Source organism: [Phormidium] sp. LEGE 05292, from assembly GCF_015207735.1.
GTDB lineage: Bacteria > Cyanobacteriota > Cyanobacteriia > Cyanobacteriales > Aerosakkonemataceae > Floridanema.
This window is the reverse complement of the sequence record NZ_JADEWG010000027.1, coordinates 1-56216: the sequence shown is the minus strand read 5'-3', so window position 1 is coordinate 56216 and position 56216 is coordinate 1. Positions and strand designations below refer to the sequence as shown.

At 42.2% G+C, this 56216-nt stretch carries 68 protein-coding genes and 1 tRNA gene; 52 read left to right on the top strand and 17 right to left on the bottom strand.

The genetic code is table 11. The features are described 5' to 3' along the window. Nucleotides 1–40: 40 nt before the first annotated feature. Nucleotides 41–772 carry an FHA domain-containing protein gene (locus tag IQ264_RS10670; RefSeq protein ID WP_193980752.1) on the top strand — a complete coding sequence of 244 codons (732 nt, stop codon included), beginning with the start codon at nt 41–43 and terminating at the stop codon, nt 770–772. A 75-nt stretch (nt 773–847) separates the two neighbouring features. On the opposite strand, the gene recA is transcribed toward IQ264_RS10670, so the two are convergent. Further along, nucleotides 848–1951 (bottom strand): recombinase RecA, encoded by a 1104-nt coding sequence (gene recA / locus IQ264_RS10665; protein ID WP_193980751.1) that lies wholly within the window; start codon nt 1949–1951, stop codon nt 848–850. Nucleotides 1952–2155: 204 nt separating this feature from the next. On the opposite strand from recA, the gene xseA reads away from it, so the two are divergent. Both xseA and xseB read left to right on the top strand, forming a co-directional pair. Then, nucleotides 2156–3439 carry an exodeoxyribonuclease VII large subunit gene (gene xseA, locus IQ264_RS10660; RefSeq protein WP_193980750.1) on the top strand — a complete coding sequence of 428 codons (1284 nt, stop codon included), beginning with the start codon at nt 2156–2158 and terminating at the stop codon, nt 3437–3439. Between the two features lie 90 nt (nt 3440–3529). After that, nucleotides 3530–3781, top strand: a complete 252-nt coding sequence (gene xseB / locus IQ264_RS10655; protein WP_193980749.1) for an exodeoxyribonuclease VII small subunit — start codon at nt 3530–3532, stop codon at nt 3779–3781. 184 nt (nt 3782–3965) lie between these two features. Here the strand turns inward: xseB and IQ264_RS10650 are convergent, their stop codons facing one another. The 12 genes from IQ264_RS10650 to IQ264_RS10595 form a co-directional block, all read right to left on the bottom strand. Beyond that, complete coding sequence (locus IQ264_RS10650; protein WP_193980748.1) at nt 3966–5201, bottom strand: DNA double-strand break repair nuclease NurA; 1236 nt, start codon at nt 5199–5201, stop codon at nt 3966–3968. Nucleotides 5202–5233: 32 nt separating this feature from the next. After that, nucleotides 5234–5620 (bottom strand): nuclear transport factor 2 family protein, encoded by a 387-nt coding sequence (locus tag IQ264_RS10645; protein WP_193980747.1) that lies wholly within the window; start codon nt 5618–5620, stop codon nt 5234–5236. A gap of 19 nt (nt 5621–5639) precedes the next feature. Continuing rightward, nucleotides 5640–6422, bottom strand: a complete 783-nt coding sequence (locus tag IQ264_RS10640) for an HAD family hydrolase (protein WP_193980746.1) — start codon at nt 6420–6422, stop codon at nt 5640–5642. 49 nt (nt 6423–6471) lie between these two features. Further along, nucleotides 6472–6543: transfer RNA gene (locus tag IQ264_RS10635), tRNA-Gln, on the bottom strand. A gap of 134 nt (nt 6544–6677) precedes the next feature. Continuing rightward, nucleotides 6678–8438, bottom strand: coding sequence for a R3H domain-containing nucleic acid-binding protein (locus tag IQ264_RS10630; RefSeq protein ID WP_193980762.1), 1761 nt, complete (start codon nt 8436–8438; stop codon nt 6678–6680). 247 nt (nt 8439–8685) lie between these two features. Beyond that, complete coding sequence (gene ldpA, locus IQ264_RS10625) at nt 8686–9876, bottom strand: circadian clock protein LdpA (protein WP_193980745.1); 1191 nt, start codon at nt 9874–9876, stop codon at nt 8686–8688. Between the two features lie 110 nt (nt 9877–9986). Beyond that, nucleotides 9987–10589: a vWA domain-containing protein gene (locus IQ264_RS10620; RefSeq protein WP_193980744.1), complete on the bottom strand. Its 603-nt coding sequence runs from the start codon at nt 10587–10589 to the stop codon at nt 9987–9989. Between the two features lie 176 nt (nt 10590–10765). Next, nucleotides 10766–11371, bottom strand: coding sequence for a vWA domain-containing protein (locus IQ264_RS10615; RefSeq protein ID WP_193980743.1), 606 nt, complete (start codon nt 11369–11371; stop codon nt 10766–10768). A 193-nt stretch (nt 11372–11564) separates the two neighbouring features. Further along, nucleotides 11565–12020 carry a salt stress protein, Slr1339 family gene (locus IQ264_RS10610; RefSeq protein WP_193980742.1) on the bottom strand — a complete coding sequence of 152 codons (456 nt, stop codon included), beginning with the start codon at nt 12018–12020 and terminating at the stop codon, nt 11565–11567. A gap of 58 nt (nt 12021–12078) precedes the next feature. Next, on the bottom strand, nt 12079–12684 hold the full coding sequence (locus tag IQ264_RS10605; RefSeq protein ID WP_193980741.1) for a vWA domain-containing protein: 606 nt from the start codon (nt 12682–12684) through the stop codon (nt 12079–12081). Nucleotides 12685–12842: 158 nt separating this feature from the next. Further along, entirely contained in the window at nt 12843–13319 is a 477-nt protein-coding gene (locus tag IQ264_RS10600) for an NAD(P)H-quinone oxidoreductase subunit N (protein ID WP_193980740.1), read from the bottom strand. Further along, the gene (locus IQ264_RS10595) at nt 13297–13671 is read right to left on the bottom strand and encodes a hypothetical protein (RefSeq protein WP_193980739.1); all 375 of its coding nucleotides are present in this window, start codon (nt 13669–13671) and stop codon (nt 13297–13299) included. Before IQ264_RS10595 ends, IQ264_RS10600 begins: the two co-directional genes overlap by 23 nt. A 335-nt stretch (nt 13672–14006) precedes the next feature. On the opposite strand from IQ264_RS10595, the gene rplC reads away from it, so the two are divergent. The 31 genes from rplC (at nt 14007) to prfA (ending at nt 31887) form a co-directional block, all read left to right on the top strand. Continuing rightward, a complete protein-coding gene (rplC, locus tag IQ264_RS10590) occupies nt 14007–14642 on the top strand; it encodes a 50S ribosomal protein L3 (RefSeq protein WP_193980738.1) in 636 nt (211 codons plus the stop codon). A gap of 92 nt (nt 14643–14734) precedes the next feature. Beyond that, the gene (rplD, locus tag IQ264_RS10585; RefSeq protein ID WP_193980737.1) at nt 14735–15367 is read left to right on the top strand and encodes a 50S ribosomal protein L4; all 633 of its coding nucleotides are present in this window, start codon (nt 14735–14737) and stop codon (nt 15365–15367) included. Beyond that, nucleotides 15360–15674: a 50S ribosomal protein L23 gene (locus IQ264_RS10580; RefSeq protein ID WP_193980736.1), complete on the top strand. Its 315-nt coding sequence runs from the start codon at nt 15360–15362 to the stop codon at nt 15672–15674. Before rplD ends, IQ264_RS10580 begins: the two co-directional genes overlap by 8 nt. Nucleotides 15675–15726: 52 nt before the next feature. Continuing rightward, nucleotides 15727–16590 carry a 50S ribosomal protein L2 gene (gene rplB / locus IQ264_RS10575; protein WP_193980735.1) on the top strand — a complete coding sequence of 288 codons (864 nt, stop codon included), beginning with the start codon at nt 15727–15729 and terminating at the stop codon, nt 16588–16590. 110 nt (nt 16591–16700) lie between these two features. Further along, complete coding sequence (gene rpsS, locus IQ264_RS10570) at nt 16701–16979, top strand: 30S ribosomal protein S19 (RefSeq protein WP_193980734.1); 279 nt, start codon at nt 16701–16703, stop codon at nt 16977–16979. 94 nt (nt 16980–17073) lie between these two features. Then, a complete protein-coding gene (gene rplV, locus IQ264_RS10565) occupies nt 17074–17424 on the top strand; it encodes a 50S ribosomal protein L22 (RefSeq protein WP_193980733.1) in 351 nt (116 codons plus the stop codon). Nucleotides 17425–17514: 90 nt separating this feature from the next. Beyond that, entirely contained in the window at nt 17515–18261 is a 747-nt protein-coding gene (gene rpsC / locus IQ264_RS10560) for a 30S ribosomal protein S3 (RefSeq protein WP_193980732.1), read from the top strand. 5 nt (nt 18262–18266) lie between these two features. Then, nucleotides 18267–18686, top strand: coding sequence for a 50S ribosomal protein L16 (gene rplP, locus IQ264_RS10555; protein ID WP_073593369.1), 420 nt, complete (start codon nt 18267–18269; stop codon nt 18684–18686). 2 nt (nt 18687–18688) lie between these two features. Then, nucleotides 18689–18922 carry a 50S ribosomal protein L29 gene (rpmC, locus tag IQ264_RS10550; RefSeq protein ID WP_193980731.1) on the top strand — a complete coding sequence of 78 codons (234 nt, stop codon included), beginning with the start codon at nt 18689–18691 and terminating at the stop codon, nt 18920–18922. Between the two features lie 6 nt (nt 18923–18928). Further along, nucleotides 18929–19174 carry a 30S ribosomal protein S17 gene (gene rpsQ / locus IQ264_RS10545; RefSeq protein WP_193980730.1) on the top strand — a complete coding sequence of 82 codons (246 nt, stop codon included), beginning with the start codon at nt 18929–18931 and terminating at the stop codon, nt 19172–19174. A gap of 58 nt (nt 19175–19232) precedes the next feature. Continuing rightward, the gene (gene rplN / locus IQ264_RS10540) at nt 19233–19601 is read left to right on the top strand and encodes a 50S ribosomal protein L14 (RefSeq protein ID WP_193980729.1); all 369 of its coding nucleotides are present in this window, start codon (nt 19233–19235) and stop codon (nt 19599–19601) included. Then, the gene (rplX, locus tag IQ264_RS10535) at nt 19601–19954 is read left to right on the top strand and encodes a 50S ribosomal protein L24 (protein ID WP_228061433.1); all 354 of its coding nucleotides are present in this window, start codon (nt 19601–19603) and stop codon (nt 19952–19954) included. Before rplN ends, rplX begins: the two co-directional genes overlap by 1 nt. Nucleotides 19955–20106: 152 nt before the next feature. Beyond that, nucleotides 20107–20652, top strand: coding sequence for a 50S ribosomal protein L5 (gene rplE / locus IQ264_RS10530; RefSeq protein WP_073593364.1), 546 nt, complete (start codon nt 20107–20109; stop codon nt 20650–20652). A gap of 10 nt (nt 20653–20662) precedes the next feature. Beyond that, a complete protein-coding gene (gene rpsH / locus IQ264_RS10525; protein ID WP_193980728.1) occupies nt 20663–21064 on the top strand; it encodes a 30S ribosomal protein S8 in 402 nt (133 codons plus the stop codon). A gap of 139 nt (nt 21065–21203) precedes the next feature. After that, a complete protein-coding gene (rplF, locus tag IQ264_RS10520) occupies nt 21204–21752 on the top strand; it encodes a 50S ribosomal protein L6 (RefSeq protein WP_193980727.1) in 549 nt (182 codons plus the stop codon). Next, nucleotides 21749–22111, top strand: coding sequence for a 50S ribosomal protein L18 (gene rplR, locus IQ264_RS10515; protein ID WP_193980726.1), 363 nt, complete (start codon nt 21749–21751; stop codon nt 22109–22111). Before rplF ends, rplR begins: the two co-directional genes overlap by 4 nt. A 133-nt stretch (nt 22112–22244) precedes the next feature. Then, on the top strand, nt 22245–22775 hold the full coding sequence (gene rpsE, locus IQ264_RS10510; protein WP_193980725.1) for a 30S ribosomal protein S5: 531 nt from the start codon (nt 22245–22247) through the stop codon (nt 22773–22775). Nucleotides 22776–22917: 142 nt separating this feature from the next. After that, the gene (rplO, locus tag IQ264_RS10505; RefSeq protein WP_193980724.1) at nt 22918–23376 is read left to right on the top strand and encodes a 50S ribosomal protein L15; all 459 of its coding nucleotides are present in this window, start codon (nt 22918–22920) and stop codon (nt 23374–23376) included. A 68-nt stretch (nt 23377–23444) separates the two neighbouring features. Continuing rightward, on the top strand, nt 23445–24749 hold the full coding sequence (gene secY / locus IQ264_RS10500) for a preprotein translocase subunit SecY (protein ID WP_193980760.1): 1305 nt from the start codon (nt 23445–23447) through the stop codon (nt 24747–24749). Further along, nucleotides 24749–25315: an adenylate kinase gene (locus IQ264_RS10495; RefSeq protein ID WP_322744653.1), complete on the top strand. Its 567-nt coding sequence runs from the start codon at nt 24749–24751 to the stop codon at nt 25313–25315. Before secY ends, IQ264_RS10495 begins: the two co-directional genes overlap by 1 nt. 204 nt (nt 25316–25519) lie before the next feature. Next, nucleotides 25520–25744 (top strand): translation initiation factor IF-1, encoded by a 225-nt coding sequence (gene infA / locus IQ264_RS10490; RefSeq protein ID WP_006276978.1) that lies wholly within the window; start codon nt 25520–25522, stop codon nt 25742–25744. A gap of 118 nt (nt 25745–25862) precedes the next feature. After that, nucleotides 25863–25976: a 50S ribosomal protein L36 gene (gene rpmJ, locus IQ264_RS10485; protein ID WP_071782548.1), complete on the top strand. Its 114-nt coding sequence runs from the start codon at nt 25863–25865 to the stop codon at nt 25974–25976. 81 nt (nt 25977–26057) lie between these two features. After that, nucleotides 26058–26441, top strand: a complete 384-nt coding sequence (rpsM, locus tag IQ264_RS10480) for a 30S ribosomal protein S13 (RefSeq protein WP_193980723.1) — start codon at nt 26058–26060, stop codon at nt 26439–26441. A gap of 81 nt (nt 26442–26522) precedes the next feature. Next, nucleotides 26523–26918 (top strand): 30S ribosomal protein S11, encoded by a 396-nt coding sequence (gene rpsK / locus IQ264_RS10475; RefSeq protein WP_073593356.1) that lies wholly within the window; start codon nt 26523–26525, stop codon nt 26916–26918. Nucleotides 26919–27093: 175 nt separating this feature from the next. Then, nucleotides 27094–28044 (top strand): DNA-directed RNA polymerase subunit alpha, encoded by a 951-nt coding sequence (locus tag IQ264_RS10470; protein WP_193980722.1) that lies wholly within the window; start codon nt 27094–27096, stop codon nt 28042–28044. A gap of 109 nt (nt 28045–28153) precedes the next feature. Next, nucleotides 28154–28504, top strand: coding sequence for a 50S ribosomal protein L17 (gene rplQ / locus IQ264_RS10465; RefSeq protein WP_193980721.1), 351 nt, complete (start codon nt 28154–28156; stop codon nt 28502–28504). 25 nt (nt 28505–28529) lie between these two features. Continuing rightward, the gene (gene truA, locus IQ264_RS10460) at nt 28530–29411 is read left to right on the top strand and encodes a tRNA pseudouridine(38-40) synthase TruA (RefSeq protein ID WP_193980720.1); all 882 of its coding nucleotides are present in this window, start codon (nt 28530–28532) and stop codon (nt 29409–29411) included. 19 nt (nt 29412–29430) lie between these two features. Further along, nucleotides 29431–29883 carry a 50S ribosomal protein L13 gene (gene rplM, locus IQ264_RS10455; protein ID WP_193980719.1) on the top strand — a complete coding sequence of 151 codons (453 nt, stop codon included), beginning with the start codon at nt 29431–29433 and terminating at the stop codon, nt 29881–29883. Continuing rightward, a complete protein-coding gene (rpsI, locus tag IQ264_RS10450) occupies nt 29883–30314 on the top strand; it encodes a 30S ribosomal protein S9 (RefSeq protein ID WP_193980718.1) in 432 nt (143 codons plus the stop codon). Before rplM ends, rpsI begins: the two co-directional genes overlap by 1 nt. Nucleotides 30315–30434: 120 nt before the next feature. Further along, on the top strand, nt 30435–30686 hold the full coding sequence (gene rpmE, locus IQ264_RS10445) for a 50S ribosomal protein L31 (RefSeq protein ID WP_193980717.1): 252 nt from the start codon (nt 30435–30437) through the stop codon (nt 30684–30686). A 106-nt stretch (nt 30687–30792) separates the two neighbouring features. Further along, a complete protein-coding gene (prfA, locus tag IQ264_RS10440) occupies nt 30793–31887 on the top strand; it encodes a peptide chain release factor 1 (RefSeq protein WP_193980716.1) in 1095 nt (364 codons plus the stop codon). A 114-nt stretch (nt 31888–32001) separates the two neighbouring features. On the opposite strand, the gene IQ264_RS10435 is transcribed toward prfA, so the two are convergent. Beyond that, complete coding sequence (locus IQ264_RS10435; protein ID WP_193980715.1) at nt 32002–32568, bottom strand: SRPBCC family protein; 567 nt, start codon at nt 32566–32568, stop codon at nt 32002–32004. Between the two features lie 378 nt (nt 32569–32946). Here IQ264_RS10435 and IQ264_RS10430 point away from each other — a divergent pair, with 378 nt between their 5' ends. The 5 genes from IQ264_RS10430 to IQ264_RS10410 all read left to right on the top strand — a co-directional run bounded on the left by IQ264_RS10430 (nt 32947) and on the right by IQ264_RS10410 (nt 36355). Next, a complete protein-coding gene (locus IQ264_RS10430; protein ID WP_193980714.1) occupies nt 32947–33141 on the top strand; it encodes a hypothetical protein in 195 nt (64 codons plus the stop codon). Between the two features lie 23 nt (nt 33142–33164). After that, complete coding sequence (rd, locus tag IQ264_RS10425; protein WP_193980713.1) at nt 33165–33329, top strand: rubredoxin; 165 nt, start codon at nt 33165–33167, stop codon at nt 33327–33329. A 9-nt stretch (nt 33330–33338) separates the two neighbouring features. Further along, complete coding sequence (locus IQ264_RS10420; RefSeq protein ID WP_193980712.1) at nt 33339–34580, top strand: NAD(P)/FAD-dependent oxidoreductase; 1242 nt, start codon at nt 33339–33341, stop codon at nt 34578–34580. 75 nt (nt 34581–34655) lie between these two features. Further along, the gene (gene lpxD, locus IQ264_RS10415) at nt 34656–35696 is read left to right on the top strand and encodes a UDP-3-O-(3-hydroxymyristoyl)glucosamine N-acyltransferase (RefSeq protein WP_193980711.1); all 1041 of its coding nucleotides are present in this window, start codon (nt 34656–34658) and stop codon (nt 35694–35696) included. 194 nt (nt 35697–35890) lie between these two features. Beyond that, nucleotides 35891–36355: an Hsp20/alpha crystallin family protein gene (locus IQ264_RS10410; RefSeq protein WP_193980710.1), complete on the top strand. Its 465-nt coding sequence runs from the start codon at nt 35891–35893 to the stop codon at nt 36353–36355. 213 nt (nt 36356–36568) lie between these two features. Here IQ264_RS10410 and IQ264_RS10405 read toward each other — a convergent pair whose 3' ends face one another. Then, a complete protein-coding gene (locus IQ264_RS10405; protein WP_193980709.1) occupies nt 36569–37465 on the bottom strand; it encodes a CoB--CoM heterodisulfide reductase iron-sulfur subunit B family protein in 897 nt (298 codons plus the stop codon). Between the two features lie 340 nt (nt 37466–37805). Between IQ264_RS10405 and acpP the strand changes: the two genes are divergently transcribed. From acpP to IQ264_RS10385, 4 genes are all read left to right on the top strand, one after another. After that, complete coding sequence (gene acpP / locus IQ264_RS10400; protein ID WP_193980708.1) at nt 37806–38057, top strand: acyl carrier protein; 252 nt, start codon at nt 37806–37808, stop codon at nt 38055–38057. A gap of 152 nt (nt 38058–38209) precedes the next feature. Next, nucleotides 38210–39466, top strand: coding sequence for a beta-ketoacyl-ACP synthase II (gene fabF / locus IQ264_RS10395; protein WP_193980707.1), 1257 nt, complete (start codon nt 38210–38212; stop codon nt 39464–39466). Between the two features lie 320 nt (nt 39467–39786). Then, nucleotides 39787–41799, top strand: a complete 2013-nt coding sequence (gene tkt / locus IQ264_RS10390) for a transketolase (protein WP_193980706.1) — start codon at nt 39787–39789, stop codon at nt 41797–41799. 418 nt (nt 41800–42217) lie between these two features. Continuing rightward, the gene (locus tag IQ264_RS10385; protein ID WP_193980705.1) at nt 42218–42580 is read left to right on the top strand and encodes a hypothetical protein; all 363 of its coding nucleotides are present in this window, start codon (nt 42218–42220) and stop codon (nt 42578–42580) included. Nucleotides 42581–42654: 74 nt separating this feature from the next. Here the strand turns inward: IQ264_RS10385 and IQ264_RS10380 are convergent, their stop codons facing one another. Then, the gene (locus IQ264_RS10380; protein ID WP_193980704.1) at nt 42655–43443 is read right to left on the bottom strand and encodes an ion transporter; all 789 of its coding nucleotides are present in this window, start codon (nt 43441–43443) and stop codon (nt 42655–42657) included. 415 nt (nt 43444–43858) lie between these two features. Between IQ264_RS10380 and IQ264_RS10375 the strand changes: the two genes are divergently transcribed. The 8 genes from IQ264_RS10375 (at nt 43859) to IQ264_RS10340 (ending at nt 55487) form a co-directional block, all read left to right on the top strand. Next, nucleotides 43859–45118, top strand: coding sequence for a glycosyltransferase family 4 protein (locus IQ264_RS10375; protein WP_193980703.1), 1260 nt, complete (start codon nt 43859–43861; stop codon nt 45116–45118). A gap of 459 nt (nt 45119–45577) precedes the next feature. After that, entirely contained in the window at nt 45578–46009 is a 432-nt protein-coding gene (gene rsfS, locus IQ264_RS10370) for a ribosome silencing factor (RefSeq protein WP_193980702.1), read from the top strand. Between the two features lie 87 nt (nt 46010–46096). Beyond that, the gene (locus tag IQ264_RS10365; RefSeq protein WP_193980758.1) at nt 46097–46597 is read left to right on the top strand and encodes a CGLD27 family protein; all 501 of its coding nucleotides are present in this window, start codon (nt 46097–46099) and stop codon (nt 46595–46597) included. 108 nt (nt 46598–46705) lie between these two features. After that, complete coding sequence (locus IQ264_RS10360) at nt 46706–47659, top strand: asparaginase (protein ID WP_193980701.1); 954 nt, start codon at nt 46706–46708, stop codon at nt 47657–47659. 456 nt (nt 47660–48115) lie between these two features. Then, entirely contained in the window at nt 48116–48634 is a 519-nt protein-coding gene (locus tag IQ264_RS10355; protein ID WP_193980700.1) for a group I intron-associated PD-(D/E)XK endonuclease, read from the top strand. A 75-nt stretch (nt 48635–48709) separates the two neighbouring features. Next, nucleotides 48710–50179 carry a YcjF family protein gene (locus IQ264_RS10350; protein ID WP_193980699.1) on the top strand — a complete coding sequence of 490 codons (1470 nt, stop codon included), beginning with the start codon at nt 48710–48712 and terminating at the stop codon, nt 50177–50179. Between the two features lie 123 nt (nt 50180–50302). Beyond that, nucleotides 50303–51916, top strand: coding sequence for an AAA-like domain-containing protein (locus tag IQ264_RS10345; RefSeq protein ID WP_193980698.1), 1614 nt, complete (start codon nt 50303–50305; stop codon nt 51914–51916). Between the two features lie 46 nt (nt 51917–51962). Beyond that, nucleotides 51963–55487: an AAA-like domain-containing protein gene (locus IQ264_RS10340; protein ID WP_193980697.1), complete on the top strand. Its 3525-nt coding sequence runs from the start codon at nt 51963–51965 to the stop codon at nt 55485–55487. 52 nt (nt 55488–55539) lie between these two features. Here the strand turns inward: IQ264_RS10340 and IQ264_RS10335 are convergent, their stop codons facing one another. After that, nucleotides 55540–55761 (bottom strand): DUF433 domain-containing protein, encoded by a 222-nt coding sequence (locus IQ264_RS10335; RefSeq protein WP_193980696.1) that lies wholly within the window; start codon nt 55759–55761, stop codon nt 55540–55542. A gap of 102 nt (nt 55762–55863) precedes the next feature. Between IQ264_RS10335 and IQ264_RS32885 the strand changes: the two genes are divergently transcribed. Continuing rightward, the coding region (locus IQ264_RS32885) for a dynamin family protein (RefSeq protein ID WP_228061431.1) at nt 55864–56216 on the top strand (353 nt) is incomplete at its 3' end.

Genomic DNA, 56216 nt, shown 5'->3' with positions numbered 1-56216 from the left:
CAACAGGAATGTGCTTACTATAATCAGAGTATTATTAATTATGGAACTAGAAAAACGCCTTGGACTGTACCAAGTGTTTCTCAAAATTTACGAACATAATCGTGGTCTACTAGATGAGATTCTCCAACTAGAGAATTTGTCCTTTCCATATATAAGCAGTAGAGTTCCAACTTATCTCCAGGGAGTTGTACAGGAACGAGAAGTTTACCTAATCACTAATTTGGTGAATGGAAACACGCAAACACTGTTCCAGCCACAAAAAATTTGGATAATAGGACGCGATCGCCGTTTAGCCTTAACATTACGCGATCAATGGATTTCGCGCCAGCACGCTGCGCTCCAATATGTAGAAAACGAAGGATTCTACTTAATAGATCTCAATAGTACTAATGGAACATTTATCAATGGAGAGCCAGTTTTTCATCGTCAACTACTCAGAGACGGCGATCAAATTCGTTTGGGAAGCTTAACTATTTCCTTTTTTTTAGCGCAAACAGTGCAAAAGTTGGAGCCTGTATCCTCAGAAATAGTGGCGCAAATGAATGAGTCGCCACTAAGTTATCCCGCAGTACCTACGCCAAAGTATCGATTTGCGAAGATTGAGCCAGAAAATAAACTAGAAAACAATGGAGATAAAGATACTTCCATTCAACAAAGGCAAAAACCCTTTCCTGGGGAGGAAACTTCACCATCTGCTCTGTTCAATTTAACTCCTACTCAGCGTTCAGAAATTCTCGATCGCTTTCTCACCAGTCGTCAAACTTCCGCGTAGAATGTTGAAGAAAAAAAACAGGAGAGGGAAATTAAAATTTCTTTCTCTCCTGCTGCGGCTTTCAATTATTTAAGGTTAGTCATCTATATCAACAACCTCATCTTCTTCCTCAATATCGCTTGGGTGCGCCACTGAATTAGCAGAGACGACAGCACCTTTATCGAGTTTTTCCCGAATTTCTTGTTGAATTTTTTGTGCCAATTCAGGATTTTCATCCAAATATTTAATAGTATTGTCTCGTCCTTGACCGATATTGTCGCCGTTGTAGCTGTACCAAGCACCTTTGCGGATAACTACGCCAGTTTCCTCAGCAATATCCACAATACAACCCATTGTCGAAATGCCTTTGCCAAAGATAATGTCAAATTCGGCAATGCGGAAAGGAGGCGCAACTTTGTTTTTGGCAACTTTGACTTTAACGCGAATCCCAAACTCGTCGGTGCCTTTTTTCAAAGTTTGAATCCGACGAATGTCAAGTCTGACAGAAGCATAAAACTTCAGCGCATTACCACCAGTAGTAGTTTCTGGATTACCATAAGTAACACCGATCTTTTGCCGCAATTGGTTGAGGAAAATCACGGTACAGCCAGATTTACCAATATTACCTGTAATTTTCCGCAAAGCTTGGCTCATTAAGCGTGCTTGTAAACCTACGTGAGCATCGCCCATGTCGCCTTCTATTTCGGCGCGAGGTACTAAAGCCGCTACTGAGTCTACAACTACAATATCAACTGCTGCCGATCGCACTAACTGATCGACAATCTCTAAACCTGCTTCACCAGTGTCGGGTTGCGAAACGAGTAAATTTTCAATATCCACGCCTAGCGCCGCCGCGTAGGTGGGATCTAGGGCGTGTTCAGCATCGACAAAAGCAGCAACGCCACCCAATCTTTGAATTTCCGCGATCGCGTGTAGCGCCACCGTCGTTTTCCCCGAACTTTCTGGCCCATATATTTCAATTACTCGCCCTTTGGGTAAGCCACCACCCAAGGCTAAATCTAATGTTAACGAGCCACTGGGAATCGTTTCCACTCTCATCCGAGTGGCATCTCCCAAACGGACGATCGCCCCTTTACCGAATTGACTCTCTATTTGTTTAAGTACTAGGTTTAGGGCTTTTTCCTTGCCAGCGTTTTGGGATTTTTCCTTGCCAGCGATATCATTTGATGCAATAGTCATTACCGCGCCTCTAGGGTTAGGAGGTTTAAAAACTGTTGGTCTGGAAGTTAGGACTAGAACAGATATACTATTCTAGTTTAGATTTTTCCGCTCAGAACGTCCAAGCTTGATTAATCTATATTGTTAAGACGTTTGTTTAATGGGAGTCTAGCATTCCCAACGAATCTGGTGCTTTAAGCTTTTTTAAGTTGCCGTTGAGTTTATATGAATTCTCACCTTTCCCATCATCTCATACTAGAAACAGCCTTATCAGTAGGCGGAATCACCGACTACATCAAAGAATTGCTAGAGGAAGACGCAAATCTCACACAGGTTTGGGTGTATGGAGAGGTTTCTAGTGCTAGCCCACATTCTAAAGGGTTATTTTTCACCCTGCAAGACTCTAACGGTACAGCATCGATTCGCTGCGTCGTGTGGGGTAATTTGGTGAAACAGTTGGTACAAATGCCCAAAAAAGGCGAACAGTTGCTAGTTTTGGGCAGTTTGAGTGTATTTCAGCAGCGGGGAGAGTATCAACTGCGTGTTGTGCAAGCTTTACCAGCAGGGGAAGGTTTACAGGCGTTACGTTTTCAGCAGTTGCGAAACCGTTTGCAGGCGGAGGGGTTGTTTGATGAGGAAAGAAAACGATCGCTTCCATCTCATCCCCAAACTATCGCGGTTGTCACCTCGCCGCAAGCCGCTGCTTGGGGCGATATTCAAAAGACTCTAAAACAACGTTACCCTGGTTTGCAGGTGTTGTTGTCTCCCGCGATCGTGCAAGGGGAACAAGCACCAGATTCGATTGTAGCTGCGATCGCACGAGTCGAAAAAGACAGTCGAGCCCAGGTAATAATTTTGGGGCGGGGTGGAGGTTCTGTTGAAGATTTGGCTTGTTTTAATGATGAAAGAGTGGTGAGAGCGATCGCCTTTTCTTCGATTCCCATTATTACAGGAATTGGGCATGAGAGAGATGAATCTTTGGCTGATTTAGCAGCTGATTTTGCCGCCCACACTCCCACAGCAGCAGCCGAAAAGGTTGTTCCTAGATTCGATGATTTAGTTATTGAGCATCAAGAAAGAGTTTTGCATTTGCGAAAGGTGATTACTCGGCAAATTGAAAGGGAGGAGACTAGAGTTTTATTATTAAAAAATCGGTTGCGGCGTTTGCGGATCGATCGATTTGTTGAGGAGAAAGGGCGATCGCTTTCTTGGTTACAGCAAAGGTTAATTCAAGCAACTAATCAACAGTTTGATGCAGCAAATCAGCGTTGTCAGTTATTACAGCAAAAGTTGGCAACTTTAGATCCAAAGTCGGTTTTACAAAGGGGTTATGCTGTGGTGAGAAATCAGGCGGGAGGTATTGTAAAATCAGGTGAAGGTTTGCAGGTTGGGGAGGAGTTATTAATTCAGTTGGATAAGGGAAAGGTTAAGGTTGAGGTGAGAGAGGTTTTGGAAGATTTGAAACCGCAGAGACGCAGAGGACGCAGAGGTTCACAAAGGTTAAAGTAAAGAAAAATTTGGGATTTTTGCAAGGTCTTTTTTATTGAACCGCAAAGGACGCAAAGGACGCAAAGAGAAGAGAAGAAAGAGGTTTTTTTGATGAGTAAGTCTATTCGGAAAGAGTCGGAAGAGGTTTTGTTGCAAGAGGGTTTTAATTATGAAGAGACTGTGGCGAGGGTTGAGGAAATAGTGGCGGAAATTGAGTCGGGGGAGTTGGAGTTTGGGGAAGTGTTTGATGAGTTTGCCGTAGCAGTTGAAGCATTGCTTAAGTGTCAGAACTTTTTGGCACAAAAGAAGCAAAAGGTCAATTTATTAATTGAAACTTTGGAAGATGAAACAGAAAGCTTCTGAAATCAAAACAACTTTCCCATATTTTACCTAAATCTCATTACCCAACAGTAAAGTTAACGCTAACATCTGCGTTCATCTGCTGTTCATCTGCGTAAAAAAAAATTAACTCGCATCTCAACCAAAAATCTCAATAAACCATCTGTGTTCCTCTGTGTTTATCTGTGGACATCTGTGGTAAAAAAACCTAAGCAATACTCCCCCGTTTCCTAGTCTCCTTATAAGAAATTCCCACATTTTTCAATCCAGCTTTAATCATTTGTTGTTCCAAAAAAGCAAAGAAACGGGCGCGATCTTCTCCTTTAACTACCGCATGATTATGCGCTTCCGACAACGATATTGGATAACCGTAACCTTTTTGAATTTGTCCCAACATTAAGCTTAAAGCTCGATCTAATAAAGTAGAATTTTCTGCTACCCAAGCGGGAAATTCTACTCTAGCAATTTCGCTTCCCACATGAACATAACAAAAATAAATTGTCTGAGTTTCCCCATATAAATTTAAAATTCGCATCGTACTTTTCCATAGAGGAGTACGTTGTCCAGGTTTTAAAATAGACAACCAAAATGGCGGATCTCGCAAAGCATCAAAAACTTGACAAGGCGGTTTTTTCTCATCTGCATCACCGCAATTAACCACACAATTTGGAGTAGAATGAGGACAAGCTTGTAAGCGAAGTAAATTCAAACTTTCCGTACTTCGAGACGCACTAATATAACCTATAAGAGGAACTTCCGCTAACCGAATTTGTTCCCAAGCTTCTAAAATTGGCGGTAAAATGCGATCGCAAGCATCCCCCGGTAAACCTTCCAAAAACCAATAAATTAACGAACCATCCACCAACGCCAAAGTCGGAACTTTCTCTTGTCCCCCCTCTCCGTTAACGGAGAGGGGGTTAGGGGGTGAGGTTTGACTTTGTACCCAACTTGTAACCAATTCTGCTAAAGCGATCGCTTCCGAAACAGTCCGCCGATACCCCATCCATTCTTCAACTCGAATCCCCCATTGACGGGAAACATATAAATCTTCCGGTCGGTAAAAAACTTCCGGTAAACTATCTAATAAAGGATATCTTCCTTGTCCATAATGAAACACCACACGCCCAATATTTATCAAATAACAATAAGCAATTTCGTGGTGACTCGGTGAAATTTGCGAACCATCTGTAGCAATAACAGTATGAACTTTTGGCGGAACAGGAATATCAATACAACTATTTAAAGGTTCCACTGGAGTAGGTACAGAAAAAATCAAGCGATCGCGCCATTTCTCCTGAATTTCTACTAACTCTTTCTGTCTAACAGTCGCCTCCACCATTAAATTTTGCGCTATCTCTAACCTTTGGCGACTAGCAACCGTTTCCGCCGCTAAATGTTCGCTCAAACCTTGCATTTGTCGCGCAATCTTTGTTAGGTCTAGCATACCTTTACCCTCGTATAAAAATACTTTTATAACTACCGCATAATCGGACTACCATGATGATTAATTAAATACCACTTTTGCCCCATTCGTTCAAAAATATTTGTTGCTAAAGACTTCGCCTGAGTTCTCCTCCCACCTAAAACCTGAAACACATTTTCCACCAACACTAAATAAGCTAAATCACCCTGTATTTCAGAAGTAACAATTTCTACATCAATCTCAACGTAACTAGTATTTTTAAATATTTGTTCCCAAGAATAGCCGATTTCCTTCCAACCCCGCAAAACATTCCAACCAGGGTGAATACAAACAGTCGCCACACCCTTAGACCAAACATTACCCATCGCCTCGATATCTTTCTTTTCAAAAGCGCGATAGAAAGCTTGGTTAGCCTCCAAAACATCATTATTATCAGTCATGATTTTTACAACCTAATAGTTAAACCCAAGCCGCAAAATCTTCCGTAAATTGAGCGAGCGACAACAACTTAATCCGGTTATCATCACGAATAGAATCGCGGATTTGCTGAGTATTGTAACCCCAATCAGCTAAAAATAACCTTACCGAAGCCAAATCTGGTTGCTGTTCTACCAACTGCAACGCCTTCAATCTATCTTCTACAAACCAAATATTAACCGCACTTCCACCCGCAGCAATTAACTCTCGCAAAATTTCATATTTCGGGCGTTTGTACTCCTTCCCAATAATCCGTTCTTCGGAAATTTCCACATTTCGTTTTGCCAACAACTGACGAACAAAACGCCCCTCTTTCGTAGTGATAATGTAGATTTTAACTGAGTTGGCGATCGCACTTTGCAACCGCTCGATCGCACCCGAATAAAACCGATGCAACCCCAACCAACCCCCTAAATCCTCACCAATCCACTCATCCCTAACTCCATCCAAAATTGCCCCAACCTCAGCAGCTTTCAACCCTTCCTCGCTAGTAATCTGCTGTGCCACATCCACCCAATTCGCCCAAATCCTCTCCTGGGAAACACCCAAAATCAAAGCCCTTAACAAAATAGGCATTTCCCAACCCACCTCAATCACAGGGCGCAACCGATAAAACTGCGCCGCTAAATCCTCTGGAGGCGTTTCATCCGCAGGATGCCAAATTTTACAATAACTTCGCCAAGAAGTCTGGAAATACTCAATCAGCCCATCACAAACCACTCCATCAAAATCCAGAGCCAAAATAGTGGGACTAACTTCAGACATAAAATTACCCTCCTTCAAAATTGTGTGATTTAGAAGTGAGGGCGATAAACTGGGGTGCAAGGATTCGAACCTCGGAATGTCTGGACCAAAACCAGATGCCTTACCACTTGGCGACACCCCATTGACTTAACCTTGATTATCTTAACACTCACTTACCCAGTTTTGTCAAGAAATTTAGTAAGAATTTTTTAAGCTTATTTCCAAGTCCGTTGTGAACACTTCAGTGTTCTAATGCTGAAGCGTTCACAACCAACCTTAAGCCGGATAAATCCTCAGCCGTCGATTAGGTTCATCACCAAAGCTAGAAGAACGCAAGCGGTAATGCTCAACTAATTCATGCTGCATCTTCCGCACCGTTGCAGAACGAGGTAGCAACTCCACAGGTTGTCCCTTGGGAATCACAATTTGTTCCACCGCTAATCTAGCCTCTTCCAGCGCCTCAATCTCATCATCACTACCTTTCTTGGTAAACAGGCGCAAATCAGGTATATCAAGCACTTCACCGTCATCGATATGCAACATTCGTTGCAAACCATGAGTAATTTCCCCCACAGTGCTAGCCTTAATTGTGTGGACTGGAATATGACGCGCTTTTGAAATTTGCCGCAGTTTTGAGTGATTTTTTACATGAGATCTCAGTGCCAAAACCGCATCCGCCCCATCTAAATCTTTAGTCAAAACAATTGGCAACTTCAACACCTGAATTACCTGATCGAGTTGATGACGACTAATACCATAAGGATAGATATGCAGCGGCAAATCTTCTCCATTCGGACCTGCCATAAACTCATCATCAGCAAAAGCAAAATTCCGCTTAAAAGCATCTGTTTGCTGGAAAGAAGCATCCAACAGTTGCTCAAAACTTTGCTTTTCCGACAAAACTTCTGCTTTAGCTGAAGAAACCGGAGTCATTTGTCCCGAAGCACGCCAACCAGTAGGTTTCCAAGTTGGGGTAGATTGGGGTTGATGAGAAGAGATCGGATTAGCAGGTAACTCTCTTGTAATTTTCACTTCCCCAGCTTCGTTCACAGTGCGAACTTGCAAACTCGGTTGTCTTCCCCGCAGCAAGGTATCTACTGTATCAGCGGTACTTTCGTGCACTACCCAGCGTTCCCGTTCCAACATTTCGATCGCAATTTCAAAAGTTGGCGGTGCTTTCCGTTCCAAAACCGTCTTTTGCGAACCCCGTCGCCGCGCCTCTTCGTCACCCAAGGTAACAGCTTGAATTCCCCCCACCAAATCTGACAAAGTAGGGTTCTTAATCAAGTTTTCAATGCGATTACCGTGAGCCGTACCCACTAACTGTACACCCCTTTCAGCAATGGTTCGCGCCGCTAACGCTTCTAATTCTGTCCCAATTTCATCAATGACAATCACCTCTGGCGTATGGTTTTCCACTGCCTCAATCATCACTTGATGTTGCAATTCTGGACGCGCTACCTGCATCCGTCGCGCCCTGCCAATCGCTGGGTGAGGAATATCGCCATCGCCAGCAATTTCATTAGAGGTGTCGATAATTACCACTCGCTTGTTTAATTCGTCCGCCAAAACACGGGCAATTTCTCGCAAAGCGGTGGTTTTACCCACACCCGGACGACCTAGCATCAAAATTGATTGACCAGTTTCTACCAAGTCACGTATCATGCCGATCGTCCCGAAAATTGCGCGACCCACACGACAAGTTAAGCCAATAATTTCATCCGTGCGGTTGCGAATCGCACTAATCCGGTGTAGGGTTTGCTCAATGCCTGCTCGGTTATCGCCGCTAAAATGCCCTACCCGACTAATGCAATAACTCAAATCTTCCCGTGAAACAGGCTGTTCGGAAAGATACTCTGCTTTGCCAGGAAAACGCGCTTCTGGTCGCCGCCCCAAATCTAATACTACTTCTACCAAGGTATCTTTTAATGGGTGCTGCTCCACAGCCAGTCTAATATTTGCTGGCAAAATTTCTAGTAACTTATGAAGATCGTCTGTAATCAGTTTTTTTCCCACGGTAACATCTTTAACACTCATTGTTAATTCTGAATTTGCCTGTTGATTCAGTTGACTTGTACCGTTGGAATTGATCGTCTTGATTGGCATGAGCAAATGGCGATAAAGGGAATTGTTTGTTGATGCAAATCTCTTTGGTCAAGCTTGTAATACAAAAATCTTGCCGACGATGCCAGATTATGCCCTTAGCTCGACCTTATAACCTCGATATTGTTAAATTCAGAGTATTCACTTTCATACTACAATCATACTTCAATTTCATCGGTTGTCAGCCTACTTTTTCTCTGTTGGGTGATTTGATTTGGGAAACCAAAGTATCAGCTAAAGAAACAGCTTGCCAGAGAAGTTCAGGATGATCTTCTAAATTCACTCTTTGTTGTGGTAATATAAGCGATGCACTTAAAGAGTCGGTTTTAGTGGCTGCGGTTTCTAACCGATCGAGAATTGGCGATAACATTACACGAGCAAAGCTACCATAAGCAATCCCCGCAATATAGTTTTGGGTTTGGGATTTGGTTAAATATTGCGGAAGAGGATTTTCCGGTAAGGTGGCTGCTCCATCGCTTAACTTACGATTAAGTAGATCGACTGCTTTTAGTTTAGTAACTGTGTGGCTATTAGTACCTCCTGCTAATTGAACATATCCGGGTAAACCTGCGGCTAAAACTTTTTGTCCTAGTTTAATCGCAGCATGAGTCGTTCCCGCGCCAATATCACCACTCATGGGACGACCATCGGTTTGCCAAATTAACTCACAAGGTAAAGGTTTCATTAAATTGTACAGTGACCACAGGTAATGAATTAAACCTTCTCCATCTGGACAACTAATGGCGATCGCTTTTAGTTGATTTACCCAAGGTGCGATCGCTCCCCACAACCTTTGGAAATCTGCTAACCTACCAACTTGGGTATGAATTTCCACTGCGTCTACTGCGGTTTGTAACACCAAAGGTGCTACAGCTTCTGGAGTGGAAACATAAGCACGAGTGAAAATCAAATTGCTAGGGCAAATTGGTATACATCTACCACATCCGTAACATAATTGATCCAAAACTCCAGAAAAATTATTATTAAGGCGATCGAACACAATTGCTTGCGCCGGACAAATACTTTCACAAGGACGCGGACATTGGGTTGGACACTCAGTAGCATTAAACTCCGCCTTCCGAAAATGGGGATCTTCCCCATCATTCAAACTAACCATTAACAAAGGCAAATTTCTAAAGCCAAACCCTCGCCGTTGAGCTTCTTCGCCAAAATTTACCGCAGTTTTCAGCGCCTCTTTCGCCGCAGCAATCACAGCTGGATCGGCAGCCACATCAATACAATCCGCACCTGCTAAGGTGTAAACCAATGTTAGGTTTCTTACAGCCGGGAGGTGTTGGAAACTGGCTCCGCAAATCAACTTAAACCAGTGACCTTCCCTGAGAGAATGTAAAGGAGAGCATATATTTGTCACCCTTATATATTACCACCTAGTCCGTTGTAACGACTGAAGTCGTTTCCGTTGTAGCGACTTCAGTCGTTACCCTTGACAGATAGAAGCACTGAAGTGCTTACAACGAACAACTAATCATTAATTGCATTAAGCAACACTTCTGCTAAAGTCATATCTGCCATATCATCCATCGTCACTGTATCGCAAATATCAAACTTAGCTCCCGCACCTTGTAAATCATCATCCAACGCTTTTAAAAACCGACTTGCGGTAGCATCGGAACCTACTTGAATCATCGAAATTGCTAACTCTTCATCTCTATCCATTTGGCGAGATGCTTCGATAATTACTCGCATTACAGCTTTGCGATCGTCCGGTTCCCCATCAGTAACTACTAAAATTGTTTCACCACCCGCTTTAGTTTGTCCAGAAGCTTTGCGCTGAAAATACTGATTAACAGAATCCTGCAAAACTCCAGCTAAATTAGTTGTACCAGCCGGATCATTTTCTTGAAAAATTTGCTCAACCTTACTAGAAGTCACATTTTCATAACGCTTAAATCTGCTAGAAAATAAGTAAACCGTAATTCCATCCGGGTCAAATTGTTCGCATTTTCTCGCCAATGCTAAAGTTGATTCTTGAGCAGCTTCCCAACGACTTCTACCACCGACTTGATCGGGAGTAGACATACTGCCACTTTTGTCAATTATTAATGTATAATCTCGGTCTTGCATATCAATAACCTCTTTTTGGACTAGGAACTAGGGACAGGGAAAGAATTCTTAACTAAAAAAAGTGACTTAATTACTTACTAAAATGTAACTAATCACTTTCAGTTTCCAGTCCCGAACCGAAAATAATGGATAATCAACAAGAAAAAATCTTATCAATTACCCATTACCAATTTTACCTAATCGTTAATCGCATTTAACAACACTTCACTCAGAGTGAAACCTTCCATATCATCTAAGGTGATTGTATCAACAATGTCAAATTTGGCTCCTGCATTTTGCAATTCGTCATCTAAAACTTTGAGGAACTTAGTTGCTGTTTGATCTTTGCCTACTTGAATCAGTGAAATCGCTAATTCCTCATCTCGCTCTATCTGGCGCGAAGCTTCTATAATTACCCTCATGACTGCTTTGCGATCGTCCGGTTCACCATCGGTAATTACCAAAATTATCTCACCATTTGGCTTAATATCACCCGATGCTTTCCGGCGCAGATAACTATCAGTAGCATCTTTTAAAACCCCTGCCAAATCAGTAGTTCCAGATGGGTCATTTTCTTGGAAAATCTGAGCAACTTTATCAGATGTCACATTATCGTAACGCCTAAAACGACCAGAAAATAAGTAAACAGTAATCCCATCTGGATCGAACTGTTCACATTTTCTGGCTAATGCTAAAGTTGACTCTTGTGCAGCTTGCCAACGAGTTCTATTCCCTGGTTGGTCTGGGGTAGACATACTACCGCTTTTGTCAATAATTAATGTATAGTCACGTTCTTCAAGCATAGAACCTCCAGCCCATACAAGACAATTTGAAAAAGTTTTTCTCGTTCTTCATCTAGCCTATACTAATTTCCCAAAATAAATTTGACAGAACTAGAAAAAAATTGTGAAAATTTCTCAGTCACCAAAGTGATACCAAAGTTTTAACCCAATCATCAAGTGTATAAAATTACCAGAAATCAGTTAAAATTATTTATTAAGATTGAGTTTCTTTTAAAGCTTGTAAGTAATCAATTGCGGCTTCTAACTTGGATGAATAACTATAGGCAAATTCTTCAAACCAAAGACCTTCAGCCGATCGCGGATTTAACTTCTTTAACCAAGCTTCAGCTTCTTTAGTTAACGCTTGTCTTTGCTGTTGTTTGATTCTCTCTAATCTGATTTTCTCTGCTTTGATTTGTTCTTGTTTTTTCAGTTCTTCAGCTTTGTCCTGTTCTGCAAACTCAGCTTTGATTTGCGAAAGTAAACCATCTTCAGGAGAAGAAGCAGAGAAAGATTTCTGCTTTGATGTTATTGGCGGTGGCAAATTTGGTAATTTTGGTGCGATCGCCTCCTCTCTTTTCACCAGAGGTTCCTTTTTTTGTTGCCCTGGATTATCCTTTTCTTGATACTCAGATTTTAACTGAGCCAATATATCATCTATTGATTCCATAATTCTTTAGCCCTCATACTGCTAATCACTAAATTGCAGAATCTTTCCAGCCAAACTATCAATCAACAATTGCATTCAACAACACTTCCGTCAAAGTCATATCTTCCATATCATCAATTGTAACTGTGTCTACAATGTCAAATTTTGCCCCTGCGCCTTGTAACTCATCATCTAAAACTTTCAAGAAAGTTCTTGCTTGTTGATCGTTGCCAACTTGAATAAAAGTAATCGCTAACTCTTCATCTTTATCCATCCGACGGGAAGCTTCAATAATTACTCGCATTACTGCTTTGCGATCGTCCGGTTCCCCATCCGTAACTACAACGATCGTTTCTCCATTAGCCTTAGTTTGTTTAGCAGCTTTCCGCCGAAAATAATCATTAGTTGCATCAAGTAAAACACCCGCTAAATCTGTCCGTCCCGAAGGTTCATTTTCCCGGAAAATATCACTAACTTTGCTGGAAGTTACATTATCGTAACGCTTAAATTTTCCCGAAAATACGTAAACTGTCAGCCCATCAGGGTCTAATTCTTCACACTTACTGGCGATCGCTATAGTAGACTCTTCCATCGCCGCCCAGCGACTCTTCCCACCAGGCTGATCTTTAGTAGCCATACTACCGCTTTTGTCAATAATCAATGTATAATCGCGATTCTCTAACATAAATCCGATCTCCGTTAAATACTGCTAATTCCAAGGTATCAAAACCTTAACCTCATCAACATTCACCCAAAAGCCAAAAAGCAGAGGAAAGTTTAACCCTCCCCTGCTTTCTTCTGTTACGTAGTTGCACTTGGGCGCTAAAGCGCAACTAGATACTCTTACGCAACAGCTAAAGTTTTTGCTAAAGGTTCCCAACGGAAAAAGCGATCGCCACCCATCTCCACCACCAACTTCACTCGCGGTTCCATCTTCGGTAACATCGTTAAATACTCAATCTCCTGACGGGAAAAAATCTGTCCCTCAATAATCCACAGCAACAGTCCCTTAGACTTGGGCGGTAACTGTTCTAATTGAGTACTCAGAAGTGGCGGTAAATAGTAAACATAACCCACAGCCGCACCAGAACCTAAGCTTTTCTTCCCCAAATGTGGCGGACGTACCCCATGCACCCCAGTCAGATAGGCACTCAGATCGCCTAAACCCTTAGCAGAAATGTTCAAGCTTGTATAGCCCGCAGCCCTGATCCGCCTTTGGTAGCGACCTTCAAACCCCCCCTCCAGTGGCACATAGACTGCTAGCGCCCCAGAACTTTCCAAATCTTTAATCAGTTGATTACCAGTTGTAATTAATGCCATAAATTCGTCTTCTACTGCCTGTGGCTAACCGCCAAATCGTTTCAGGAAACTTTAAATATAGTAATTTTAGTCCCTGATTACCCAATCCAGAAATAGTACTTACTTTTCCTTGCCATAGAAAAAGCAAAATATCTTTGCCATCATCTAGACAATTCTTAAAATATGGTCTATAGTAAACAATTGTGGTCAAAATTTCAGTAACTCTGCTCTCGCTTAAGAGTGGCAAGAATACTTGAATGGAGCCAACCGGATAGATGCGCTCGGTCAACTTTGGCAGCCGTAACACCAACAGCTTGAGCCAAAGAGTAACCAAAAGGTGGGCGGTACTGTCAAGTAAACCAACAAGCCACATTATTTTATCTGGCTAAACAAAAGGAAACTGAGTAGTTTGCTACTTAAGTCCGAATGCCAGCGAAAAATGACCAGGCTAGTGCTTGGCATACCAAACAGCTTTAAATAGCAAGTTTACGCTAATAGTCGGACTTCCGAGAAGTAAAGCTTTGGGAAGTCCAGTAATGTTCTGATTGCGAACTTGCTCCGGTTACACCATCTCATCTCAAAGACCGAACATCTGGAAACAGTTCAATTACATTCGACTGAAACCAGAAGAATGTAGTCAAAAAAACGGGTTCTCCACAAGGGAATCTGGCGAATTGTAGTGCGTAAATTAAGGAGAAACCACGTACTGTGGCGATCGGAATCCTCGGCACCAAATTAGGCATGACCCAAATCTTTGACTCAACAGGAAAAGCCATTCCTGTTACCGTAGTCCAAGCAGGCCCATGCCCCGTAACGCAAATTAAGACCAAAGAAACAGACGGTTATACTGCAATCCAAATCGGATTCGGCGAAGCCAGTCCCAAGGCAATCAACAAGCCAGAAAAAGGACACTTAGCTAAATCTAACAGTGCGCCCTTGCGTCACCTGCGCGAGTATCGCTTGGATAATCCCAGTGAATATCAACTGGGTCAAGAAATTAAAGTAGATTTATTTGCCCCAGATCAAATCGTGGATGTTGCAGGCACAAGTATTGGTAAAGGCTTTGCCGGATATCAAAAACGCCACAACTTTAAACGGGGGCCAATGGCTCACGGTTCCAAAAACCATAGATTACCAGGTTCTACGGGTGCTGGTACAACACCAGGAAGAGTCTATCCCGGTAAGCGGATGGCAGGACGTTTAGGCGGAGAGCGAGTCACCATTCGCAAACTAACAGTAGTTAGCGTCGATGCCGAACGCAACTTGATTTTAATCAAGGGAGCATTGCCCGGTAAACCAGGTGCTTTGCTCAGTATTACACCAGAGAAAAAGGTCGGCAAATAGTTAATGAGTTATTAGTCATTAGTCATTAGTTATCCCAAATAACAAATAACCAATGACAAATGATAAATGACCAATAACAAAGGACAAAGAATATGGTTAACTGTGTAGTAAAAAACTGGGAAGGGCAAGAAGTTGGGCAAGCAACTTTAGAGTTGAAAGTTGCTAAAGAAGAGAATGCCTCTCATATTGTCCACCGCGCACTGGTACGGCAAATGACCAATGCACGGCAAGGAACAGCCAGCACCAAAACTCGATCGGAAGTAAGTGGTGGCGGTCGCAAACCTTGGCGACAAAAAGGAACCGGACGTGCTAGAGCAGGTTCGATTCGTTCTCCATTGTGGCGTGGTGGTGGTGTAATCTTCGGGCCAAAACCCAGAGAATTTAACATCAGCATGAACCGCAAAGAACGGCGGTTGGCTCTGAGAACAGCTTTAATGAGCCGGGATGCGGATCTGATAGTAATCGAAAGTTTTGCCGAAAAATTACCTCGACCCAAGACCAAAGAGTTAGTAACGGCACTTACCCGTTGGGGTGTAGAACCAGAAGCAAAAGTTTTGTTGATTGTCTCTGAAAAAGACGAAAACCTTTACTTATCAGCACGTAATATTGCCAAGTTGAAATTAATTTCAGCTGATTGCTTGAACGTCTACGATTTACTGTGGGCCGATAAATTAGTGACGACACCCCAAGCTTTGGCAAAAATACAGGAGGTCTACAGTGAGTGAGTACGATCCTCGCTACCTTGCCGACATAGTTCATCGCCCGATCGTAACTGAAAGAGCTACTATTCTCATGGAGCAGAACAAGTACACTTTTGAAGTTACTCCCAAAGCGACTAAACCGGAAATTAAGGCAGCGATCGAGAATTTGTTTGATGTCAAAGTGACGAGTGTAAACACCATTTTGCCACCAAGAAAACAACGTCGAGTCGGCAAATTTGTTGGGTTTAAGGCTCGATATAAAAAAGCGATCGTCACCGTAGCAGCCGACGACGTAGAAAAAGTTAGACAAACCCTGTTCCCAGAAGTTTAATCCCCCTTGCACGAGAGCAAAACTTCTTACCCAGAACTGAGGACGCAAAAACATGGGCACCCGTTCCTATCGGCCATATACACCAGGTACTCGACAATGTACCATCTCTGATTTCTCTGAAATTACCAAGAGTGAACCAGAGAAATCCTTAACAGTATCGAATCATCGGCCAAAAGGCCGCAACAATAGGGGCGTAATCACCAGCCGTCGTCGTGGTGGTGGACACAAACGCCTCTACCGCATCGTTGACTTCCGCCGTGACAAACACAATATTCCCGCTAAAGTAGCAGCAATAGAATACGACCCCAACCGTAATGCACGGCTGGCTTTACTGTTCTACAGAGACGGCGAAAAGCGTTACATCATTCATCCCAACGGTTTAGCAGTGGGAACGGAAGTGATTGCTGGGCCAGATGCTCCCTTTGAAATCGGTAACGCACTGCCTTTAGGTAACATCCCTTTGGGTACGAACGTTCACAACGTAGAACTAGTAGCAGGTAAAGGCGCTCAAATCGTCCGCGCTGCTGGCGCTACCGCCCAAGTCGTAGCAAAAGAAGGGAACTACGTCACCCTGAAACTACCATCAGGTGAAGTTCGCATGATTCGCCGCGAATGCTACGCCACTATCGGTCAAGTAGGTAATCTCGACGCGAGAAACCTCAGCACCGGAAAAGCAGGTCGTAACCGTTGGAAAGGTCGCCGTCCCAAAGTTAGAGGTAGTGTGATGAACCCGGTAGACCACCCACATGGCGGTGGTGAGGGCAGAGCACCGATCGGTAGAAGTGGGCCAGTTACACCTTGGGGTAAACCAACCTTGGGTGCAAAAACTCGCAAACCGAAGAAACCCAGCAGCAAATTAATCGTCCGTCGTCGCCGGAAATCGTCTAAACGCGGTCGTGGCGGTCGGGATTCTTAAGAAAGTTATGAGTTAAGAGTTATAAATTGCGGCCTAATTTAAAACTCAAAACTCAAAACGTGCTACGCACCGCTACGCTAACAAAACTTAAAAATCAAAACTCAAAAACTATGGGTCGATCCTTAAAAAAAGGGCCTTTCGTGGCCGATCATTTGATGAGCAAAATTGAAGCCTTAAACGAAAGAAAAGAAAAACAAGTAATCAAAACTTGGTCTAGGGCTTCTACAATCCTGCCGCAAATGGTAGGTCATACCATCGCCGTGCACAACGGTCGTCAGCACGTCCCAGTTTACATTTCTGACCAGATGGTGGGACATAAGTTAGGCGAATTTGCGCCAACTCGCACCTTTAAAGGGCATTCCAAAAAAGATGTTAAAGCTCGTCGATAATTTGTTTTGTCATTAGTCATTGGTCATTAGTCATTGGTCAAAAGATTAATAAATGATGAGTGACAAATAACGAATGACAAAAATGGAGAAAAATATGGCTGACAACACTGAAATAAAAGCGATCGCACGTTACATACGAATGTCACCGTATAAAGTACGTCGCGTTCTCGATCAAATTCGTGGGCGCTCCTATCGGGAGGCTTTAATCATTCTGGAGTTTATGCCCTACAAAGCTTGTGAACCAGTCCTCAAAGTATTGCGTTCCGCTGTTGCTAACGCCGAGCATAACGCAGGCTTAGACCCCCAAAAATTAGTTGTCAGTAACGCCTTTGCTGATGGTGGCCCCAGCCTGAAACGGTTTCGCCCTAGAGCGCAAGGACGTGCTTACCAAATTCGCAAGCCAACTTGTCACATCACAGTTGCCGTTGCTGAATCAGAAAAATAACTAGCAGGAAAGATTTTTAGATTTAGATACAGATGCGTAAAACCCAAAAATCTAAAATCTAAAATCTAAAATTACTTTGAGGACGTATCAGTGGGACAAAAAATTCATCCAGTTGGTTTTCGTCTAGGCATCACCCAAGAACATCAATCTCGGTGGTTCGCTAGCCCATCTCGATACCCGGAGATCTTAGAAGAAGATCATAAAATCCGCCAGTATGTCGAGAAAAAACTCAATCTAGAACAAAAAGCTGGCATTTCCGATGTCAAAATTGAACGGAAAGCCGACCAAATCGATTTAGAAATTCGTACTGCTAGACCTGGTGTAGTAGTTGGACGCGGCGGTACAGGGATTGAAAACCTGAGAACAGGACTTCAAGAAGTCCTGGGCAACAATCGTCAAATTCGCGTCAACGTTGTTGAAGTCACAAGAGTTGATGCTGAAGCCAACTTAATTGCTGAATACATCGCCCAACAACTAGAAAAACGGGTTTCCTTCCGCAGAGTAGTTCGCCAAGCCATTCAACGGGCCCAAAGAGCCGGAATTGAAGGCATTAAAGTTCAAGTAAGCGGTCGTCTCAACGGCGCAGAAATTGCTCGGACTGAATGGACAAGAGAAGGTAGAGTGCCCTTACATACCCTACGGGCGGATATTGATTTCTCTTACCGGACTGCGAAAACTATTTATGGGATCTTAGGCGTAAAAGTCTGGGTTTTCAAAGGTGAAATTATCCCTGGACAAGAACGAGTGGAAGCCCCTCCGCCACCAGGAGGAAACAACCGCCGTCGCCAACCTAATAAACGTCGCCAGCAGTTTGAAGACCGTTCTAATGAAGGATAAAGAGTATGTTAAGTCCTAAAAGAACAAAATTCCGCAAACAACAACGCGGGCGGATGACAGGCTTGGCTTATCGGGGCAGTGACCTTAACTTCGGTGATTTTGGCCTGCAAGCCCTAGAACCAGCTTGGATCACCTCCCGGCAAATCGAGGCTAGCCGTCGTGCTATGACCCGCTACATCCGTCGGGGTGGCAAAATCTGGATTCGGATTTTCCCAGACAAACCCGTAACTATGCGCCCCGCAGAAACCCGGATGGGTTCTGGTAAAGGTGCTCCTGAGTTTTGGGTAGCTGTAGTAAAGCCCGGAAGAATCATGTTTGAAATCACAGGCGTACCTGAAGAAACCGCCCGTGAAGCTATGCGTTTGGCTGCTAATAAATTGCCAATTAAAACCAAATTTGTCGTGCGTTCTGAGGAGCAGGTGTAAAGATGCCTCTACCGAAGATTTCTGAAGCCAGAGACTTGACCGACGCTGAATTAGCCAAGGAAATTCTCGAAATTAAACAACAATTGTTCAAGTTGCGCTTACAAAAAGCAACTGGACGGTTGGAAAAGTCACACCAGTTTAAACACGCTAAACATCGTTTAGCTCAATTATTAATGCTGGAAGGCGAACGTCAAAAAGCAGCTGCTCAAGGGCAACCAGAAGCAGAACAGGAGTAGAGAGCAATGGCTGTTAAAGAAAGAGTCGGATTAGTCGTTAGTAACAAAATGGATAAAACGGTGGTGGTGGCGATCGAAAACCGCTCGCCTCACACCAAATACGGCAAAATCGTGGTGCGAACCAAAAAATATAAAGCCCATGATGAGGAAAATAAGTGTAACCAAGGCGATCGCGTTCGCATCCGGGAAACTCGTCCTTTAAGCCGTACCAAACGCTGGGAAGTTGCCGAAATTCTCACCACTAAACAGTAAGTAATCGGTGACAAAATTACCCTTTTAATCACCAATTACAATTAAAGCGAGTAATACCGTGATTCAACCCCAAACTTACCTCAACGTTGCTGATAATAGCGGTGCCAAAAGATTAATGTGTATCCGGGTTTTAGGTGCCGGAAACAGCCGCTATGGTCATGTGGGTGATGTGATTATCGCCGTCGTTAAAGACGCAATCCCCAACATGGCAGTAAAAAAATCAGATGTAGTTCGCGCAGTTATCGTCCGTACCAGAAAAGCTATGCGGCGTGAAAGCGGCATGAGCATTCGTTTCGACGATAACGCCGCCGTAATCATCAACGCCGATGGCAACCCCAAAGGCACTCGCGTTTTCGGTCCTGTCGCCCGGGAACTGCGTGACAAAAACTACACCAAAATAGTTTCCCTCGCCCCGGAGGTGCTGTAATGGCTCAAAGTAAAAAAGCTCAAAAAGTGCGAACTAAATTGCACGTCAAAAAAGGCGACACCGTGCAAGTAATCTCTGGCAAAGATAAAGGCAAAGTCGGAGAAATTATTCGGGCAATACCTGAAGAAAGTCAAGTGGTAGTTCAAGGTGTCAACATCAGAACTAAGCACGTTAAACCACAACAAGAAGGTGAATCAGGTCGCATCATTACTTTTGAAGCACCGATTCACAGTTCTAATGTTATGCACTATTCCAGCAAACAAAATGTCGCTAGTCGCATTTGCTATACCTTTAATGATGCTGGAAAAAAGGTGCGAATGTTGAAAAAAACTGGGGAAATTCTCGACAAATAACCAGGATCAGGATTTAAGGATTTACTTGATGAACAGGATTGATTATTTGATTTGTCGGAATGACTAAAATTAATCCAAAATCCCTAAATCTAAAATCTAAAATCTAAAATCTAAAATTTCCTGACCAAGCCCAGGAAAAACAGGGAAAACAAATGGCACAAAGACTAAAAACCACCTATCAAGAAACAATTGTTCCTAAACTCAAGGAACAATTCAATTACACGAATATTCATCAGGTACCGAAGATCATTAAAGTGACCCTGAACCGAGGTTTAGGAGAAGCAGCTACAAATGCTAAAGCCCTGGAATCTTCCCTGACTGAAATTGGTTTAATTGCTGGTCAAAAACCAGTGGTGACTAGAGCGAAAAAGGCGATCGCAGGCTTTAAAATCCGTGAAGGAATGCCAGTGGGTATTATGGTGACTTTGCGGGGCGATCGAATGTATGCTTTTCTCGATCGACTAATCAACCTAGCACTACCCCGGATTAGAGACTTTCGGGGAATCAGCCCTAAAAGCTTCGATGGTCGTGGTAACTACAGCTTAGGCGTAAGAGAACAACTGATATTTCCCGAAATCGAATACGACAGAATCGACCAAATTCGTGGGATGGACATCTCCATTATTACTACAGCCAAAACCGACGAAGAAGGCCGCGCCTTACTCAAGGCTTTTGGGATGCCTTTCCGCGATCAATAAGGAGGAAAAGATGGCGGTAAATGACACAATTGCAGATATGCTGACGCGCATCCGCAACGCAAACTTAGCGCGGCATCAAACAACGATGGTTCCCGCAACAAGAATGACTCGCTCAATAGCCAGAGTTCTACAACAAGAAGGATTTATTGGTGAGTTTGTTGAAGATGGCGAAGGCGTAAAAAAACATCTGGTAATTTCTTTGAAATATAAGGGAAAAAATCGCCAACCGATTATTACTGCACTCAAAAGAGTTAGTAAGCCAGGGTTGCGAGTTTACTCGAATCGTAAAGATTTACCAAGAGTTTTGGGTGGAATTGGGATTGCGATCATTTCTACTTCTAGTGGAATTATGACCGATCGAGAAGCCCGCCGCCAGAATGTAGGTGGAGAGGTACTTTGCTATGTCTGGTAGTAGTCATTTTCATTAGTCATTGGTCATTAGTTATTAGTTAACTGAGATTGGCTTTCCCGACTAGTTATATAGAACTTATACAAATGACAAATGACAAATGACAAATGGCAAGTGATAAATAACAGAGGAAAGATTTGTCATGTCTCGGATTGGAAAGCGTCCTATTAATTTACCTAATAAGGTAACAGTGGCAATTGAAGACCAAAAAATTGCCGTCAAAGGGCCAAAAGGAGAATTATCTAGAGTTTTGCCCCAAGGAATCATTGTCCAACAAGAGGGAGAAACCTTAAACGTTCTTCGGGAAAACGAATCCCGTGTTCTCCGTCAGCTACACGGATTATCTCGCACCTTAGTCGCCAACATGGTAGAAGGTGTTTCCAATGGATTTCAGCGCCGTTTAGAAATTCAAGGGGTTGGTTATCGGGCCAGAGTAGACGCAGGCAATTTAGTTTTGGTTGTCGGCTACAGCCACGAAGTAAAGATTGAACCACCACCGGGCATCCAAATGGCAGTGGAAGGCAACGTAAACGTCACAGTTAGTGGCATCGACAAAGAACAAGTGGGTAATCTGGCAGCAAGAATTCGTGCCGTCCGCCCACCAGAAGTTTACAAAGGCAAAGGCATTCGCTATGCCGGAGAAGTAGTAAGACGCAAAGCAGGTAAAGCTGGTAAGGCAGGGAAGAAATGAAGCTCACTCGCAGAGAATCAAAAGAAAATCGCCATCGCCGGATTCGCCGCAAGGTTTTTGGTACAGCAGAACGTCCCCGGTTGGCAGTATTTCGTTCCCACGAGCATATTTATGCTCAAGTCATCGACGATACTCAACATCACACCTTAGTTGCTGCTTCTACAGTGGAACCATCCTTAAGAGAAAGCTTGGATTCCAAATCTACCTGTGCAGCTTCTACCGAAGTAGGTAAATTAATCGCCCAACGTTCTCTAGAAAAAGGCATTCAAAAAGTTGTCTTCGATCGGGGCGGTAATCTGTATCATGGTCGGATTAAAGCACTGGCTGAAGCAGCCCGGGAAGCTGGACTAGATTTTTAATTGTCATTAGTCATCAGTCATTGGTCATTGGAATTAAGCAATAGAAATTCAAGTATTTGAAATTTCTCACAAATGACAAATGACAAATGACAAATGACAAATGACAAATGACAAATAATCAAGGAAAAAAATTATGGCGGAGAAAGGTCGCGGTAAAAAAAGCAGCCGTACTAAGGAAAAAGAAACCACCTGGCAAGAACGGGTGATTCAAATCCGTAGGGTCAGCAAAGTAGTTAAAGGTGGGAAAAAACTTAGCTTCCGTGCGATCGTAGTCGTAGGCAACGAACGTGGTCAAGTCGGAGTCGGAGTTGGCAAAGCCAGCGATGTCATCGGCGCAGTCAGAAAAGGCGTTGCTGATGGCAAAAAACACTTAGTTGATATTCCCCTCACTAAGTCCAGTTCTATTCCTCACCCAGTTAAAGGCAAAGGAGGCGGAGCCAAAGTTCTCATGCGTCCAGCAGCCCCAGGTACAGGTGTAATCGCGGGTGGCGCGGTTCGTACAGTATTGGAATTAGCCGGAGTCCGCAACATTCTTGCCAAACAACTAGGCTCCAGCAACCCGCTGAATAATGCCAGAGCTACCGTTAACGCCCTGGAAACTCTGAGAACCTTCAACGAAGTAGCCGAAGACCGGGGAGTTCCACTAGAAAATATATTCGGATAGTCATTGGTCATTAGTCATTAGTCATTGGAATTAAGAGAAAGAAATTCAAGTATTTAAATGAAATTTCCACAAATGACAAATGACAAATAACAAATGACCAATGACAAATGACAAATGACTAAAGAACTAAGGAAAAAAGACTATGAGACTCAATGACGCTCTGCCTAAAGAAGGCTCTAAAAAACGCCGCCGCCGTCTAGGTCGGGGTATTTCTGCTGGACAAGGTGCTAGCGCTGGTAAAGGGATGCGCGGTCAAAAAGCTCGTTCTGGTGGCAGCACTAGACCCGGATTTGAAGGTGGACAACAACCACTGTATCGTCGTTTACCCAAGTTAAAGCACTTTACGGTAATTAATCCTCGCCAGTACACTACGATCAATGTAAGTAAACTGGCATCCCTCCCAGCTAATACTGAAGTAACCCTGGATTCGCTCATGTCAGCTGGCATTGTCACAGCTAACAATGGGCCACTGAAACTCTTGGGAGATGGAGAGTTAAGCACACCTTTGCGAGTTAAAGCCGCAGCTTTTACAGCTGGAGCCCGCAGCAAAATAGAAGCCGCAGGCGGCACTTGTGAAGTAGAAGAGAAAACCAGAGGTTAACCTAAAAGTTATTGCCAGGATTACGATGCTCGTCACACGCTAGGTGAACGCCAAGAGGTAAACCAGAAATTATGATCAGTCGAGAAAAAGCTCCCACGGCTCAGGAGACATTCGCTCAAATGGCCCAAGCAGCTGGACTTCGCGGTAGGCTGCTCGTCACTCTAGGGCTGTTAATTTTGGTGAGATTGGGCGTTTTCTTACCAGTACCAGGAATTAATCGAGAAGCGTTTAGAGCGCAAGTGCAAGGCAGCCCCTTAGTTGGATTGTTGGATCTCTTCTCTGGAGGCGGTATCGTTGCTTTGGGCATTTTTGCTTTGGGTATTCTGCCTTTCATTAATGCTTCGATTATTATGCAGCTACTCACCGCCGCCCTCCCTACTTTAGAAAATCTCCAGAAAAATGAGGGGGAAGCAGGTCGCAGGAAAATTTCCCAGTGGACACGCTATGTAGCTGTAGTATGGGCTGTAATTCAAAGTATCGGCATTTCTATTTGGGTCAGCCCGTTTGCAGAAGCAGGCAATGCCGGAGTTTGGTTCTATGCCAAAACAGTCATCGCTCTCACCGCAGGCTCTATGTTTGTGATGTGGGTTTCCGAACTGATTACAGAGCGTGGACTTGGTAATGGAGCTTCTTTGCTGATTTTTCTAAATATTGTTGCAGTTGTACCAAAGTCTTTCGCCGCTACTATTGATTTAGCTCAGACAGGTGGTAGAGAAATTATCGGTAAGGTAATTATTCTCTTGGTTGTATTTTTGGTGATGATTGTCGGGATTGTTTTTGTCCAAGAAGGTAGTCGCCGGATTCCCATTATTTCTGCACGCCGCCAAGTAGGACGCAAATTGTATTTAGAAAAAAGCAGTTACTTGCCTTTGCGCTTGAATCAAGGCGGAGTAATGCCAATTATCTTTGCCTCTGCTGTACTATTTTTACCTGCTTCTTTGGGAAACTTTGTCCAAAATGAAACTTTAAATAGAATAGCAGCGACTTATCTCAATCCTAGTAGTCCAGTTTATGTGATTACTTATTTGGTATTGATTCTTTTCTTTAGCTATTTCTACTCTTCGTTGATTGTTAACCCAGTAGATTTGGCACAAAACCTTAAGAAAATGGGTTCTAGTATTCCGGGTATTCGCCCTGGTAAAGCTACTAGCGAATATGTGGAAAGAGTACTCAATCGCTTGACTTTTTTGGGTGCGGTTTTCTTGGGTGTGGTGGCAATTGTACCTACAGCAGTGGAAAGCGCTACTGTGGGAACTTTTAGAGGGTTGGGAGCAACTTCTCTGTTGATTCTGGTTGGTGTGGCGATAGATACCTCGAAACAAATCCAGACTTATGTGATTTCTCAGCGATATGAAGGAATGGTGAAAGAATAGTGAGTGTAAAGCGATTCATTTTTCTCGGACCACCGGGCGCTGGTAAGGGAACTCAAGCATATAAGCTGGCTGAGTTATGTAGTGTTCCCCATATTTCCACAGGGGAAATTTTACGCAATGAGGTAGCTCTAGGTACTCCTTTGGGTACTCAAGCTAAGTCATATCAGGAAAAGGGCGAACTTGTACCAGATGAACTTATTTTGGATATGGTAGGCCAGAGGTTGTCTGAGTCTGATACCCAGTCTGGTTGGATTTTAGACGGTTTTCCTCGCAATCTGTCTCAAGCAAAGTTTTTGGATGAATTGCTGGAGAAATTAGAGCAAAAATGCGATCGTGTGATCGATCTAGAAGTCCCAGATGAGATCATCGTTGAGCGGTTGTTGAAACGTGGTAGACCAGATGATACCGAAGAAATCATTCGTCATCGCTTACAGGTTTATCGCCAACAAACAGCACCCTTAATTGATTACTATATCCAGCGTCAGCTACTTGTCTCTGTTCAAGGTAATCAATCAATGGCAGAAGTTACAGAAGATTTGCAAAAAGCTGTCGATTTGAATTGCTAAAAGCCATGATTTTTTCCTAATAAATTGAATGGGTTCTTAACCAACCCATTCAAAAATAAATCCCTGGTATCATCAGGTGAGGATTGACCAGGAAATTTGATAAGTTATGTTAAAATGTGCTAGGGTTCTGACTCTATCGCTCTGGAAAAATAATCTGGCAGCAGTTTCAATCATAATAAATTGTCGAGTTGAGGAAAAAAACAATTGTCTAAACAAGACTTAATTGAGATGGAAGGAACCGTAACTGAATCATTACCTAATGCCATGTTCAGGGTAGACCTGGATAATGGGTTTAATGTTTTAGCCCATATTTCCGGGAAGATTCGCCGTAATTACATCAAAATCTTACCAGGCGATCGCGTCAAAGTAGAGCTAACTCCCTACGACTTAACAAAAGGTCGGATTACATATCGCTTACGTAAAAAGTAAGAATAGATTGATTTAGCTTCTGATTAGTAATTAGTTAACTCTAATTAGACGTTAATTGACTGACAAATAAAATAGGAAATGATATAATATTTAGTTTGTAGTCCAGCCCAAAAAAGGCATGAAAGTTCGAGCATCAGTTCGCAAAATTTGTGAAAAATGCCGCGTTATCCGTAGACGCGGTAGAGTTATGGTGATCTGCTCCAACCCGAAGCACAAACAACGCCAAGGTTAATCTAAAGCAGACTCTATTTAAGAGCATTTTAGTTCGAGAAAACTTTTGTAGCAACCATCAAAAGATTAGGGGGAAGAAAGCGTGGCTAGGATTGCCGGGGTAGACCTTCCGCGTGATAAGCGGGTAGAAATCGGTCTGACCTACATTTATGGAATCGGATTAACTAGGTCTCAAGAAATTCTCGCTGAGACCCAGATTAATCCCGACACTCGTGTGAAAGACCTTAGTGATGCTGAAGTGGCAGCACTGAGAGCCACAGTAGAAAGCAACTATCAAGTAGAAGGAGATCTCAGGCGCTGGGAAGCAATGAATATCAAGCGCCTGATTGATATTGCTAGTTATCGCGGTCGTCGTCATCGTAGCGGCTTGCCAGTTCGGGGACAAAGAACCCGTACTAACGCTCGTACTCGTCGCGGTAGACGTTTAACTGTGGCTGGTAAGAAGAAAGCACCAGCTAAGAAGTAAGAATTTGGGTAGTATCACCCTATACAGAATCCCAGAATATTACAAGCAACAAGTTAAGTTAAAACCCAGCGATAGAGCGATATGGCGCGACAAACAACAAGAAAACCAGGTACGAAAAAGCAAAAGCGTAACGTACCTAATGGTATAGCTTACATTCAGTCAACTTTTAACAATACGATCGTCACCATCAGCGATCAGAATGGAGATGTAATCTCTTGGGCTTCCGCAGGTTCAAGCGGATTTAAGGGGGCGAAAAAGGGCACTCCTTTTGCTGCTCAAACAGCTGCTGAAGGTGCGGCGAGACGGGCGATCGATCAAGGAATGCGGCAAATCGAAGTTATGGTTAGTGGACCTGGCGCAGGTCGGGAAACCGCGATTAGAGCACTTCAAGGCGCTGGATTAGAAATTACCCTGATTCGAGATATTACTCCCATTCCTCACAACGGCTGTCGCCCACCAAAGCGTCGCCGCGTGTAGACAAGGAGACAAGGGACTGTTTTCAAAGAGTGTGTGCAGAGGAATACAGGTCTTCTCACCATTAACAAGGGTGAGTATTTTGCTGGGTAAGCATCTGGACATTCAGCTAAAAGTAAATAAGGGTAGGCAGCAATAGCCGCCTGCCAACGGATCTAGGAAGAACGGGGGAGACGAAGTGGCGCAGTTTCACATTGAATGTGTCGAGTCTAACATTGAGAAAAATCGGGGTCAATACAGCAAATTTGTCCTAGAGCCACTGGAAAGAGGTCAAGGAACCACTGTTGGCAACGCATTAAGGCGCGTACTACTGTCCAATTTACCAGGAACAGCCGTCACCGCCGTCCGGATCGCCGGAGTTAATCATGAGTTTGCCACAATTCCAGGAGTGCGGGAAGACGTGCTGGAGATTCTATTAAACATGAAAGAAATAGTCTTCAAAAGTCATGTCTCCCAGCCCCAAATAGGTCGCTTAGTGGCCACAGGCCCCGGAACAGTGATTGCATCGCAATTTGACTTACCTTCTGATGTGGAGGTAGTAGACCCCAGTCAATATGTCGCAACACTGGCACCAGGAGCCAAATTAGAAATCGAGTTTCGGATGGAAACCGGAAAGGGTTATCGTTCCGTAGACCGGGGACATGACGAATCCGCCGCTTTGGATTTCCTCCAAATCGACGCAGTATTTATGCCAGTTCGTAAGGTAAACTACAGCGTTGAAGAAGTGCGTGCTGATGGTTCCCAAGAAAAAGACCGTCTATTGATGGAAATTTGGACTAATGGCAGCATTAGTCCCCAAGAGGCACTGTCGCAAGCGGCGAATCTGTTGGTGGATTTATTCCAACCGCTAACTGATATTAGTACTCATGCGATCGGACCAGAACCATCAGACGAACAAGACCCGACCAGCCAAATTCCGATCGAAGAATTGCACCTCTCAGTTCGGGCATATAACTGTTTAAAACGGGCACAAATTAACTCAGTAGCAGACCTACTGGATTACACCCAGGAAGACTTACTGGAAATCAAAAACTTTGGTCAGAAATCAGCCGAAGAAGTGATCGAAGCTTTACAAAAACGCTTAGGGATCACTTTGCCTAAAGAGAAATCTGCCAAACCCAACGCTTAATAAATAGTTTTAAGTTATGAGTTATGAGTTTTAAGTTATTAATTTAATTCAAAACTCAAAATTCAAAACTCAAAACTCAAAACTTTTTCAAGATAGACAAGGAAATGTTATGCGTCACGGTCGTCGTATCCCACAACTAAGTAAGCCAGCTGACCAGCGAAAAGCGCTCTTAAGAGCACTGACAACCCAATTGTTACGTCATGGTCGGATTGAAACTACCGTTACTAGAGCTAAAGCCATCCGATCGGAAGCCGATCGGATCATCACTTTAGCCAAAGATGGTTCCCTATCTGCCCGTCGTCAAGCAATGGGCTACCTTTACGACAAACAATTAGTTCACGCTTTATTTGAACAAGTCGGAGAACGCTACAGTAATCGTCAAGGTGGCTATACTCGCATCCTGCGAACCATAAACCGTCGTGGCGACAACGCAGAAATGGCAATTATTGAGCTAGTGTGAGCCGATTTGAGATTTTAGATTTACTATGACCAATCCAGAATCGGCAAGCAAAAATCTAAAATCATCACGGCGAGTTGCCTTGGTGATTCAATACCTGGGCACTCATTTTCACGGTTGGCAAAGACAAGTTGGACAGCGCACGGTACAAGAAGAGATCGAAAAAGTACTCTTGTCGATCGAACATCGATCAGTCACCCTTCATGGTGCCGGAAGAACCGATGCAGGTGTCCATGCAGCTGCTCAAGTAGCTCACTTTGAAACTACAGGTTCCATTCCTCCTGAAAAATGGGCAAAAGTTCTCAATACACAACTGCCTAAAGATATATTAGTACTGGCCTCTGCTGAGGTAAATTCTAGATGGCACGCTCGCTTTTCAGCTAGTTGGCGACGTTATCGGTACACCATATATACAGACAGCCAACCAAACTTGTTTGTACGACCCTTGGCTTGGCATTATTATTATGCGCCACTAGACGCAACCCAGATGCAAGCCGCTCTCGATCCCTTGATTGGAAAGCACGATTTGACAGCTTTCCATCGTTCTAACTCCGGTCGCGCTCACTCTTGGGTAGAAGTTCAAGAAGCAAAATGCGCTCGCGCCAGCGTGTGCAGTAGCACGGATCGCCAAGGCTCATTCATCCATATAGAAATTCAGGCAAATGGATTTCTATATGGGATGGTGCGATTACTGGTGGGATTATTGGTACAGGTGGGTAAAGGTGAGCGATCGCCAGAAGAATTTACCCAACTTTGGGTCAACCAACGTCGTGAAGAAGTGAAATACTCAGCACCCGCTAAGGGACTGTGTTTGTTGCGCGTTGGTTATCCCGAATTTCCCTTTCCCCCAGAAGTTTGGTTTGATAACCAACCTAAATTTATGTTCTGGCAACCAACATTTCAATTTTAGAGGTCAATCATAAGCAAAGATGAACAAAACCTACTTACCCCCACAAAATGCCGATCGCAAGTGGTATCTGATTGATGCTGCTGACCAACGTTTGGGAAGACTAGCCAGCGAAATAGCTGTAATTCTTAGAGGCAAAAACCTTCCACAATATACACCACACCTAGATACAGGTGGCTTTGTAATTGTAGTTAACGCTGAAAAAGTTCAAGTAACAGGCAAAAAACGTAGCCAAAAAACTTACCACCGCCACTCTGGTAGACCAGGTGGTATGAAAACCGAATCTTTTGCCCAATTACAACAACGTATTCCTGAGAGAATTATCGAACAAGCTGTAAAGGGAATGTTGCCGAAAAACTCGTTAGGTAGAAGCTTATTTACCAAGCTAAAAGTTTATAAAGGCTCTGAGCATCCCCACCAAGCCCAAAAACCCCAAGAAGTTAAAATCAATACCATTCCCGGAGGAGAAGGATAATGCAGGCAGTAGAACAAAGCGATCGCCCCGTTAGTACCGATCGCGTTATGTACTGGGGAACGGGTCGGCGCAAATCTGCGATCGCCAGAGTCCGTCTAGTACCTGGTAGCGGTCAAATGACCATCAACGGCAAACCAGGAGACTTATATCTCCAATTCAACCCAGCTTTCCTGATTGTCGCCAAAGCACCCCTAGAAACCTTGGGACTAGAAAACGATTACGATGTCATCGTTAAAGCTGAAGGTGGCGGCGTAGCAGGACAAGCTGATGCTATCCGTTTAGGCGTAGCTAGAGCCCTCTGTCAACTAGACCCAGACAACCGTAAACCCTTAAAAACCGAAGGGTATCTCACCCGCGACCCCAGAGCTAAAGAACGGAAGAAATACGGCTTACACAAAGCTCGCAAAGCACCTCAGTACTCCAAACGTTAAAATAGTTATTGGTCATTGGTCATTCGTCATTGGTGAATAAACAAACAAATGACAAATGACAAATGACAAATGACAAATAACAAAAACCACTTGAGCACAAAATCTTGAGGAAAAAGCAAAATGGCAAAACCTGATATTCACCCTACTTGGTATCCAGAAGCTAAAGTTTACTGTAACGGTCAAGTAGTCATGACCGTTGGTTCTACTAAACCAGAACTCCACGTTGATGTATGGTCAGGGAACCATCCTTACTACACTGGTACACAAAAGATTATCGACACTGAAGGACGAGTCGAACGCTTCCTCCGTAAATATGGAATGTTGGAAGGCGACCAAGGACAAGCACAAACAGGCGGCAAAAAGAAAAAGTAGCAGGATAGTCATATTGTCGGTAGTCCGTTGTTTGTAGTCTCTTCTACTGACAACCTACCTTTAAACCTTTAATTCACTAACAACTGACAACAACTGGCAACTGACTATGGCTGAATCTTACCTGCTCGATAAACTTAACTCTGTTGAACAAACTTTCAACGAACTAAACCGACGACTGGCAGATCCCGATGTAGCGAGCGATCCTAGAGAATATCAAAAAGTGGCTAAAGCACGTTCTTCTTTGGAAGAAGTCGTGAACACTTATGAGGATTGGAAAACTGCTCAAGAAGAGTTAGTCGGTGCTAAACAAGTTCTTAAAGAAGCCAACGGCGATCCAGAATTACAAGAAATCGCTGCATTGGAAGTAAAAGAACTAGAAGAGAAAATTGAACAACTAGAAACCAGGCTAACGATCCTACTTCTTCCCCGCGATCCTAACGATGAGAAAAACATTATGTTAGAAATTCGGGCGGGAACAGGTGGCGATGAAGCTAGTATTTGGGCTGGTGACTTGTTGCGGATGTATTCGCGCTACGCGGAAGGTCAAGGCTGGCAAGTAAAAATGCTCAGTGAGTCCCTAGCAGAAATGGGCGGTTTTAAAGAAGCCGTTTTAGAAATTCAGGGCGAACAAGTTTACAGCAAGCTGAAATTTGAAGCTGGAGTTCACCGAGTCCAAAGAGTACCTGTAACCGAAGCTGGTGGGAGGGTTCACACTTCTACAGCTACTGTTGCGGTAATGCCAGAAGTGGATGATGTAGAAGTACATATCGATCCGAAGGATATTGAACTTTCTACAGCGAGGTCTGGTGGTGCTGGTGGACAAAACGTGAACAAGGTGGAAACGGCGGTTGACTTGTTCCACAAACCTACAGGAATTCGGATTTTCTGTACTCAAGAACGTAGCCAGCTACAAAACAAAGAACGGGCGATGCAAATTTTGCGGGCTCGGCTTTATGAAATGAAGTTGCGGGAACAACAAGAAGAAGAGCGATCGATGCGCTTAAAACAAGTCGGTACTGGTTCCCGTTCCGAAAAAATTCGTACCTACAATTACAAAGATAATCGGGTGACAGATCATCGCCTGAACCAAAACTTTTCTCTTAACAGCTTTTTGGAAGGTGATATTGAAGACGCAATTCAAGCTTGTATTTCTCAAGATCAACAGCAACGTTTAGCAGAACTAACTGCTTCAAGTTCATAAGGAAATTAAAATAAACATTTTTACGGAAGAGTTATTGGTTTAACTCTTCCGTATTTTCATTTTTAAGTTTAAATAAACGGAATTAGTGTGAGGAGAGAACAGTTAGAACCAGTTTTAAGTAGCAGAACAAATAACTTGACGCATTTTTCGCATATTAGCTGGTAAATCTAAGAGCATAGCTTGCTGAATAAAAAGTGAAGGTACAGGAATAGTAGGGGTTGCTTGTACAGTATAGGTCAGCAAAGTACCATTACTCCAATCTTGTAGTTTTAAATCAGCAGTAAAGTCATTAAAACTGCCTTTTTCCATACGGAATTGAATTTGCTGGTGTACCACTTCTATTACTTTTAGGTAGATTTCTACTTCCGCAGAAAACATTAAAAAAGCTTTGCGGGCAATTTGATACAGACGCTTGTTTTTGAGACTATCTCCTCTATGGATGACTTCGCTGCGGATTAAGTCAGGGAAGTAATGTACCCAACGGGGATAATCAGTTAATTGTTGCCAAGCGTGCGATCGCTGACAAGGCAAGTATATCGAAGCTGTACAAGCACCACCCCAAGCTGAGTGATTTCTAGTTTCCAGCAAAACTTCCCCAGACAGTAAAGCTTTCTGTTGTTGTTGATTCCACACCACGTTTTTTACACTCACAGTAGGTTCAGATATACAAAGTGTAGTCATAATCGCTTAAGCAACTTAATTACTAATAGGGAATACAGTCCAGGGCTAGAAGTTCCCTAAAAGTTTAGGTGTTCTTCCCCGCCTATTTACCAAAATACCCATATCAGTTGAAGAAACTGCAAAGTTAGAATAAAGATTTGCAAAATTTTTGACTTCAAGATTAATGATATGGGTAAATTACTCAATTTATCGTCAAATTCAGTAGTTTAAATCTAAAATATTTCTCTGGGAAAACTTGGAGAACACCAAGATTTTTCTCCTTTCTCTATGTATTTATCCCCATACTCAGGCATCCAGCAGTGTAACAAACAAACAGAGCAATAAGTACAGTTGAGAAATCACTGTGGCATAATGAATACGAATTTGGGAAAAAACATCGTGACTAGAACACCGAATCCTGGGAATTGGAGATTTATCTCGATTTTTAGCTTGATTCTCGGCATAACCTTAGTTGTTTGGATACTCAGAGGCTTGGGTATCCTCAGTTTTCTTCCAGGTGGCATAATTTGGGTATTAATTCTGTTTTGTGTAATTACAGGCATACTTAGCTATTTACAAGAAACAGTCTGGTAAAACCTCGTTAGGGAAAAGCAAACATGGAAAAATATATATGTACTGTCTGCGGTTATATCTACGATCCAGAACAAGGCGACCCAGATGGAGGTATAGATCCAGGTACAGCCTTTGCAGATATCCCTGAAGATTGGGTTTGCCCTGTTTGTGGCGCAGGAAAAGAAGACTTTGAACCCTACGATGAGTAGTTGATTAACTTGAGTGTAAAACCAATAAAAATTGTAGTTATCGGTGGTGGGGCGGCAGGATTTTTCGGTGCGATCGCCTGCGCCCAAACTCATCCTGATTCAGAAATTACTATTTTAGAAGCAAGTCATGAACCCTTGACAAAAGTGCGGATTTCTGGTGGGGGAAGATGTAACGTGACTCATGCTTGCTTTGAACCTGCCGAATTAGTGCAGTATTATCCTAGAGGCGGCAAAGCTTTACGGGGCGCTTTCAGTCGATTTCAGCCAAGGGATATGGTTGCTTGGTTAGCGGCGCAAGGTGTGGAACTCAAAACTGAGTCAGATGGAAGAATGTTTCCGGTAACTGATGATTCAGCAACGATCGCAAACTGCTTACTCAAAACAGCAAAAACTTTAGGAATAGAACTGCGGACAAAGGTTAAAGTCTCCTCCGTTGAGCAAACTTCTGGAGAATTAGGCAAATTTGAAGTGGGGTTGAAAGGTGGTGAGGTGATTATTTGCGATCGTCTTCTCCTAGCTTCCGGTAGCAACCCCACAGGCTACCAAATTGCCAAAGCATTAGGTCATCAAATCGCACCACCAGTACCATCTTTATTTACCTTTAATATTCCCGATCGACAATTAACAGAATTAGCCGGAGTCAGTGTCGAAAAAGTCAAATTGCGCTTACAAATAGCAGGCAAAACCCAATTTGAACAACCGGGCGCAATTTTAATTACTCACTGGGGTTTAAGTGGCCCAGCAATTTTAAAACTTTCGGCTTGGGGTGCGCGAATTTTACACGAAAATCACTACCAAGCGACTTTACTAATTAATTGGCTTCCTGATTCCAACCCCGAATTTTTACGCAAACAATTGTTAGCAGTCAGATCCCAATTACCACAAAGGCAAATTTGCACCACTTGTCCCCTTCTCCTCCCCAGAAGGTTGTGGGAATATTTAATTGCCCGTGTGGATATTTCCGTTGAAGACCGATGGGCGGGACTTTCCAATAAAACCCTCAATGAATTAATGCTGGAAATTACTCAAGGTCAATATCAGATTAGAGGGAAAGGAGTTTTCAAGGAAGAATTTGTTACTTGCGGCGGCGTGAACTTAAAAGAAGTAAATTTTAAGACTATGGAAAGTAAGTGTTGTCCGGGGCTTTACTTTGCCGGGGAAATTCTAGATATTGATGGAGTAACTGGCGGATTTAATTTTCAGAGTGCATGGACAACCGCTTGGTTAGCTGGTCAAGCAATGGGAAGTTAGGAATTATTGCCTTTCACCTTTCCTATTTCTCTGTGTTCTCTACGCCGGAAGCGGTTCAATCAACATTGAAAGACCATGAAATTCAGCGAAATTGTCCAAAAACTAGATGTCCCTTTCCATAGCTTGACATCAAATGTCGAACTCGATCCAGAAATTACTGGTCTAGCCCCAATTGATGAAGCACCTACAGGAACTTTGAGTTATATAGAAGGGGGAAAGTTTACGGCAATGGTAAACAAAACTACCGCTAGCGCCGTAATTTTGCCACCAGATGTACAGTTACAGGAACAAGCAATAGAAAGAGGAATTGCTTGGCTAGCCGATCCTGAACCTAGATTATTATTTGCTAAAGCGATCGCCTTATTTTACAAACCTTTTCGTCCTGATGTCGGGATTCATCCTTCAGCGGTAATTCATCCCTCAGTGCAGATTGGTAGAGATATTTATGTTGGCCCAAATGTGGTAATTCAAGCTGGTGTAAAACTTGGTAATGAAGTTTGTATTCATCCCAATGTAGTGATTTATCCTCGGACAGAAATTGGCGAGCGCACAGTTTTACACGCCAATTGTACGATTCATGAACGTACTATAATCGGCGCAAATTGTGTAATTCATAGTGGCGCAGTAATAGGTGCTGAAGGGTTCGGTTTTGTCCCCACTAAATCTGGCTGGTTCAAAATGGAACAATCTGGCTGCACTGTATTAGAAGATGGAGTAGAAGTTGGCTGTAATAGTACGATCGATCGTCCAGCTGTGGGAGAAACTCGCATTGCCCAAAATACAAAAATTGACAACTTAGTACAAATTGGTCATGGTTGCCAAATAGGTTCTAATTGCGCTTTAGCAGCACAAGTAGGATTAGCTGGAGGAGTAAAAGTTGGCAATAACGTTTTATTAGCTGGACAAGTAGGAGTTGCTAATCAAGCCCAGATCGGGAATGGGGCGATCGCAACTGCTAAATCAGGCATTCATAACGATGTAGAACCTGGGGCAATTGTTTCCGGTGTTCCAGCTGTTTCTCACAAAATTTTTCTTAAAGCTTCTGCTATCTACAGTCGCTTACCAGAAATGTATCAATTCTTTAAACAAATCCAACGTCATAATAGTGAAAAATAACCCACATTATCGGAAAAAGGTACTAACTTGGTAGGGTTTCCCGACCTGACAATTTCCCCGACTTGAGCGACTATATATTTGTAAGTTAGAGATGCCTAGAATATCAACCACAAAAGTTGAACCTAGCTCTTTAACCTCAATTTAAAAAATATTTAACGCAATTTCTCTAGGAGTTGACAAAAGGAGCGTTATCTATGAGATTAGTACGTTGGCAACCATTCTCTGAAATGGAATCTCTCCGTCGTCAAATGGATCGGATGTTTGATGAACTTCTGGAAATTAATAACCAACCCGGAAATACCAATTGGACACCAGCGATCGAACTCAAAGATGAAGAAAATCAGCTAATCTTACGAGCAGAAATTCCCGGTGTAGAAGCCAAAGATTTGAACATAGAAGTTACGAGAGAAGCCATATCTATTTCCGGTGAACATCACTCTGAAAAACGGGCAGAAGACAAAGGTTTATATCATTCTGAACTCCGTTATGGTAAGTTTCAACGCATAGTACAACTTCCAGTTCCCGTAGAAAACGAACAAGTCAAAGCTGAGTTTAAGAATGGTATTTTGACTCTAACTCTACCCAAAGCTGAAGAACTACGCCGCAAGGTTTTCAAAGTCAATCTGACCACCGAACAACCTCAAATTTCCGGATCATAATTTCAGCTAGTGAAACATTAGAAGTAAATTCATAACTCTACTTTTAAACCCTGATTATTTGCAATTAATTGCTCAAATACTCAGGGTTTATTCTATATTTTTGACTTGAGCAAACTAACATCCATCCGTTAGCAGTAAACTTGGTTCATTGTGAGGACTGAAGTCCTTTTATTCGTAATGTACGACTAAAGTCGCTACTACAAACCCAAAGTTTTACCAGCCTAACTTTTCCAATATGGGACGAGTAGAAACAATATGTCTATCTAAACCCAATTCTTTCGGTTCCACACCCAAAGCTAAAGCAACCAACTGCGGCAAATGTAGTACTGGCAAACCTAACTTTTGTTCAATTACCTTTTCCACTTCTGGTTGACGGGAATCCAAATTTAAGTGACACAAAGGACAAGGAGTTACCAAACAATCTGCACCAGAGGCAATGGCATCTTGAATTTGTTTACCAGCCATTTGAAAAGATTCGGTAGTAGCATAACTAGAAAGAGGCCAACCACAACATTGAGTTCTACCCCGGTAATAAACAGGAGTTGCCCCTAAAGCCCGAAATACATTTTCCATTGATTCCGGCTGGTAAGGATCGTCAAAAGGGATAGACTTTTGCGCCCTGAGTAGGTAGCATCCATAAAAAGCAGCGCACTTAAGATTGCTCAATTTTAGAACCACTCGCTTTTGCAGTTCTTCTAATCCAAAATCTCCGACTAATGCCCAAAGAAGATGTTTAACCGTTGTATTACCGTGATAAGGTGAACAACCTTCTTTTTGCAAAAGGCCGTTAATTTCTTCGATGTAAGCTGGATTATTTTGTTGGGCTTCTTTTAATCGCTCATCCACATGACCGATTACACCTTGGCAAGTGCTGCAATGGGTGAGCAAAGGTAAGTTTAACTGCTCTGCTAAAGCAATATTCCGGGCATTGACAGTATCTTCCAATAAGCGAGATTCTTCTTTAAAAGTACCCGAACCACAGCAAGAGGCTTTTTTTAGCTCAACTAATTCAATGCCTAAAGCTTTAGTTAGAGCCGCTGTTGATTGGTATAATTCCCGGCAAGCACCTTGAGCAACACAACCAGGGAAGTAAGCATATTTAAGAGTCATTTGTCAAGTATTCTTGGTGAAATAAGTAAGAACTGGATAGTAGTTCCTATCCTAATGATGGCGCTTTGAGGGGTTTTGAGAAGTTACAGGAGTTTGCTAAACATGAAAATTTTCATTACTGCTATCTCAATCTAAAAATTTCTCCGCGTCCCCGTATCCCTATGTCCCCCTGTCAGCCTCAGCCAAGATAAAGATTGAGCACACCAAAATATTTTGGGTGTCACTCAGAAAATTGGCTAATTGACATGATAGAGGGATCACCATATCAGATAAGATTAAAAAATGCTTAGAACAATCTTGATTGGAAAGACAGTTCTAGCAACCGCGATAAGGAAGAGCTATGAGCCAAACGGAAATTTTCGAGAAAGTAAAAAAAATTGTCGCAGAGCAATTAAGCGTTGAAGCCGACACAATAAACCCACAATCAAACTTTGCTAATGATTTAGGAGCAGATTCCCTGGATACAGTGGAATTAGTTATGGCATTAGAAGAAGAGTTTGATATTGAAATTCCCGACGAAGCCGCAGAAAAGATTCTGACAGTGCAAGAAGCGGTGGACTACATCAACGACAAAGTTGCTACATCGGCATAACCTTTTGTAGAGGCTTTTTGCGGGAGAAAAGCGATCGCTTTCGCAATGCGTAGCGCGATCGCGCCAATATATTTTCCCAAAGACTCACAGATTATCGGTTGTTTATTTTGTTCTGCGTTCTGGGTAGGGAAACCCAAGTTAATAGATGAATCATGACAGATTTTGAGCGAAAGCGCGTTGTTGTTACTGGCCTGGGAGCGATTACACCGATCGGCAATACCTTAACTGAGTATTGGGAAGGGTTATTGAGCGGACGCAACGGCATTGGGGAAGTCACTTTATTCGATGCGTCTAAGCATGATTGCAAAATCGCTGGCGAGGTAAAAGGATTTGACCCCCACGAGTATATGGATCGTAAAGAAGCCAAACGCATGGATAGGTTTGCCCAGTTTGCAGTTTCTGCAAGCAAGCAGGCTTTAGCAGACGCGCAGTTTGTCATTAACGAACTGAACGCAGAACAGGTGGGGGTAATCATCGGTACAGGGATTGGTGGTCTGAAAGTATTGGAAGATCAACAAACAATCCTCTTAAATCGTGGCCCAGATCGCTGTAGCCCGTTTATGATTCCGATGATGATTGCTAACATGGCTGCGGGGTTAACGGCAATTCATACTGGGGCAAAAGGGCCAAACTCTTGCTCTGTAACTGCTTGTGCTGCTGGTTCTAATTCGATCGGAGATGCGTTTCGCTTAGTGCAACGGGGTTATGCCCAAGCGATGATTTGTGGTGGGACAGAAGCAGCTGTTACGCCGTTGTCATTTGCGGGGTTTGCCTCAGCGAGGGCATTATCCACCAGAAATAACGACCCGGCTCATGCTTCTCGTCCGTTCGATCGCGATCGCGATGGCTTCGTCATGGGCGAAGGTACAGGCATCCTGATCTTAGAAGAACTAGAACACGCCCTCAGCCGGGGAGCCAAAATTTACGCCGAAATAGTTGGCTATGGGATGACTTGTGATGCGTACCACATGACTTCCCCAGTACCAGGAGGAGAAGGAGCAGCTAGAGCAATCCAGCTATGCTTAAAAGATGCTGGTTTAACTCCGGCTCAAATTAGCTACATTAACGCTCACGGCACCAGTACACCCGCGAATGATTCCAACGAAACAAAAGCGATTAAAACAGCTTTGGGCGAAAGCGCTTATCAAGTAGCGATTAGTTCCACTAAATCGATGACAGGTCATTTGCTGGGCGGTTCCGGTGGCATTGAAGCTGTAGCAACAGTAATGGCAGTAGCTAACGATCAGGTTCCACCCACGATCAATTTAGAAAACCCCGATCCCGAATGCGATTTGGATTATGTCCCGAATCAAAGTCGCGCTCAAAACGTGGATGTTGCCCTCTCCAACTCTTTTGGGTTTGGGGGTCATAACGTCACGTTAGCCTTTAAAAAGTACGTAGGTTCTTAAAGGCGGGTTTTGCTGTCGGGCGGGTGAAAGCTGTTAATTCTTCTGCTATGACCATAGGTTTTTTTACTCTCACCCGCCCCTAGTGCTGTGATTACAGATTTTTCTCCTACACTCGCCCATACAGGGTAATTGTTAGGTAATTATTAAGGTAGAGGGAATCAAACCAATTACCGTTTGCCAATTACCAAATTACTAGGCAAAAATACTTGCCCATCGATCCCGCAAATGGGATGATGGGTAATAATCTTTTGGAGCGATCCAGAGCGCCAAAATTTTAGTACACCTACCAAGTTTCCGATCGTCGTTAAGAAGAAAAGATTATGGCTGTTGCAACTCAATCCCTAGAGGAACTTTGTATTAACGCTATCCGCTTTCTAGCAGTAGATGCGGTACAAAAAGCTAACTCTGGTCATCCAGGACTGCCAATGGGCGCTGCGCCGATGGCATTTGTGCTCTGGGATCGCTTTATGCGGTATAACCCAAAAAATCCGAAGTGGTTTAACCGCGATCGCTTTGTCCTCTCGGCAGGTCACGGCTCCATGTTACAGTACGCCCTGCTTTACCTCATGGGGTACGATAGCGTTTCCATTGAGGATATCAAGCAATTCCGTCAGTGGGGTTCCAAAACTCCCGGACACCCTGAAAACTTTGTTACCCCAGGCGTAGAAGTGACCACCGGACCTCTGGGACAAGGAATTGCCAATGGCGTTGGGTTAGCGATCGCTGAAGCCCACCTCGCCGCCAAATTCAACAAACCCGATGCCAAAATTGTTGACCATTATACATACGTAATTCTTGGTGATGGTTGCAACATGGAAGGCGTTTCCGGCGAAGCTTGTTCTTTCGCAGGACACTTGGGATTAGGTAAACTAATTGCTCTGTACGACGACAACCACATCTCGATCGATGGTTCTACAGATGTAGCATTCACCGAAGATGTTTCCAAACGGTTTGAAGCTTACGGTTGGCACGTCCTCCACGTCGAAAACGGTAACACCGATTTAGAAGGTATTGCTAAAGCAATTGAAGAAGCCAAAGCTGTCACCGACAAACCAACCATGATTAAGGTGACAACCACGATCGGTTACGGTTCGCCCAACAAGCAAAATACCGCAGGCGTTCACGGCGCAGCTTTGGGTACAGACGAAGTAAAATTGACCCGTGACAATTTGGGTTGGCAATACGAACCCTTCGACATCCCAGAAGACGTACTCAAGCATACGCGCAAAGCAGTAGAACGCGGTGCAGGTTACGAAGAAGAGTGGAACCAAGCTTTTGGTGAATACAAAGCTAAGTATGCCCAAGAAGCAGCTGAATTTGAACGTTTCCTGAGTGCTACATTGCCCGATGGTTGGGATAAAGTATTACCAACTTACACCCCTGAAGATAAAGGCTTACCTACCCGGAAGCATTCTGAAACCTGCCTCAACAAATTAGGAGCAGTTTTACCTGAGTTAATTGGTGGTTCTGCTGACTTGACTCACTCGAACCTGACTGAACTTAAAGGCATTGGCGAATTTCAGAAAGGGCATTACGAAAACCGCAACATCCACTTTGGGGTGCGGGAACATGGTATGGGCGCTATTTGTAATGGGATGGCGTTGCATCATTCAGGATTAATTCCCTACGGCGCTACCTTCTTGATCTTTACAGATTATATGCGGGCGGCGATTCGCTTATCTGCGCTGTCTGATGCTGGTGTGATTTGGGTAATGACTCACGATTCAATTGGACAAGGTGAAGATGGCCCAACTCACCAACCGATCGAAACTCTCGCTTCTTTACGGGCAATTCCTAACTTAACAGTGATTCGCCCTGCTGATGGTAACGAAACTTCTGGTGCTTATAAAGTAGCGATCGAAAAAGCGAAGAAAGATGAGCCTACCCTGTTAGCATTCACCCGTCAAAACGTCCCCAACTTAGCAGGTACTTCGATCGAAGGCGTGACTAAGGGTGGTTACATCGTAGTTGATTGTGAAGGCACACCAGATTTAATTCTGATTGGTACAGGTTCAGAACTCAGCCTCTGTGTTACCGCTGCTGAAAAACTCACCGCTGAAGGTAAGACAGTTCGAGTTGTTTCTCTACCTTCTTGGGAGTTATTTGAAGCACAAGATGCCGCTTACAAAGAATCTGTGCTCCCAAAAGCAGTCACCAAGCGTTTGTCTGTAGAAGCTGGCGCTAGTTTCGGTTGGCATAAATACGTAGGTATGGAAGGCGATACAGTTAGTATCGATCGCTTCGGTGCTTCCGCCCCAGGTGGTGTTTGTCTGGAGAAGTTTGGCTTTAGCGTTGACAATGTGTTAGCTAAGGCTAAAGCATTGTTGGGTTAGTAATTTAAGCAACAAGATTTAGCAGGCAAGATGCCTGTAATATTTGTAGGGCAGGCATCTTGCCTGCCATTTTTTATGCAGATTTTCCGAGAAGAGGATAGGTAAGTTTTACAGTAGGGTAGTCAATACTACTCTATAAGTTCTGTTTTACCTAAGATGAGCTGTTTACCAGACGTTAGAGTGGATAAATGGTCGGAGGTAAATTTAATAAAAAGCCAGCAGGACACGCGCTACTAAAATCGCGTTATTGGAAATAATGATGGATGAAGTGGCTGATAATCTTGAAAAAGCATACTTCCATATAATACTATACCGACAAATAAAACAATAATTAGACTATCTTGAAAACTTAAAAATTTATTCTGATTCTAAAATATTCTGGGATACAAGGGTTCATGCCCACTATCAAGTAGGTATCATGGCATTAATGAAACTATATAACTTTCGCGATCGTAATGATGTTAATACAATTAAGGCAATTCTTAAAGATATAAAATCATTTCATAAATTAAAGAACAAGACATCTTTGAATAGCGAGCAAATTAAGCAGATTGACGAAGACATAAGCTATGTGAGTCTTAAAACAATACCAAACAATTACAATTTCAATGTCCTGAAAACTCATGCAGACTTAACTAAATGGGGGATGCCGTTACCAGATGGAGATATATTGATAGCAGCGACGGCAATTACAAGAGGATTAATTCTGGGTTCACATGATTCTGATATGTTGAGAGTAACGGGAATTACGGTAGAGAACTGGATAAATTTGTCAAGTTAAATAAAAGTGCGATCGCTCTTAACCGATCATTACTCTAACTTTACCGATATCGTAAAATACTAAAATTATTGTTTCTAATTCTCCACACCCTTTTCCAATTTAGTTCCGCAAATTTTACAGAAGTTAGCATCAGGATCATGCAACAATAAACCGCAATTGTGACAAGGGATTTCTATTTCATTAGCCGACTTAACTACGCGCTTAATCAAATCTCCTACCTGCCAGGGAATCAGCGCAATTCCGGTAAAAATCATCATAATCGTCAAAAATCTACCTTCTTGTGAAATAGGTGTCACATCGCCAAAGCCAACAGTTGTCATAGTTACTACAGAAAAATAAGCGGCATCTAAAAAATTTCGGAACACTCCCGGATTTACAGGATGTTCTACTTGATAGATTAAGCCAGAGTAAACAAAAACAATAGCAAATAAAGTAAAAATAATCCGAGTAAGAATTAAACTATCTTCTGTAGTTAAATTTCCAGGTAAGTTTTTGGGGTCTAAAAATCTTAACAAGCGTAGAATTCTCAACCAACGAAATAGGCGGATAAAGCTAATGTCTATCCATCCAATAAAAACAGGTAGAATAGCAATTAAATCAATTACAGAGTAAAGACTGAATATAAATTGATATTTATTCTCAGCACACCACAACCGCAATAAGTATTCCAAAGCAAATGTCAGTAAAATTACGGAATCTACATAACTGAGTAAGTTACGTATTTCCTGAGAAATACTAAAGGTCTCAATGACGAAAATTACTGATGATAATAAAACTAAACCTGTAATAATTAAATTAAGGGATCTACCTGTTGGAGTTTCAATGTCTTCAAAATAAAAGGAGATTTTTTTTCTAAGCAACATAGGTCAAAGGTGTATTCTTTACTTTTGAGAGAGCGCATCTGGGACTAAAAAAACTGAATTCGTCAAGCCAAGTTAGTGTAGAAAATTTTTGTTGACGCGAGCGATAAATACTTGACGATTAATGGGTATCTTAAGTTAAGGTGTGAGCAATGGGTAACTTGTTTAATACTATCCAAACAAAAGGGCATCATTACTCACCAAACCTACCAGGGATGTATTACTACTATCGAGCGTGCTAATTTTGAGTAAGCAACATTTGATCTAAGTATGTACTGCAAAGCAACCAATGCAAAAAACCGCTCAGTATCAGAAACACTCAGATTAATTGATGCGACTTCGGCACATGACAAAAATCTATCTAAGCAAATTACAAACTATCTTCCCCTTCCTCTAGCAAATTCCATAAACTTTTAATATGCGTATCCTAATCTATTCCTACAACTATTACCCAGAGCCGATCGGCATAGCGCCTTTGATGACTGAACTGGCAGAAGGCTTAGTTAAACGTGGTCATGAAGTTCGCGTGATCACTGGAATGCCGAACTATCCAGAGCGACGCATTTATCCAGGCTATAGAGGGAAATTTTATAAATGCGAAGAAAGAAACGGCGTTAAGATTGAGCGCAGTTATGTTTGGATTCGTCCCAAACCAAGTTTGCTAGATAGATTACTATTAGACGGTAGTTTTGTATTAACCAGCTTTCTTCCTGCCTTAATTGGGCCAAGACCAGATGTAATTTTGACCACAGTACCACCACTACCTGTTTCCTTATCGGCTACTTTAGCCGGGTGGCTGCATAACTGTCCTGTGGTATTGAATGTTCAAGATATTCAACATGAAGCTGCTGTTCATGTAGGATTGCTAAAAAATAAATTTGTGATTCGTGCTTTTGAAGCTTTAGAAAAATTTGCTAACCGCGCTGCAACTAGAATTAGTGTAATTGCCGATGGGTTTGTGGAAAACTTGGTTGGTAAAGGTGTGCCAAGAGATAAAATAGACTTGATTCCCAATTGGGTGGATGTTAATTTTATTCGCCCGTTTCCCAAGGAAAACAATGCTTTCCGTAAAGCTCACCAACTTGATGGGAAATTTGTGGTGCTTTATTCGGGTAACATTGCGTTGACTCAAGATTTACCAACTGTAATTAAAGCAGCAGCTTGTCTAAGAGATAACCCAGATATTGTATTTGTGATTGTAGGTGAAGAAAAAGCTCTGGCACGGGTAGGTGATTATTGCCAAATGTATGGAGCATATAACGTTAAGCTCATCCCATTTCAACCTAGAGAAAAGTTGCCAGAAATGTTAGCGGCGGCTGATGTAAGTTTAGTTACCCAAAAACACAATGTAATTGCCTTTAATTTACCTTCTAAAATTCCTGTAATATTAGCTAGTGGCCGCCCAATCGTGGCTTCGGTACCTGCTACTGGAACTGCGGCTAAGGCAGTGCAGCAAAGTGGTGGCGGTGTAGTAGTGCCTCCCGAAGATCCAACAGCTTTAGCTTCTGCGATCGCAAAACTATACGACAATCCAGAAAAAGCAGAAAAATTGGGTAGACAAGGTAGACAACACGCGATCGATTTTTACTCTTCTGAACAAGCGTTGAATCGCTATGAGGAACTCTTTACCTCTTTAATGCCTCAGCCAATTTCCAAAGTTAAACCTTTACCTAATTAAAGTCTTAGTTTTACGGTCGGAATAATCTAAATAAAAAAAGCCAAACCATCTCTGATCGACGTATTTTTAGTGCGATTGTCCCTGGAGATGGATTTTTGGTGTTTAATGAAGAAATATTACAAGCGATCGTGAATCATACTTTGGGCAGACTAAGTATGAACTGACTCAGTTGTAGCCTGTTTTTAGCAGTTATTTTCATTCACAAGCAAACTATATTAACCTGTGACTGGTTGATGGGAATCGCCAGAAACCAAAGAAACCAACAATATTGAACAGCTGCCCCTCTTGATAGCATGACTGTCAAAGGCAGGTTATCATTAGAGGCAAAAAGGCAAAATTGATTTTTCATTATGAACGCTAAACTATAGAAAACCCATTTAGTTAATGAATTCCGAAAGCTGAGGATTTTGTTCAGATAGGAATCATTGAAGAAAATATTGCATAGCGTTAAGGAGTTGAATGTCCGAGAATTTCCCAAATGTAAATTCCACCTTGACCACCGCAGTGGCAAATATTGATGCTAATAAGGCAGCAGCAGATCGAGAAATGCTTGCCACTATTGTAGAGGCAGCATTAGACCGCAAAGGATCTGACGTGGTTGTATTGCGGGTGTCAGATGTATCCTATTTAGCTGATTATTTTGTCTTAGTCACAGGCTTTTCTAGAGTCCAAGTGCGGGCAATAAGCCAAGCAATTCAAGGCCAGGTAGAAGAAAAATGGCAACGTCGGCCTCTGAGAATTGAGGGACAAGCAGAAGCCAACTGGATTCTACTGGATTATGGTGATGCGATCGTCCATATCTTGATGCCGAAAGAACGAGAGTTTTATAATCTGGAAGCATTCTGGAGTCACGCAGAACTAATTAATGTGACCCAAGAACAAGATAGTTGATGATTTACACTACTCAATTGAATTGTCAAATGTCTTAACGAGCTAGATTTGACGCAAGCTTTAACAACTAAGAGTGGATGAGCAATGATGATGGAGTCTTCTGTTTCTGTGTGCCCGGTACCATCTGAACAGCAACCCATCAATGAGTACCAGGAACTAAAAAATTCCTGGTTTTTTAGCTGGGCCACTCTTGAGTGGGGCAGTTATTCGCGAAAGATGGCTTGGATTTGGGGTTGGAGTTGGCTTCTCGCAGGGCCAGTAGCAGCGGCGAGTTTTCCTCCCCAAAAAGCTGTGGGTCAATTTATGCTCTGTGGTGGAGCAATAGCTAGTTTGTTTATGGTTTTGGTGCTGTTGCGGTTGTATTTGGGCTGGTGTTACGTGCGCGATCGCTTGACAAATAGTACCGTTTTTTACGAAGAATCGGGCTGGTACGATGGGCAATGCTGGAATAAGCCGCCAGAGATTATCATGCGCGATCGCTTAATTGTCACCTACCAAGTCCAACCAATACTCCAGCGACTTAACAAAACTTTTGCATTGCTAGCTTTGATTTTCTGTTTAGGTAGCCTAATTTGGGTTTTTCTTTAACTTACTGGCTCCTAATTAGTTGTAAATTAATATTGGGAATTAATCTAAAATCTAAAATCAAAAGTCCAAAATTCCCGAATCGTCCCCCTCAGTGATAAAGTCTTACCCATGACAAGGGGAAAAAGAACTCAAACCGCAGAACTAGAAGTTAGGCTGCTGCGGGAAGGCATTATTGAATCAGCACATCGCGTCCAAGCCGCAGTTTGTGACGACAAAGGGCGCGTGCTTTCTGTAGCAGGTAATTCCGAAACTGCTACCTTTGCTCGTTCATCTCTCAAGCCTTTCCAAGCACTGGCAGTCACTACTACAGGCACTTTAGAACGTTACAGTTTAACAGACCGAGACTTGGCAATTATCTGTAGTTCCCACCAAGGGAATATTGAACAGGTACGACAAGTTTTTAATGTCCTTTGGCGCTGTGATATCGATCCATCCGCGCTTCAGTGTCCAATTCCAGAAGGTAGGCAAAGTCCACTGGAATACAATTGCTCTGGGAAACACGCGGGAATGCTAGCTGTTTGTCAGCAGCGCAGTTGGTCGCTTGTTAGTTATTTACAGCGCAATCATCCGGTACAACAGCTAATTTTGAGCAAAATCGCTGAACTGCTGCGAATGCCGGGAGAGGAGTTTATTCAAGCTCATGATGATTGTGGCGCTCCTACCTATTTGATGCAATTAGGTCAAATGGCATCTTTGTATGCTCAATTGTCCTCTGGAAACAATTTGGATATGGAACGCATTGTCAGGGCTATGACTAGTCACCCGAATATGGTGGCTGGCCCTGGCGAATTTGATACGGAATTGATGAAGCTTACTCAAGGCGAATTAGTTAGTAAGGCTGGCGCTGAAGGAATTCAGTGCATTGGTCGTGTGGGTGAAGGCATGGGTTTAGCTATTAAGGTAACAGATGGTGCTCAACGTGCTAAACGTGCTGTGGCTATTCACCTGTTGCGGCAAATGGGCTGGATTACTCCGACGGTGGCAGAATCCTTGTCAGAAACTTATCTGAACTTGGGTACTTACAAGCGTCTGGAAGTAATGGGAGAATTATCGCTTTTATAGTTGCAATTTGATCTAGTTTATGTTTATACTAGTCAGAGTGAAAGAAAAGCGACGCGGGATAGAGCAGTCTGGTAGCTCGTCGGGCTCGCAAAGCAAAATTAACTAAACGCTTGAAAGTTAGTTTTGTTATGGGCTGTAAGCAAGGAAACTTGTTTGCGATCGCCTCTCAAATTCGGGGAAGCCTTTAGCGTGGTAATCCCGAGCCAAGCTCCAGAAATGGAGAAGGTGTAGAGACTCGATGGGAGGTACCCTAACAGTTAGGCTGAGGGTAAAGGGAGAGTCCAGACCCCAAACTGGAAGTCCAGGCAGTGAAAGCTGTAGTGGTAAGCATAACCCGAAGGTCAGTGGTTCAAATCCACTTCCCGCCACCAAATTAAAAAAGCAAAACCCCTAAAACTGTTATGTTTTAGGGGTTTTGCTTTATGCTGATAAGCATTGGTTCTGAAAGATTAGATTGTGGATACGAAGCTGAAAGGAGACATAGCAGAGCAAGCAGCTATTCTTCATGCTCTTAAGCGTGGCTGGGGAGTTTTAAAACCTGTTGGCGATCGACTTCCTTATGATATCGTCTTCGACATAGAAGGAACCCTGATTAAAATCCAAGTCAAGTATGCTTGGTTTGACGAGTCATCAGGTAATTTTGTTGTAGATAACCGTCGTACTAAAACAAATCGAAGGCTCATGCTTCGAGAAGCTTACAAGCAATCTGACTTTGACTTTGCCCTAGTATATGTAGAGAAGCTCGATCTGTTCTATGTTTTTCCAGTGGAAGTGTTCATTAGCTACGGTAGTGAAATCCATCTAGTGGAAAGTCAAAAGCGACAGCGAAAACCTCGTTCCGCACAGTATCGTAACGCTTGGGACTTAATTTTACAAAAAGTTTTTGGTAAAGAAACAGAGGAACAACAGCCGCTTAAATTCGAGGAGTTTCTTGGCGACATAATTCCAATACAAGCACAATCAGATGGAAATTAAGGATTGCGAACCTTGAAAGACTAAATATTTAAAAGGTTTTGCTTTATCCTAGAAACTAGTTATACAAATAAAATTATGACAGTGAATTTACGGAAACCGATTTTAATTGGCGGAGTAGGGCTTTCATTTTTGCTTTGGCTGTGGCAAGGTGTGGATGATACGTTGGGGCAGTTGGGGGAGTATGCTGTATGGAGTGCGATCGCTCTAGGTGGCGTATTCTTACTCAGACAAAAGAAGGCGAAAAACACCCAGGTAGATTTTGATGTGTCGCTGGTGGAAAGGGCGACTGTGGAAAAGGCGATCGCTCAAGCCGAAAAAGTAATCGATAAATTAGAAGTAGAAGCAGTTAATGGGGATTTAATAGCCAAACTACGACTAAAAATTGCCGAAGTAACAGCTAAATTAGACAGACAAGAGTTAAGCTTGGCGGTAACTGGTGGAAAAGCAGTTGGTAAAACTACTTTACAGGAATTATTAACAAAGAATTGGCTTCCTCAAATCACAAAAACTGTAAGTTTGCAGGAAATACCTGCTTTATTTGTTGCTGATGAAATTGAAAAAGAAGCTGGGAAAACTACTAGCAATGCTGATGTTTTATTATTTGTTGTTAATGGTGATTTAACTAATTCAGAATTTCAAAGGTTGCAGCAATTAAAAGCAGCTAATCAACGGTTGATGCTGATTTTTAATAAGCAAGATCAATATTTACCAGAAGATCGGGAAATTGTTTTACAACAAATTCGGCAAAGATTGCAGGGAATCTTGGAAAAAGAAGATGTAATTGCTATTGCTGCTAATCCAAATGCGATTAAAGTACGTCAGTATCAAACTGATGGAACAGTGCAAGAATGGTTGGAAGAATCTGTTCCAGAAATTGCAGCTTTAACTGAACGTTTGAATGTGATTTTAACGCAACAAAGTCAACAATTAGTTTGGGCGACAACTTGGCGAGAAGCTGTTGCTTTGAAAGGGGAAGCAAAGGAATTTTTAAATGGGGTGAGGCGCGATCGATCTGTGCCAATAATCGAACAATATCAATGGATTTCCGCTGCTGCTGCTTTTGCTAACCCTGTACCAGCATTAGATCTAGTCGCTACAGGCGCAATTAACGTTCAAATGGTGTTAGATTTAGCGAATATTTATCAGCAAAAATTATCACTGGAACAAGCGCAAACTGTAGCCGTAACTATGGGAAGTACAATGCTGAAATTGGGATTAGTGGAAATTTCCACCCAAACAATTACCTCATTTCTCAAAACTCATGCAATTACTTTTGTTGCTGGGGGAGTTGTACAGGGAATTAGTGCTGCGTACTTAACAAGAATCGCTGGATTGAGTTTAATTGAGTATTTCCAAGAGCAAGAAATTAGTTTTGATACTGGGGAAAATGCTTTCAGTATTGAAAGGTTGAAAGAGAAATTGCAAAGCGTTTTTCAACAGAATCAAAGAGTGGTTTTCCTGCAATCTTTTGTGCAGCAAGTTGTGAGTACATTAATTCCGAGTTCGCCTCAGTTACAAGTTTGTGCGGAAGAAAAACTTGGTTAATTTCATTTGTCTAATTAATATTACGCAATTATGCGTACTTCTAAGTAATGAAAATTAACTTTGACTGAGCTAAAAAAACTAGTCCAGATGGTAATGTAAAGGAAAACACTATGGACTATTATTATGTCTTTAAGATTTCCCAACGATCCATTACCACTGAATTCTGCGTTTTATATTGAACGTCCTCCACTTGAAGAGCTAGCTTACTCGGAAATCACTAAACCAGGGAGTTTCATTCGGATTAAAGCACCCAGAAAAATGGGGAAAAGTTCGCTGATGATCCGGTTGATCGATCGCGCTGTTAATCTATATTATCTAACTGCAAAAATAGATTTTCAGCAAGCTGATGAGGAAATCTTTACTTCCTTGTATAAATTTTTGCGCTGGTTTTGTGCCAATGTCAGTCGCCAATTACAACTAGAACCGATGCTAGATGAATATTGGGATGAGGATATAGGTAGTAAAGTTAGCAGTACTTTGTATTTTCAAGGTTATTTGTTAGAGCAAATTAATGCTCCTGTAGTATTAGTTTTAAATGAAGTAAATCGAGTTTTCGAGCATCCTGAAATTGCGAGAAATTTTTTGTCTTTATTGCGGTCGTGGCATGAAGAAGCAAAGCAAACAGAAATTTGGCAAAAATTGCGATTAGTGGTGATTCATTCCACAGAAGTTTATGTATCTTTAAATGTCAATCAATCACCTTTTAATATTGGATTGTCACTTCAGTTGCCAGAATTTACTCTAGAACAAGTGCAAAAATTAGCAGCAATTTACGGATTAGATTGGAAAGATGGTAAAAATGCTAAACAACTAATGGCGATCGTAGGTGGACATCCATATTTAATTAATTTAGCTCTTTATAATTTGGTTAATCAAAGAAATAAATGGGAAAATATCGAGGAATTTTTAACAGTAGCACCTAAACTAGAAGGAATTTATCACCAACATTTGCTCAGTCAGTTAAACACGATTCGCGAAAATCCAGAACTAGAAGAAGTTTTAAAGCAAATAATTAATGGATTTAGGGAACCTTTAGAAGCGATCGCTGCCTATAAATTAGAAAGCATAGGTATAATTAAGTTGAAAGGTTCTGAAGCAACAATTAGTTGTGAATTATATCGGCTATATTTTCAGGAACAACTTTTACAAGTTAGTTCGTTGAGCGATCGCTTACCAAAACAGGCACAAAAACAAGGGTTAAGTGTATCTTTAGATGATGTAACTCAGTTAATAAATCATAGTTATTTTGAGCAACAACTGGAAAAAGTATGGCAACAATCAGCCGCTCAGGAAACTCTCTCATTAATTTTGTGTGCTGTAGATTATTTCGATTATTATGAAAAAATTTATGGTTATAAAACTGCCAATTTATGCTTACAACAAGTTGCTGATACTATCCGTTATATAGTGGATCTTCCTAACGCTTTAATCGCTCGTTATCAGCGTCAAGAATTTGCTGTGCTGTTACCAGGAACAGATCTGACAATTATCTGGCAAATAGCTGAGAAAATCCGACAGCGAGTAAAATCATTGGTAATTCCTTTTGAAGCTCAAAGCATGGATGGTTTTCAAAATTCTATAGTTACAGTTAGTTTAGGCATTGCTAGTAAGATTCCTAGCCGAAAATGTGAGATAAATCAAATAATTTATGAAGCTAGTCAAGCTTTGCGTGAATCTAGAAGAAATGAAGGCGATCGCATTAGCAATTATTTACCCCCTGAAGAGGAAGTGGGATGAAATTTACTAATCACTAAATAAATAGCCAAATATCAGCGATACTCTCATGACAAATTATCTTTATCAAGTTGGCGGAAGTCTAGCCGTTGAAGCACATTGTTATGTAATTAGAAAAGCAGACTCGGAATTATATAAAGCCTTAAAAAATGGGGAATTTTGTTATGTTTTGAACTCCCGACAAATGGGTAAATCTTCACTATTAGTTCGGACTAGACATAAATTACAACAAGAAAGTGTGTTATGTGCTACTGTAGATATGACTCGTATTGGTAGCGAAACGATTACCCCGGCTCAGTGGTATAAAGGAATAATTGCAGATTTATGGCGCGGTTTCAATTTGAGCTTAAAAGTTAATTTTAAAAGTTGGTGGAAAGAGCAAGAAAATTTATCATTAGTGCAGCAATTAGGTAATTTTATAGAAGAGATTTTATTAGAACAATTTTCCCACTCACAGCTAGTAATTTTTATTGATGAAATAGACAGTATTCTTAGCTTAGATTTTCCTATAGATGATTTTTTCGCTTTAATTCGTTTTTGTTATAACCAAAGGGCAATTAATCCTGCCTACAAAAACCTGACTTGGGCGATATTTGGCGTGGCGACTCCCAGTGATTTGATTACTGATAGAAATCGTACTCCTTTTAATATTGGTAAAGCTATAGAAATTAATGGATTTACATTAGAAGAAGCTCAACCTTTAGCTAAGGGATTAACCGGAAAATTTAGAAACTCAGGAAGTATCCTCAAAGAAATTTTAACTTGGACAAATGGACAGCCATTTTTAACTCATAAATTGTGTAATTTAGTCTTGAATTTAAGCAAAGATTCAGTAAGCGATTCTCTGGAAATTTTGCCAGGGACTGAGGGATTTTGGGTGGAGACTTTGGTAAAATTCTGCATCATTCAAAATTGGCAAAGTCAAGATGAACCAGAGCATTTAAAAACGATCCGCGATCGCATACTTCGCAACGAACAACGCGCCGGAAGATTGCTAGCAATTTACCAACAAATCCTCCAAAGTATTCAAGTTCCTGCTGATGACAGTCGGGAACAAGAAGAACTTTTGTTATCAGGCTTAATCGAAAGAAAATATGGATTGTTCCAAGTCAAAAATCTAATTTATCAAAGAGTTTTTAATCAAGATTGGGTGGAAAAGGAATTAAAAAAACTACGTCCTTATTCCCAAACATTCGATGCCTGGATTGCTTCCCAAAAAACTGATACCTCGCGTTTATTAAGAGGACAAGCTTTAAAAGATGCTCAACTTTGGGCGCAGGGAAAAAGTTTGAGCGATTTAGACTATCATTTCCTGGCTGCATCTCTAGAAATCGATCACCAAGAAACCCAGAGAAAAATAGAAGCCGAACGCACTAAAGCAATTGAAACTCAATTAATTGAAGAACAAAAACGATTACAACAAGAACAAAAAATCGCCCGGTTACAAAGGTTATTTTTAATGTTAGTGAGTAGTGCTTTTTTCCTCGCTTCCGCTTTAGGATTAATTGCATTTTGGCAATATCGACAAGCCAGAATTAGCGAAATAAGAGCGTTAACTTCATCCTCAGAAGGCTTATTTGCGTCCCATCGTCAATTAGATGCAATGATCGAAGCGATTAAAGCCAAACGCCGCCTCCAAGACTTAGGAGATGTCGATCCTGAAACTGCTAAAAATGTAGAAATAGCCTTAAGACAAACAGTTTATGGAAATAATGAGTTTAACCGTTTAATCGGACATCAGGGTAGTGTTTTGAGCGTTGATATTAGTCCTAACGATCGCTTAATTGCTACAGCAAGTAATGATAAAACTGTTAAACTTTGGCGGCGAGATGGCACACTTTTACATACTTTAAAACATACCGCAACTGTTCATCGGGTGGCGTTTAATCCTGACAGTCGCTTGATTGTTTCTGGTAGTTTAGATGGAAAGATTAGACTGTGGAGTATTGATGGTAGATTAATCCAAACTATCCAAGGTCATCAAGTTTCTATTTGGGGAGTAGCATTTAGTCCCAATGGTAAATTTATTGCTTCTAGCAGTAGTGATAAAACTATAAAATTATGGACAATTGATGGCAAATTATGGAAGACTTTAACAGGTCATCAAAAAAGTGTTTGGAATATTGCCTTTAGTCCTAATAGCCAGATTGTTGCTTCGGCGGGAGTTGACAACACAATTAAGCTTTGGACAATTGATGGTAAGTTACTAAAAACCCTCAAAGGACATCAAAATTCGGTTTGGGATGTGGCATTTTGTCAGCAAAGTAACTTATTAGTTTCTGTTAGTTCCGATCGCACTGCTAAACTCTGGAAGCTAGACGGCAGTTTAGTAAGAACATTGGAAAGTAACTATAGTACGATCGGGGTTGATTGTCAGGGAGAAATTATTGCCACTGGCGACAAAAATAACACGGTTACAATTTGGAAAACTGACGGTACTTTAAAGAGAAAATTACAAGGACATCAGGCTGTAATTCGAGATTTAGCTTTAAGTTCAGATGGTTTATTAGCTGCTTCTGCCAGTGATGATGGTACAGTAAAACTCTGGGAACGCAATCAATATCTTTTAAGACCTCTCTACGGACATCAAGATACTATTTGGGATATTGCGACTAGTCCAAATGGTAAGTTAATTGCTTCAGTGAGTGGTGATGACAGCCTGAAATTATGGGGGACTGATGGTATACTTTGGCAAACACTCAAACCAAAAGAATATACTTTTCAGGGTGTAGTTTTTAGCCCAAACAATCAGATGATAGTGACAGGTAACAATAATGGTAATATTCAACTTTGGCATTTAAGTCAGGGAAAAAATTTGCCGCTAAAACTGTTAAAAACTTTTAGAGGACATCAAGCCAGCGTTTATGCAGTTGCCTTGAGTTCAAATCGCAAAATTATTGCTTCTGCGGGAGACGATCGAACGATTAAATTGTGGAACTTTGATGGCAAATTACTGCACAGTTTTATCGCTCATTCTGAAAGAATTTGGAAGTTAGCCTTTAATTTTGATGGTCAATTTCTCGCCTCCGCAAGTGCAGATGGTAAGGTAAAAATTTGGCAAACAAATGGTAATCTAGTAGCAACGCTTTCCCATGAAGGTGCTGTTTGGGGAATTGCTTGGAGTCCGCAAAAAAATATCATCGCCTCCACCAGTCGGGATGACATTTTGAAACTTTGGACGGGGAATGGCAAACTCTTAAAAACTATTCCAGGGCAAAGTCAAGGGTTAACTAGAGTTGCTTTTAGTCCAGATGGACAAACTATTGCTACTGCGGGAGTTGATAATACAGTAAAGTTATGGGATCTTCAGGGAAAATTGTTAAGAACTTTGCCGGGACATCAGGGAATGGTGATTAGTTTAGCTTTTACTCCTGATGGTAAATTTTTAGTTTCTGGTGGAGATGATAGCACTGTGATTATTTGGGATTTAAAAAAGATAGAGAATCTCAATGAGTTGGAGTATGCTTGTAATTGGGTAGGAGATTATTTGCGAACGAATGTAGAGGTGGAAAAGAGCGATAAGCCTGACGGCACGCTTCGCGATCGCCATTTGTGTGACAATATCAAAAACTAGTTAGTGTAGAAATAGCGATCGTACCTTTTTAATTATCTGAAACAGAAGTTGTTTATACTGTCTCAAACTCTGACAAATCACGGGCATAATCTAAACAAGCTGCTATTTGTTCTTTTGATAAATCAGGAAACTCTTGCATAATTTCATCCTGACTTTGGCTAGCTGCAAAATAACCCAAAATCAAACTTACCGGAATTCTAGTACCTTTAATTCTCGGTTTACCACGCAGTATGTTTGGTGTCGTAACTATATGTTCTCTCCAATTAACCGTCATATTTCGTTGCTTCCATCAATCAACCATAAATATAGTGTAAAATACGCAATTAATTAAATATTAGTCAAAATAGAACTGTAAGCCATTTTTCCCGATTTAACCTTGAGTAACACGCCATTCCCTGAAACTGAACCTTCCCCAGCGCGAAGTCGCCAAGACACTCACTTTAACCGTGCTCGTTCCAGCATTCGTCGTGCCCTTTCGGGACATTCGGCAAAAGTGCGGGCAATGTTGCGTCCAGAAATTGAAGTTTTAAACAGCACTTTAGAAAAGTTAGATCAAGGCGTAATTTGTATTGCTGCTTTTGGTTTAGTTAGTCGGGGAAAATCAGCAGTTTTAAATGCTTTAATCGGGCAGAAAATATTACAAACAGGCCCACTTCACGGCGTTACTCAATACCCTCGTTCTGTACGTTGGACGATCCCCCCCCAACCCCCCCTTAATAAGGGGGGGAG

Bases quoted from the DNA above. Each gene is read 5' to 3' on its own strand.
- rplE (WP_073593364.1), top strand. From the start codon at position 20,107: ATGGCACAAAGACTAAAAACCACCTATCAAGAAACAATTGTTCCTAAA.
- rpmC (WP_193980731.1), top strand. From the start codon at position 18,689: ATGCCTCTACCGAAGATTTCTGAAGCCAGAGACTTGACCGACGCTGAA.
- rd (WP_193980713.1), top strand. From the start codon at position 33,165: ATGGAAAAATATATATGTACTGTCTGCGGTTATATCTACGATCCAGAA.
- IQ264_RS10600 (WP_193980740.1), bottom strand. From the start codon at position 13,319: ATGGCATTAATTACAACTGGTAATCAACTGATTAAAGATTTGGAAAGT.
- IQ264_RS10365 (WP_193980758.1), top strand. From the start codon at position 46,097: ATGATGGAGTCTTCTGTTTCTGTGTGCCCGGTACCATCTGAACAGCAA.
- IQ264_RS10380 (WP_193980704.1), bottom strand. From the start codon at position 43,443: ATGTTGCTTAGAAAAAAAATCTCCTTTTATTTTGAAGACATTGAAACT.
- rplF (WP_193980727.1), top strand. From the start codon at position 21,204: ATGTCTCGGATTGGAAAGCGTCCTATTAATTTACCTAATAAGGTAACA.
- IQ264_RS10340 (WP_193980697.1), top strand. From the start codon at position 51,963: ATGACAAATTATCTTTATCAAGTTGGCGGAAGTCTAGCCGTTGAAGCA.
- rpsE (WP_193980725.1), top strand. From the start codon at position 22,245: ATGGCGGAGAAAGGTCGCGGTAAAAAAAGCAGCCGTACTAAGGAAAAA.
- rplD (WP_193980737.1), top strand. From the start codon at position 14,735: ATGGTTAACTGTGTAGTAAAAAACTGGGAAGGGCAAGAAGTTGGGCAA.
- prfA (WP_193980716.1), top strand. From the start codon at position 30,793: ATGGCTGAATCTTACCTGCTCGATAAACTTAACTCTGTTGAACAAACT.
- IQ264_RS10670 (WP_193980752.1), top strand. From the start codon at position 41: ATGGAACTAGAAAAACGCCTTGGACTGTACCAAGTGTTTCTCAAAATT.
- rpsK (WP_073593356.1), top strand. From the start codon at position 26,523: ATGGCGCGACAAACAACAAGAAAACCAGGTACGAAAAAGCAAAAGCGT.
- rplM (WP_193980719.1), top strand. From the start codon at position 29,431: ATGAACAAAACCTACTTACCCCCACAAAATGCCGATCGCAAGTGGTAT.
- rpsI (WP_193980718.1), top strand. From the start codon at position 29,883: ATGCAGGCAGTAGAACAAAGCGATCGCCCCGTTAGTACCGATCGCGTT.
- rplB (WP_193980735.1), top strand. From the start codon at position 15,727: ATGGGCACCCGTTCCTATCGGCCATATACACCAGGTACTCGACAATGT.
- IQ264_RS10345 (WP_193980698.1), top strand. From the start codon at position 50,303: ATGTCTTTAAGATTTCCCAACGATCCATTACCACTGAATTCTGCGTTT.
- rpmE (WP_193980717.1), top strand. From the start codon at position 30,435: ATGGCAAAACCTGATATTCACCCTACTTGGTATCCAGAAGCTAAAGTT.
- IQ264_RS10650 (WP_193980748.1), bottom strand. From the start codon at position 5,201: ATGCTAGACCTAACAAAGATTGCGCGACAAATGCAAGGTTTGAGCGAA.
- IQ264_RS10360 (WP_193980701.1), top strand. From the start codon at position 46,706: ATGACAAGGGGAAAAAGAACTCAAACCGCAGAACTAGAAGTTAGGCTG.
- rsfS (WP_193980702.1), top strand. From the start codon at position 45,578: ATGTCCGAGAATTTCCCAAATGTAAATTCCACCTTGACCACCGCAGTG.
- truA (WP_193980720.1), top strand. From the start codon at position 28,530: ATGACCAATCCAGAATCGGCAAGCAAAAATCTAAAATCATCACGGCGA.
- fabF (WP_193980707.1), top strand. From the start codon at position 38,210: ATGACAGATTTTGAGCGAAAGCGCGTTGTTGTTACTGGCCTGGGAGCG.
- IQ264_RS10605 (WP_193980741.1), bottom strand. From the start codon at position 12,684: ATGTTAGAGAATCGCGATTATACATTGATTATTGACAAAAGCGGTAGT.
- IQ264_RS10350 (WP_193980699.1), top strand. From the start codon at position 48,710: ATGACAGTGAATTTACGGAAACCGATTTTAATTGGCGGAGTAGGGCTT.
- rplO (WP_193980724.1), top strand. From the start codon at position 22,918: ATGAGACTCAATGACGCTCTGCCTAAAGAAGGCTCTAAAAAACGCCGC.
- lpxD (WP_193980711.1), top strand. From the start codon at position 34,656: ATGAAATTCAGCGAAATTGTCCAAAAACTAGATGTCCCTTTCCATAGC.
- xseB (WP_193980749.1), top strand. From the start codon at position 3,530: ATGAGTAAGTCTATTCGGAAAGAGTCGGAAGAGGTTTTGTTGCAAGAG.
- rpsQ (WP_193980730.1), top strand. From the start codon at position 18,929: ATGGCTGTTAAAGAAAGAGTCGGATTAGTCGTTAGTAACAAAATGGAT.
- IQ264_RS10610 (WP_193980742.1), bottom strand. From the start codon at position 12,020: ATGGAATCAATAGATGATATATTGGCTCAGTTAAAATCTGAGTATCAA.
- rplR (WP_193980726.1), top strand. From the start codon at position 21,749: ATGAAGCTCACTCGCAGAGAATCAAAAGAAAATCGCCATCGCCGGATT.
- rplQ (WP_193980721.1), top strand. From the start codon at position 28,154: ATGCGTCACGGTCGTCGTATCCCACAACTAAGTAAGCCAGCTGACCAG.
- rplX (WP_228061433.1), top strand. From the start codon at position 19,601: ATGGCTCAAAGTAAAAAAGCTCAAAAAGTGCGAACTAAATTGCACGTC.
- rpmJ (WP_071782548.1), top strand. From the start codon at position 25,863: ATGAAAGTTCGAGCATCAGTTCGCAAAATTTGTGAAAAATGCCGCGTT.
- IQ264_RS10385 (WP_193980705.1), top strand. From the start codon at position 42,218: ATGGCATTAATGAAACTATATAACTTTCGCGATCGTAATGATGTTAAT.
- tkt (WP_193980706.1), top strand. From the start codon at position 39,787: ATGGCTGTTGCAACTCAATCCCTAGAGGAACTTTGTATTAACGCTATC.
- IQ264_RS10645 (WP_193980747.1), bottom strand. From the start codon at position 5,620: ATGACTGATAATAATGATGTTTTGGAGGCTAACCAAGCTTTCTATCGC.
- rpsS (WP_193980734.1), top strand. From the start codon at position 16,701: ATGGGTCGATCCTTAAAAAAAGGGCCTTTCGTGGCCGATCATTTGATG.
- recA (WP_193980751.1), bottom strand. From the start codon at position 1,951: ATGACTATTGCATCAAATGATATCGCTGGCAAGGAAAAATCCCAAAAC.
- rpsH (WP_193980728.1), top strand. From the start codon at position 20,663: ATGGCGGTAAATGACACAATTGCAGATATGCTGACGCGCATCCGCAAC.
- IQ264_RS10595 (WP_193980739.1), bottom strand. From the start codon at position 13,671: ATGTGGCTTGTTGGTTTACTTGACAGTACCGCCCACCTTTTGGTTACT.
- IQ264_RS10435 (WP_193980715.1), bottom strand. From the start codon at position 32,568: ATGACTACACTTTGTATATCTGAACCTACTGTGAGTGTAAAAAACGTG.
- xseA (WP_193980750.1), top strand. From the start codon at position 2,156: ATGAATTCTCACCTTTCCCATCATCTCATACTAGAAACAGCCTTATCA.
- rplP (WP_073593369.1), top strand. From the start codon at position 18,267: ATGTTAAGTCCTAAAAGAACAAAATTCCGCAAACAACAACGCGGGCGG.
- IQ264_RS10615 (WP_193980743.1), bottom strand. From the start codon at position 11,371: ATGCTTGAAGAACGTGACTATACATTAATTATTGACAAAAGCGGTAGT.
- IQ264_RS10410 (WP_193980710.1), top strand. From the start codon at position 35,891: ATGAGATTAGTACGTTGGCAACCATTCTCTGAAATGGAATCTCTCCGT.
- IQ264_RS10405 (WP_193980709.1), bottom strand. From the start codon at position 37,465: ATGACTCTTAAATATGCTTACTTCCCTGGTTGTGTTGCTCAAGGTGCT.
- acpP (WP_193980708.1), top strand. From the start codon at position 37,806: ATGAGCCAAACGGAAATTTTCGAGAAAGTAAAAAAAATTGTCGCAGAG.
- IQ264_RS10630 (WP_193980762.1), bottom strand. From the start codon at position 8,438: ATGAGTGTTAAAGATGTTACCGTGGGAAAAAAACTGATTACAGACGAT.
- IQ264_RS10620 (WP_193980744.1), bottom strand. From the start codon at position 10,589: ATGCAAGACCGAGATTATACATTAATAATTGACAAAAGTGGCAGTATG.
- IQ264_RS10335 (WP_193980696.1), bottom strand. From the start codon at position 55,761: ATGACGGTTAATTGGAGAGAACATATAGTTACGACACCAAACATACTG.
- IQ264_RS10375 (WP_193980703.1), top strand. From the start codon at position 43,859: ATGCGTATCCTAATCTATTCCTACAACTATTACCCAGAGCCGATCGGC.
- rplV (WP_193980733.1), top strand. From the start codon at position 17,074: ATGGCTGACAACACTGAAATAAAAGCGATCGCACGTTACATACGAATG.
- IQ264_RS10640 (WP_193980746.1), bottom strand. From the start codon at position 6,422: ATGTCTGAAGTTAGTCCCACTATTTTGGCTCTGGATTTTGATGGAGTG.